The sequence below is a fragment of the Micromonospora sp. NPDC047467 genome (genome assembly GCF_040643095.1).
Taxonomy (GTDB): Bacteria; Actinomycetota; Actinomycetes; order Mycobacteriales; family Micromonosporaceae; genus Micromonospora.
Window position 1 is genome coordinate 56,891 of the sequence record NZ_JBEYTO010000004.1, and the last position, 55,314, is coordinate 112,204.

General features: G+C 72.0%; 58 protein-coding genes, 1 pseudogene and 1 riboswitch (2 of these 60 only partly in view). Of the genes and pseudogenes, 38 read left to right on the forward strand and 21 right to left on the reverse strand.

What is annotated here, in order from left to right:
- Positions 1-716 carry the 5' portion of an enoyl-CoA hydratase family protein gene (locus tag ABZ780_RS12780; protein ID WP_357012660.1) on the reverse strand. 85 nt of this gene lie to the left of the window's left edge, so 716 of the gene's 801 nt are visible here — the first part of the coding sequence; its start codon is at positions 714-716; its stop codon lies off the left edge, out of view.
- Between the two features lie 19 nt (positions 717-735).
- On the opposite strand from ABZ780_RS12780, the gene hemW reads away from it, so the two are divergent.
- Positions 736-1,959, forward strand: coding sequence for a radical SAM family heme chaperone HemW (gene hemW / locus ABZ780_RS12785; protein ID WP_357486390.1), 1,224 nt, complete (start codon positions 736-738; stop codon positions 1,957-1,959).
- 60 nt (positions 1,960-2,019) lie between these two features.
- Here the strand turns inward: hemW and ABZ780_RS12790 are convergent, their stop codons facing one another.
- Entirely contained in the window at positions 2,020-2,673 is a 654-nt protein-coding gene (locus ABZ780_RS12790; RefSeq protein WP_357012661.1) for a DUF4870 domain-containing protein, read from the reverse strand.
- Between the two features lie 212 nt (positions 2,674-2,885).
- On the opposite strand from ABZ780_RS12790, the gene hrcA reads away from it, so the two are divergent.
- The 3 genes from hrcA to ABZ780_RS12805 all read left to right on the forward strand — a co-directional run bounded on the left by hrcA (position 2,886) and on the right by ABZ780_RS12805 (position 5,863).
- Positions 2,886-3,908, forward strand: coding sequence for a heat-inducible transcriptional repressor HrcA (gene hrcA, locus ABZ780_RS12795; protein WP_357012662.1), 1,023 nt, complete (start codon positions 2,886-2,888; stop codon positions 3,906-3,908).
- A gap of 73 nt (positions 3,909-3,981) precedes the next feature.
- Entirely contained in the window at positions 3,982-5,127 is a 1,146-nt protein-coding gene (dnaJ, locus tag ABZ780_RS12800) for a molecular chaperone DnaJ (protein ID WP_357012720.1), read from the forward strand.
- A gap of 1 nt (position 5,128) precedes the next feature.
- Entirely contained in the window at positions 5,129-5,863 is a 735-nt protein-coding gene (locus ABZ780_RS12805) for a 16S rRNA (uracil(1498)-N(3))-methyltransferase (RefSeq protein ID WP_357485922.1), read from the forward strand.
- Positions 5,864-5,877: 14 nt separating this feature from the next.
- Here ABZ780_RS12805 and ABZ780_RS12810 read toward each other — a convergent pair whose 3' ends face one another.
- Positions 5,878-6,639: an SDR family oxidoreductase gene (locus ABZ780_RS12810; protein ID WP_357485923.1), complete on the reverse strand. Its 762-nt coding sequence runs from the start codon at positions 6,637-6,639 to the stop codon at positions 5,878-5,880.
- 62 nt (positions 6,640-6,701) lie between these two features.
- Here ABZ780_RS12810 and ABZ780_RS12815 point away from each other — a divergent pair, with 62 nt between their 5' ends.
- The 8 genes from ABZ780_RS12815 (at position 6,702) to ABZ780_RS12850 (ending at position 14,131) form a co-directional block, all read left to right on the forward strand.
- Positions 6,702-7,061, forward strand: a complete 360-nt coding sequence (locus ABZ780_RS12815; RefSeq protein ID WP_357012665.1) for a histidine triad nucleotide-binding protein — start codon at positions 6,702-6,704, stop codon at positions 7,059-7,061.
- Entirely contained in the window at positions 7,058-8,443 is a 1,386-nt protein-coding gene (locus ABZ780_RS12820) for a serine hydrolase domain-containing protein (protein ID WP_357485925.1), read from the forward strand. The genes ABZ780_RS12815 and ABZ780_RS12820 overlap by 4 nt, the downstream gene beginning before the upstream one ends.
- A 132-nt stretch (positions 8,444-8,575) precedes the next feature.
- Positions 8,576-9,634 carry a PhoH family protein gene (locus ABZ780_RS12825; RefSeq protein ID WP_357012669.1) on the forward strand — a complete coding sequence of 353 codons (1,059 nt, stop codon included), beginning with the start codon at positions 8,576-8,578 and terminating at the stop codon, positions 9,632-9,634.
- 15 nt (positions 9,635-9,649) lie between these two features.
- Positions 9,650-10,123 carry an rRNA maturation RNase YbeY gene (gene ybeY, locus ABZ780_RS12830; RefSeq protein ID WP_357012670.1) on the forward strand — a complete coding sequence of 158 codons (474 nt, stop codon included), beginning with the start codon at positions 9,650-9,652 and terminating at the stop codon, positions 10,121-10,123.
- Positions 10,123-11,517: a hemolysin family protein gene (locus ABZ780_RS12835; protein ID WP_357485927.1), complete on the forward strand. Its 1,395-nt coding sequence runs from the start codon at positions 10,123-10,125 to the stop codon at positions 11,515-11,517. The genes ybeY and ABZ780_RS12835 overlap by 1 nt, the downstream gene beginning before the upstream one ends.
- Positions 11,510-11,896 (forward strand): cytidine deaminase, encoded by a 387-nt coding sequence (locus ABZ780_RS12840; protein WP_357485929.1) that lies wholly within the window; start codon positions 11,510-11,512, stop codon positions 11,894-11,896. The genes ABZ780_RS12835 and ABZ780_RS12840 overlap by 8 nt, the downstream gene beginning before the upstream one ends.
- On the forward strand, positions 11,893-12,798 hold the full coding sequence (gene era / locus ABZ780_RS12845; RefSeq protein WP_357012673.1) for a GTPase Era: 906 nt from the start codon (positions 11,893-11,895) through the stop codon (positions 12,796-12,798). The genes ABZ780_RS12840 and era overlap by 4 nt, the downstream gene beginning before the upstream one ends.
- Before the next feature lie 184 nt (positions 12,799-12,982).
- Complete coding sequence (locus ABZ780_RS12850) at positions 12,983-14,131, forward strand: acyltransferase (RefSeq protein ID WP_357485931.1); 1,149 nt, start codon at positions 12,983-12,985, stop codon at positions 14,129-14,131.
- On the opposite strand, the gene ABZ780_RS12855 is transcribed toward ABZ780_RS12850, so the two are convergent.
- Positions 14,118-14,924 carry a DUF4097 family beta strand repeat-containing protein gene (locus ABZ780_RS12855; RefSeq protein ID WP_357485933.1) on the reverse strand — a complete coding sequence of 269 codons (807 nt, stop codon included), beginning with the start codon at positions 14,922-14,924 and terminating at the stop codon, positions 14,118-14,120. The two genes, ABZ780_RS12850 and ABZ780_RS12855, sit on opposite strands and share 14 nt — an antisense overlap.
- A gap of 102 nt (positions 14,925-15,026) precedes the next feature.
- Here ABZ780_RS12855 and recO point away from each other — a divergent pair, with 102 nt between their 5' ends.
- The 5 genes from recO (at position 15,027) to ABZ780_RS12880 (ending at position 18,249) form a co-directional block, all read left to right on the forward strand.
- Positions 15,027-15,893, forward strand: coding sequence for a DNA repair protein RecO (recO, locus tag ABZ780_RS12860; protein ID WP_357012678.1), 867 nt, complete (start codon positions 15,027-15,029; stop codon positions 15,891-15,893).
- A 4-nt stretch (positions 15,894-15,897) separates the two neighbouring features.
- Complete coding sequence (locus ABZ780_RS12865; RefSeq protein ID WP_357485935.1) at positions 15,898-16,710, forward strand: isoprenyl transferase; 813 nt, start codon at positions 15,898-15,900, stop codon at positions 16,708-16,710.
- 66 nt (positions 16,711-16,776) lie between these two features.
- Positions 16,777-16,962 (forward strand): hypothetical protein, encoded by a 186-nt coding sequence (locus tag ABZ780_RS12870; protein WP_357012681.1) that lies wholly within the window; start codon positions 16,777-16,779, stop codon positions 16,960-16,962.
- Between the two features lie 328 nt (positions 16,963-17,290).
- Positions 17,291-17,491, forward strand: a complete 201-nt coding sequence (locus ABZ780_RS12875) for a thioredoxin reductase (RefSeq protein ID WP_357485937.1) — start codon at positions 17,291-17,293, stop codon at positions 17,489-17,491.
- Positions 17,488-18,249 carry a pirin family protein gene (locus ABZ780_RS12880; RefSeq protein ID WP_357485939.1) on the forward strand — a complete coding sequence of 254 codons (762 nt, stop codon included), beginning with the start codon at positions 17,488-17,490 and terminating at the stop codon, positions 18,247-18,249. Before ABZ780_RS12875 ends, ABZ780_RS12880 begins: the two co-directional genes overlap by 4 nt.
- A gap of 258 nt (positions 18,250-18,507) precedes the next feature.
- Here the strand turns inward: ABZ780_RS12880 and gndA are convergent, their stop codons facing one another.
- On the reverse strand, positions 18,508-19,950 hold the full coding sequence (gene gndA / locus ABZ780_RS12885) for an NADP-dependent phosphogluconate dehydrogenase (protein WP_357012685.1): 1,443 nt from the start codon (positions 19,948-19,950) through the stop codon (positions 18,508-18,510).
- A gap of 163 nt (positions 19,951-20,113) precedes the next feature.
- The gene (locus ABZ780_RS12890) at positions 20,114-20,410 is read right to left on the reverse strand and encodes an MTH1187 family thiamine-binding protein (RefSeq protein ID WP_357012686.1); all 297 of its coding nucleotides are present in this window, start codon (positions 20,408-20,410) and stop codon (positions 20,114-20,116) included.
- A 292-nt stretch (positions 20,411-20,702) separates the two neighbouring features.
- Here ABZ780_RS12890 and ABZ780_RS12895 point away from each other — a divergent pair, with 292 nt between their 5' ends.
- Positions 20,703-21,095: a hypothetical protein gene (locus ABZ780_RS12895; protein WP_357012687.1), complete on the forward strand. Its 393-nt coding sequence runs from the start codon at positions 20,703-20,705 to the stop codon at positions 21,093-21,095.
- 180 nt (positions 21,096-21,275) lie between these two features.
- On the opposite strand, the gene ABZ780_RS12900 is transcribed toward ABZ780_RS12895, so the two are convergent.
- The 3 genes from ABZ780_RS12900 to ABZ780_RS12910 all read right to left on the reverse strand — a co-directional run bounded on the left by ABZ780_RS12900 (position 21,276) and on the right by ABZ780_RS12910 (position 24,293).
- Positions 21,276-22,076, reverse strand: coding sequence for an energy-coupling factor transporter transmembrane component T (locus tag ABZ780_RS12900; RefSeq protein WP_357012689.1), 801 nt, complete (start codon positions 22,074-22,076; stop codon positions 21,276-21,278).
- 85 nt (positions 22,077-22,161) lie between these two features.
- Positions 22,162-23,577, reverse strand: a complete 1,416-nt coding sequence (locus tag ABZ780_RS12905; RefSeq protein WP_357485941.1) for an ABC transporter ATP-binding protein — start codon at positions 23,575-23,577, stop codon at positions 22,162-22,164.
- A gap of 128 nt (positions 23,578-23,705) precedes the next feature.
- Complete coding sequence (locus ABZ780_RS12910; RefSeq protein WP_357485943.1) at positions 23,706-24,293, reverse strand: ECF transporter S component; 588 nt, start codon at positions 24,291-24,293, stop codon at positions 23,706-23,708.
- Between the two features lie 75 nt (positions 24,294-24,368).
- Positions 24,369-24,473: riboswitch (TPP riboswitch) on the reverse strand.
- 99 nt (positions 24,474-24,572) lie between these two features.
- Between ABZ780_RS12910 and ABZ780_RS12915 the strand changes: the two genes are divergently transcribed.
- The 5 genes from ABZ780_RS12915 (at position 24,573) to ABZ780_RS12935 (ending at position 29,761) form a co-directional block, all read left to right on the forward strand.
- Positions 24,573-25,403: an alpha/beta fold hydrolase gene (locus ABZ780_RS12915; protein ID WP_357485945.1), complete on the forward strand. Its 831-nt coding sequence runs from the start codon at positions 24,573-24,575 to the stop codon at positions 25,401-25,403.
- 23 nt (positions 25,404-25,426) lie between these two features.
- Positions 25,427-26,233 (forward strand): AAC(3) family N-acetyltransferase, encoded by an 807-nt coding sequence (locus ABZ780_RS12920; protein ID WP_357012696.1) that lies wholly within the window; start codon positions 25,427-25,429, stop codon positions 26,231-26,233.
- Positions 26,230-26,979 (forward strand): SIS domain-containing protein, encoded by a 750-nt coding sequence (locus ABZ780_RS12925; protein ID WP_357485946.1) that lies wholly within the window; start codon positions 26,230-26,232, stop codon positions 26,977-26,979. The genes ABZ780_RS12920 and ABZ780_RS12925 overlap by 4 nt, the downstream gene beginning before the upstream one ends.
- 104 nt (positions 26,980-27,083) lie before the next feature.
- Positions 27,084-27,587 (forward strand): DUF6328 family protein, encoded by a 504-nt coding sequence (locus ABZ780_RS12930; RefSeq protein ID WP_357012699.1) that lies wholly within the window; start codon positions 27,084-27,086, stop codon positions 27,585-27,587.
- Between the two features lie 239 nt (positions 27,588-27,826).
- Complete coding sequence (locus ABZ780_RS12935) at positions 27,827-29,761, forward strand: acyl-CoA dehydrogenase family protein (RefSeq protein WP_357012721.1); 1,935 nt, start codon at positions 27,827-27,829, stop codon at positions 29,759-29,761.
- A gap of 145 nt (positions 29,762-29,906) precedes the next feature.
- On the opposite strand, the gene ABZ780_RS12940 is transcribed toward ABZ780_RS12935, so the two are convergent.
- The 7 genes from ABZ780_RS12940 to ABZ780_RS12970 form a co-directional block, all read right to left on the reverse strand.
- Positions 29,907-30,515, reverse strand: a complete 609-nt coding sequence (locus tag ABZ780_RS12940) for a hypothetical protein (protein WP_357012700.1) — start codon at positions 30,513-30,515, stop codon at positions 29,907-29,909.
- Between the two features lie 119 nt (positions 30,516-30,634).
- Positions 30,635-31,033 carry a Fur family transcriptional regulator gene (locus ABZ780_RS12945; protein WP_203150761.1) on the reverse strand — a complete coding sequence of 133 codons (399 nt, stop codon included), beginning with the start codon at positions 31,031-31,033 and terminating at the stop codon, positions 30,635-30,637.
- Positions 31,030-31,329, reverse strand: a complete 300-nt coding sequence (locus tag ABZ780_RS12950; RefSeq protein WP_007463903.1) for a metalloregulator ArsR/SmtB family transcription factor — start codon at positions 31,327-31,329, stop codon at positions 31,030-31,032. Before ABZ780_RS12950 ends, ABZ780_RS12945 begins: the two co-directional genes overlap by 4 nt.
- A 41-nt stretch (positions 31,330-31,370) precedes the next feature.
- Entirely contained in the window at positions 31,371-32,237 is an 867-nt protein-coding gene (locus tag ABZ780_RS12955) for a metal ABC transporter permease (protein ID WP_357012701.1), read from the reverse strand.
- A 2-nt stretch (positions 32,238-32,239) separates the two neighbouring features.
- On the reverse strand, positions 32,240-33,001 hold the full coding sequence (locus tag ABZ780_RS12960) for a metal ABC transporter ATP-binding protein (RefSeq protein ID WP_357485948.1): 762 nt from the start codon (positions 32,999-33,001) through the stop codon (positions 32,240-32,242).
- Positions 32,998-33,942: a metal ABC transporter substrate-binding protein gene (locus ABZ780_RS12965; RefSeq protein WP_357012704.1), complete on the reverse strand. Its 945-nt coding sequence runs from the start codon at positions 33,940-33,942 to the stop codon at positions 32,998-33,000. Before ABZ780_RS12965 ends, ABZ780_RS12960 begins: the two co-directional genes overlap by 4 nt.
- A 54-nt stretch (positions 33,943-33,996) precedes the next feature.
- Positions 33,997-34,254 (reverse strand): hypothetical protein, encoded by a 258-nt coding sequence (locus tag ABZ780_RS12970; RefSeq protein ID WP_357012705.1) that lies wholly within the window; start codon positions 34,252-34,254, stop codon positions 33,997-33,999.
- 29 nt (positions 34,255-34,283) lie between these two features.
- On the opposite strand from ABZ780_RS12970, the gene ABZ780_RS12975 reads away from it, so the two are divergent.
- The 4 genes from ABZ780_RS12975 to dusB all read left to right on the forward strand — a co-directional run bounded on the left by ABZ780_RS12975 (position 34,284) and on the right by dusB (position 37,860).
- Positions 34,284-34,625: an antibiotic biosynthesis monooxygenase gene (locus ABZ780_RS12975; protein WP_357012707.1), complete on the forward strand. Its 342-nt coding sequence runs from the start codon at positions 34,284-34,286 to the stop codon at positions 34,623-34,625.
- A 24-nt stretch (positions 34,626-34,649) separates the two neighbouring features.
- Positions 34,650-35,129 (forward strand): hypothetical protein, encoded by a 480-nt coding sequence (locus tag ABZ780_RS12980; RefSeq protein ID WP_357012709.1) that lies wholly within the window; start codon positions 34,650-34,652, stop codon positions 35,127-35,129.
- 115 nt (positions 35,130-35,244) lie between these two features.
- Positions 35,245-36,624, forward strand: a complete 1,380-nt coding sequence (locus ABZ780_RS12985; RefSeq protein WP_357012711.1) for a glycine--tRNA ligase — start codon at positions 35,245-35,247, stop codon at positions 36,622-36,624.
- A 63-nt stretch (positions 36,625-36,687) separates the two neighbouring features.
- A complete protein-coding gene (gene dusB / locus ABZ780_RS12990) occupies positions 36,688-37,860 on the forward strand; it encodes a tRNA dihydrouridine synthase DusB (protein WP_357012712.1) in 1,173 nt (390 codons plus the stop codon).
- Between the two features lie 736 nt (positions 37,861-38,596).
- Here dusB and ABZ780_RS12995 read toward each other — a convergent pair.
- On the reverse strand, positions 38,597-39,244 hold the full coding sequence (locus tag ABZ780_RS12995) for a C39 family peptidase (RefSeq protein WP_357485950.1): 648 nt from the start codon (positions 39,242-39,244) through the stop codon (positions 38,597-38,599).
- A 383-nt stretch (positions 39,245-39,627) separates the two neighbouring features.
- Positions 39,628-41,358 carry a family 20 glycosylhydrolase gene (locus ABZ780_RS13000; RefSeq protein WP_357485952.1) on the reverse strand — a complete coding sequence of 577 codons (1,731 nt, stop codon included), beginning with the start codon at positions 41,356-41,358 and terminating at the stop codon, positions 39,628-39,630.
- Positions 41,359-41,670: 312 nt separating this feature from the next.
- On the opposite strand from ABZ780_RS13000, the gene ppdK reads away from it, so the two are divergent.
- Positions 41,671-44,379 carry a pyruvate, phosphate dikinase gene (gene ppdK / locus ABZ780_RS13005; protein ID WP_357011625.1) on the forward strand — a complete coding sequence of 903 codons (2,709 nt, stop codon included), beginning with the start codon at positions 41,671-41,673 and terminating at the stop codon, positions 44,377-44,379.
- A 51-nt stretch (positions 44,380-44,430) separates the two neighbouring features.
- Here the strand turns inward: ppdK and ABZ780_RS13010 are convergent, their stop codons facing one another.
- Positions 44,431-44,934, reverse strand: a complete 504-nt coding sequence (locus ABZ780_RS13010; RefSeq protein ID WP_357011627.1) for a roadblock/LC7 domain-containing protein — start codon at positions 44,932-44,934, stop codon at positions 44,431-44,433.
- Positions 44,935-45,176: 242 nt separating this feature from the next.
- On the opposite strand from ABZ780_RS13010, the gene ABZ780_RS13015 reads away from it, so the two are divergent.
- Genes ABZ780_RS13015 through ABZ780_RS13025 form a run of 3 tightly spaced genes read left to right on the forward strand, consistent with a single transcriptional unit; the run spans position 45,177 to position 47,634 of the window.
- Positions 45,177-45,527: a VOC family protein gene (locus tag ABZ780_RS13015; protein ID WP_357485954.1), complete on the forward strand. Its 351-nt coding sequence runs from the start codon at positions 45,177-45,179 to the stop codon at positions 45,525-45,527.
- 4 nt (positions 45,528-45,531) lie between these two features.
- Positions 45,532-46,788 (forward strand): deoxyguanosinetriphosphate triphosphohydrolase, encoded by a 1,257-nt coding sequence (locus ABZ780_RS13020; RefSeq protein ID WP_357485956.1) that lies wholly within the window; start codon positions 45,532-45,534, stop codon positions 46,786-46,788.
- A gap of 15 nt (positions 46,789-46,803) precedes the next feature.
- Positions 46,804-47,634: a siderophore-interacting protein gene (locus ABZ780_RS13025; protein ID WP_357485957.1), complete on the forward strand. Its 831-nt coding sequence runs from the start codon at positions 46,804-46,806 to the stop codon at positions 47,632-47,634.
- Between the two features lie 7 nt (positions 47,635-47,641).
- Here the strand turns inward: ABZ780_RS13025 and ABZ780_RS13030 are convergent, their stop codons facing one another.
- A complete protein-coding gene (locus ABZ780_RS13030; protein ID WP_357485958.1) occupies positions 47,642-48,850 on the reverse strand; it encodes a low temperature requirement protein A in 1,209 nt (402 codons plus the stop codon).
- A gap of 113 nt (positions 48,851-48,963) precedes the next feature.
- On the opposite strand from ABZ780_RS13030, the pseudogene dnaG reads away from it, so the two are divergent.
- The 3 genes and pseudogenes from dnaG to ABZ780_RS13045 all read left to right on the forward strand — a co-directional run bounded on the left by dnaG (position 48,964) and on the right by ABZ780_RS13045 (position 52,542).
- Positions 48,964-50,866: pseudogene (gene dnaG / locus ABZ780_RS13035) on the forward strand (DNA primase).
- On the forward strand, positions 50,867-51,403 hold the full coding sequence (locus ABZ780_RS13040; protein WP_357485960.1) for a hypothetical protein: 537 nt from the start codon (positions 50,867-50,869) through the stop codon (positions 51,401-51,403).
- 206 nt (positions 51,404-51,609) lie between these two features.
- Positions 51,610-52,542: an ABC transporter ATP-binding protein gene (locus ABZ780_RS13045; RefSeq protein WP_357011637.1), complete on the forward strand. Its 933-nt coding sequence runs from the start codon at positions 51,610-51,612 to the stop codon at positions 52,540-52,542.
- 79 nt (positions 52,543-52,621) lie between these two features.
- On the opposite strand, the gene ABZ780_RS13050 is transcribed toward ABZ780_RS13045, so the two are convergent.
- Entirely contained in the window at positions 52,622-52,849 is a 228-nt protein-coding gene (locus ABZ780_RS13050; protein WP_357011639.1) for a flavin reductase, read from the reverse strand.
- Between the two features lie 432 nt (positions 52,850-53,281).
- Between ABZ780_RS13050 and ABZ780_RS13055 the strand changes: the two genes are divergently transcribed.
- From ABZ780_RS13055 to ABZ780_RS13070, 4 genes are all read left to right on the forward strand, one after another.
- Positions 53,282-54,070, forward strand: coding sequence for a helix-turn-helix transcriptional regulator (locus ABZ780_RS13055; RefSeq protein ID WP_357011641.1), 789 nt, complete (start codon positions 53,282-53,284; stop codon positions 54,068-54,070).
- On the forward strand, positions 54,061-54,255 hold the full coding sequence (locus ABZ780_RS13060) for a DUF397 domain-containing protein (protein ID WP_357011643.1): 195 nt from the start codon (positions 54,061-54,063) through the stop codon (positions 54,253-54,255). The genes ABZ780_RS13055 and ABZ780_RS13060 overlap by 10 nt, the downstream gene beginning before the upstream one ends.
- A gap of 227 nt (positions 54,256-54,482) precedes the next feature.
- A complete protein-coding gene (locus ABZ780_RS13065) occupies positions 54,483-55,283 on the forward strand; it encodes an ABC transporter permease (RefSeq protein WP_357486392.1) in 801 nt (266 codons plus the stop codon).
- Between the two features lie 9 nt (positions 55,284-55,292).
- A protein-coding gene (locus tag ABZ780_RS13070; RefSeq protein ID WP_357485961.1) for an ABC transporter permease crosses the window boundary here: on the forward strand, positions 55,293-55,314 show its 5' portion. It continues 788 nt past the right edge of the window; only the first 22 of its 810 coding nucleotides appear in the window; it begins with the start codon at positions 55,293-55,295; the stop codon falls past the right edge of the window.

Sequence of the window (55,314 nt, forward strand, 5' to 3'; positions counted from 1 at the left end):
TCGGAGAGGAAGTAGCCGGTCGACAGCGCCGACAGCCGGGCCAGGTCCTCGCGCAGCTCGGCGGTGCCCGGCCGGCGCAGCAACTCCTTCGCGCCGGCCAACGCTGCCGGCGCGCCGCGTACCAACGAGTCGCAGTACCGGGCCACCGTCGCGTCCAACTCGTCGGCCGGCACGGCGGCGGTGACCAGGCCGATCTCGGCGGCCCGCCGGCCGTCGAAGGTGTCCCCGGTCAGGTACAGCTCGGCGGCGGCACGCGGGTGCAGTCGGGGCAGCACGGTCGCCGAGATCACCGCCGGGATCACGCCGATCCGCACCTCGGTGAACGCGAACGTGGCCTGCTCGGCGCAGACCGCCAGGTCGGCGGCCGCGATCAGGCCCAGCCCACCGGCCCGCGCCGGCCCGGCGACGCGGGCCAGCACCGGCTTCGGGCACTCCCAGAGCGCCGTCAGCACGTCACCCAGCATCGCGGCCGGAACCGTCCCGCTGGCGTACGCCATGGCGGTCTCCTTCAGATCCGCACCGGAGCAGAAGACCGGGCCGGTGTGGTCGAGCACGATCACCCGGACCGCGTCGTCGGCGACCGCCTCGGCCAGCCCGGCCAGCAGCTGGGTCATCAGGGCGGTGGAGAGCGCGTTGCGGTTGTGCGGGCTGTCCAGGGTGAGGGTGGTCACCCCACGGGCCGTGGCGACCCGCACGAGGACGTCGGGAGAGGTCATGCCGGGCACACTAGTGGCCATGCCCGGCGTCCTTCCAGATGGTGAAACCGTTCCCGTCGACGGTTCGCTGCCCACCGCCGCCACCGGAACGGTCGGTCAGCGCGGCTTCGGCGTGTACGTGCACGTGCCGTTCTGCGCCAGCCGCTGTGGCTACTGCGACTTCAACACGTACACGGCCGCCGAGTTGGGCGGCGGCGCCAGCCGCGAGGGGTACGCCGACACGGTGCTCGCCGAGCTGGCGCTCGCTGCCCGGGTGCTCGGTGACAGCCCGCCGCCCCGGGTCGACACGGTCTTCGTCGGCGGCGGCACGCCCACCCTGCTCCCCGCCGACGACCTGGCCCGCATCCTGGACGGCATCGACCGCACCTGGGGGCTGGCCGCCGACGCGGAGGTGACCACCGAGGCCAACCCGGAGTCGGTCACCCCGGAATCGTTGAAGCTGCTGCGCTCGGCCGGCTACACCCGGATCTCGCTGGGCATGCAGTCCGCCTCCCCGGGTGTGCTGGCGATCCTCGACCGCAAACACAGCGCCGGTCGGGCCACCGCCGCCGCCCTGGAGGCGCGCGACGCCGGCTTCGAGCACGTCAACCTGGACCTGATCTACGGCACGCCGGGGGAGCGGGCCGAGGACTTCGCCGCCTCGCTGGAGCAGGTGGTCGCCGCCGGGGTGGACCACGTCAGCGCGTACGCCCTGATCGTGGAGGACGGCACCCGACTGGCCGCCCGGATGCGGCGCGGCGAGTTGGCGTACCCCAGTGACGACGTCGCCGCGGACCGCTACCTGGCCGCGGAGGCCGCCCTCGACGCGGCCGGCCTGTCCTGGTACGAGGTCTCCAACTGGGCTCGCACCGACGACGCCCGGTGCCGGCACAACCTGCTGTACTGGACCGGCGCGGACTGGTGGGGGCTCGGCCCGGGGGCGCACAGCCACGTCGGCGGGGTGCGCTGGTGGAACGTCAAGCACCCCACGACGTACGCCCAGCGGCTCGCCGCCGGCGCGTCACCCGGCCTGGCCCGTGAGGTGCTCACCGCCGACGAGGCGCACATGGAGGACGTGATGCTGCGGCTGCGGCTCGCCAGCGGCCTGCCGCTGGCGGTGCTCGACGCCGTCGGCCGGGCCGGCGCCGAGCGGGCGCTGGCCGAGGGCCTGCTGGCCGCGGAGGACTACGCGGCTGGCCGGGCGGTGCTCACCCTGCGCGGCCGACTGCTCGCCGACGCCGTGGTCCGCGACCTGCTGCCCTGAGCCGGCGCTCCCCGGCCGACGGCAGTGCGCCGGGCCGGCCGGGGTAGCGGCCGACCCGGTTCACTTGATGAAGTTGGCCGACATCGGGTAGCGGTAGGGGCTGCCCTCGTTCGCCTTCATGCCGGCGATGATCCCGAACAGGATCTGGATCACCACGACCGCGATGCTGGGCAGGAAGAGCAGGCACCAGCTCACGAAGAGCAACACGAACGCGATGATCGACCAGAGGATCTGGAAGTTCAACGCGGCCAGGGCGTGCGCCCGCACGGTCGGCGACTGGTTACCGCGGACCAGGAAGGCGATGAGCGGGGCGACGAAGCCCAGCGGGCCGAAGCTGATCAGCGCGCCAGCGGCACCGCCGAAGTGCGCGACCAGCGCCCAGGTCTTGTCCTCGTTGTTGGCGTAGCCGCCGCCCGGGCCGCCGTAGCCGCCGCCGGTCGGATAGCCGCCAGTGGGACCACCCGGCGGGTAGCCACCGGGCGGGGGATAACCACCCGCTGGAGGGTAGCCACCGGGCGGAGGGTAGCCACCTGACGGCGGTTGGTCACCAGTGGGCGGCGGATAGCCACCGGCTGGGGGATAGCCGCCCGAGCCGGGTGCCCCGGACAGTGGTGCGGTGGGCGGCTCGGGCGAGTAGGGCGTGCCCGGGGAGGTCGGCTCCGGCGGGTAGCCGCCAGGATCTCCCGCACCGGGTGGGCGAGGTGGTTCAGTCATGCTGCCACGGTAGGGGTGGGTGGCAACGCCGCACCAGAGCGACACCGCCGAGCCCGCCCGGCTGAACGGGCAGCAGGAACGAACAGCGCAGCACTTGATCATCGCGTCGGTGGGCGTGCCGACGTAGACTGGCACTCGTTACAGTCGAGTGCCAGGACGGTCCGCCGGCCCCTGTCGGGCCGGCGGCCGACGTGCGACAGGAGGTGCGGAGGATGGGTCTCGACGACCGAAAGCTCGCCGTGCTCCGCGCCATCGTCGAGGACTACGTCTCCACGCAGGAGCCGGTCGGCAGCAAGGCGCTGGTCGAGCGTCACCAGCTCGGGGTCTCCCCGGCCACGGTCCGCAACGACATGGCCGTGCTGGAGGAGGAGGGCTACATCCGGCAGCCGCACACCAGTGCCGGTCGGGTGCCCACCGACCGTGGCTACCGGCTCTTCGTCGACCGGCTGTCCCGCGTCAAGCCGCTCAGCCCGGCCGAGCGCCGGGCCATCGAACGCTTCCTGGTCGGCGCGGTCGACCTGGACGACGTGGTGCACCGCACAGTCCGGTTGCTCGCCCAGTTGACCCGCCAGGTCGCCGTCGTGCAGTACCCGAGCCTGGCCCGCTCCTCGGTGCGGCACCTGGAGCTGGTGCCGATCTCCACCACCCGGCTGATGCTCGTCATGATCGCCGACACCGGTCGCGTCGAGCAGCGGCTGGTCGAGCTGCCCGGGCCGGTTTCCGCCGACGACGTCACCGACGTGCGTCGGCTGGTAAACGAAAAGCTCGCCGGCGCGCGGCTGTCCGATACGCCGCCGCTGGTGCAGGCGCTGGTCGAGGAGGCGCCGGCCGGGCTGCGTCCGATGATGACGACCCTCGCCACCGTGCTGCTGGAAACGCTCGTCGAGCGGCACGAGGAACGCATCGCGCTGGCCGGCACCGCCAACCTCACCCGGGGCGGCCTGCTGGACTTCCAGGGCTCCCTGCGACCGATCCTCGAAGCCCTGGAGGAGGAGGTCGTGCTGCTCAAGCTCATCGGCGAGACCGAGCCGAGCGCGACCCGGGTGCTGATCGGCGACGAGAACGAGTTCGACAACCTCCGCGCCGCCTCCGTGGTCAGCACCGGGTACGGCCCGGGCAGCACCATCGTCGGCGGCCTCGGGGTGCTGGGGCCGACCCGGATGGACTACCCCGGCAACATCGCCACGGTGCGCGCCGTGGCACGCTACGTGGGCGAGTTGCTGGCCCAGAACTGATTGGTCAGGGCCGACGGCCGGCTGCGGCCGCCGGTCGGCGCAACGCGAGACGAACATGAGGACACGGAACGCAGTGGCCAGGGACTACTACGGCATTCTCGGTGTCAGCCGGGAAGCCTCCGATGACGAGATCAAGCGCGCCTACCGCAAGTTGGCGCGCCAGTTCCACCCGGACGTCAATCCGGACCCGGAGGCTCAGGAGAAGTTCAAGGACATCAACGCCGCGTACGAGGTCCTCTCGGACGACCGCAAGCGGCAGATCGTCGACCTGGGCGGCGACCCGCTCGCCCCGGGCGGCGGTGGCGCCGGCGGCCCGGGTGGCCCGGGTGGAGCCGGCCCATTCGTCGGTTTCCAGGACATCATGGACGCGTTCTTCGGCGGCGCGGCGGGCGGCGCCCGTGGCCCCCGTCCGCGGACCCGTCCGGGCGCCGACGCGATCCTGCGGCTCGAACTGGACCTGCACGAGACGGCGTTCGGCGTCGAGGCCCCGATCACCGTCGACACGGCGGTGCTCTGCACCACCTGCTCGGGCGCAGGCACGGCGGCCGGCACCCACCTGGCCACCTGCGAGGCGTGCGCCGGTCGGGGCGAGGTGCAGTCGGTGCAGCGCACCTTCCTCGGCCAGGTGGTCTCCGCCCGGCCGTGCACGGTCTGCCAGGGCTACGGCACCACCATCCCGCACCCCTGCCCCACCTGCGCCGGTGACGGCCGGGTGCGTACCCGACGCTCGCTGACCGTCAAGATCCCGGCCGGCGTCGAGGACGGCATGCGGATCCGGCTGGCCCAGCAGGGCGAGGTCGGCCCGGGTGGCGGCACCGCCGGTGACCTCTACGTCGAGATCCACGAGCGGCCGCACGACGTCTACTCGCGCAAGGGTGACGACCTGCACTGCCGGGTCACCGTGCCGATGACCGCCGCCGCGCTGGGCACCCGGCTCACCATCAAGACGCTGGACAGCGAGGAGACCGTCGACGTCAAGGCCGGCACCCAACCGGCCAGCACGCTGCGGCTGCGCGCCCGGGGTGTGCCGCACCTGCGTGGCACCGGCCGGGGCGACCTCTACGTGCACCTCGACGTCCGGACGCCGACCAAGCTCGACCCGGACCAGGAGCGCATGCTGCGCGACTTCGCCAAGACCCGGGGCGAGGAGGTCGCCGAGCTGAGCAAGCAGGGCGGCTTCTTCTCCCGGATGCGCGACGCGTTCAACGGGCACGCCTGAGGTGTCCGCGCCGCTGTTCCTGGTCGAGGCGCTGCCCACCGGCGACGCGCTGACCCTGGACGGCCCGGAGGGGCACCACGCCGCCACCGTGCAGCGGCTGCGGGTCGGCGAGGAGTTGCTGCTCGCCGACGGCCGGGGCGGCACGGCCGCCGCGGTGGTCACCGCCGTCGGCCGGGGCAACCTGGAACTCACCATCACCTCCCGGGGGTACGCGGACGCGCCCGTACCCCGGCTGGTGACCGTCCAGGGCATCGCCAAGGGCGACCGGGGTGAGCTGGCCGTGCAGGCGATGACCGAGGTCGGGGTGGACGAGATCGTGCCCTGGGCGGCGTCCCGTTCGGTGACCCAGTGGCGCGGCGACCGGGGCGTACGCGCCCGGGAGAAGTGGGTGGCCACCGCGCGGGAGGCGGCCAAACAGGCGCGCCGGCCCTGGCTGCCGGTCGTGGCCGGGGCACCGGACGAGTCCACCGCGACGGTGGCCCGCCGGATCGCCGGCGCCGCCGCCGGGTTCGTGCTGCACGAGGAGGCCGACGAGCGGCTGACCACCGCCGACCTGCCGACCGCCGGTGAGATCGTCCTGGTGGTCGGCCCGGAGGGTGGCATCGATTCGGCCGAGCTGACCGCCTTCCGGACGGCCGGCGGTCGCCCGGTGCGGCTCGGAGCGGAGGTGCTGCGCACCTCCACGGCCGGCGTGGCCGCGCTCAGCGTGCTCGCCACCCGCCTCGGCCGCTGGTAGCCGTACGTGCGTGGTCAGCTGCGCAGGTAGGACGCGCCGTTCAGGTCGAGGATGGTGCCGGAGGCCCACTCCGCGTCCGGCGACGCCAGCCAGTGCACGGCTGCGGCGATCTCCTCCGGCCGGGCCACCCGGTCGAACGGGCTCTGCGCCCGGATCGCCGCGCCCTGCTCACCGCGGAGGTGCTCGGTGGTCATGTCGGTCGCCACGAAGCCGGGCGCGACGGTGGCGACCGCGATCCCGTACGGCGCGAGCGCCACGGCGAGGGACTGGCCCAACGCGTTCAGCCCCGCCTTGCTGGCGCCGTACGCCGGCTGGTCCGGCTCGCCCCGGAACGCGCCCCGCGACGAGACGTTGACGATGCGGCCACCGCCGTCGCGCATGTGCTGGGCGGCACACCAGGTGACGTTGCCGGCGCCGGTCAGGTTGGTCTCCAGCACCTGCCGCCAGCGCCGCTGCCACTGCTCGTAGGAGGTGCCGAAGACCGGGTGCGGGTCGTCCCGGTCGCCGTACATCCCGGCGTTGTTGACCAGGACGTCCAGCCCGCCGAGCAGTTCGGCGGCCCGGTCGACCATGGCCCGGACCGCGTCCGGGTCGGTGAGGTCGGCGCGGACCACCACGTGCCCCGTACCCGGCAGTCGCGCGCGCAGCTCCTCGGCCGCGTCGGCGGAGTCGCGGTGGTGGATCGCCACGCGGTCACCGCCGGCCGCGAACGCCATCGCCACCGCCGCGCCGATGCCACGCGAGGAACCGGTCACCAGTACGGCCCGAGCAGTCATGGCGGCCATCCTGCCCCAGGAGCCGCGCGTGCCCCGAAGGGCCCCTTCCTTACACTGCCCGGATGGGATCCGACTGCCTGTTCTGCCGCATCGTCGCCGGGGAGATCCCGGCCACCGTGGTCCGGGAGACCGCCACGACGCTCGCCTTCCGCGACATCGACCCGAAGGCGCCGGTGCACGTTCTGGTCATTCCGAAGGAGCACTACGCCGACGTCGCCACCCTCGCCGAAGGTGACCCCGGGCTCGCCGGTGAGGTGCTGGCCACGGCCGCCGCGGTGGCCGAGGACGAGGGCCTGCTCGGTGACGGTTTCCGGCTGATGTTCAACACCGGGGCGTACGGCGGGCAGGAGGTGTTCCACGTGCACGCGCACCTGTTCGGTGGCACGCCGCTCGGCCCGATGCTCGCCCGGGACCTGGCGTGACGGCCGGCCCCGACGTGCACGACCGGTTGGGCCGGCTGGTCCAGCGGGTGCAGGCCGACGCCCGGGTGCCGGCGCTGTCGGCCGCGCTGCACCGGGCCGACCGGCCGCTGTGGACCTGCACCGTCGGCGACACAGGCACCGACCGCGCGCTGGGGCCGCGCACCCAGTTCCGGATCGGCTCGGTCACCAAGACGTTCACGGCGGCCCTCACCCTCCAGTGCCGCGACGACGGGCTGCTGGACCTGGACGATCCGGTGGGCCGGCACCTGGACCTGCCAGCGCACGGTGAGCTGACCGTACGACGGCTGCTGTCGCACACCGGCGGCCTGCAACGTGAGCCGTTCGGCGACGTCTGGGACACCCTGGCCGCGCCCGACGCCGAACGGTTGGTGGCCGAGCTGGACCGGGCCGAGCGGGTGCTGCCCGCAGGCCGCCGGTTCCACTACTCCAACCTCGGTGTGGCCGTGCTCGGCCTGCTGGTCGCCCGGCTGCGCGGCGGCACCTGGGCGGAGGTGCTCGCCGAGCGGGTGTTGACGCCGCTCGGGCTGACCGACACCACCGTGACCCCCGAGCCGACGGCGGCGACCGGGTTCCTGGTCGACGCGTACTCCGACGAGGCCCACCCCGAGCCACCGACCGACTTCGGCGCGGTCGGTCCGGCCGCCCAGCTCTGGAGCACCGCCACCGACATGGCCCGCTGGGCGGCGTTCCTCGCCGATCCGGCGGCGCTCGACCCGTCCGGTGCGGTGCTCGCCCCCGGCACCCTGGACGAGATGCGCTGGCCCCTGACGACGACCGACGAGACGCTCTGGGGCGCCGGCTTCGGGCTCGGGCTGATCCTCGTCCCGCAGGGCGAGCGTGTGGTGCACGTGGGGCACGACGGGGCGATGCCCGGTTTCCTGGCAGCCGTGTACGGCCGTCGGGGCGGCGACGGCACGGCCGGCGCGATGGGCGCCGCGGTGCTCGGCTCCTCCGGGACGGCGGCGGAACTGCTCGACCTGCCGCACCGGCTGCTCGCCCAGGCGGTCGAGCACGACCCCGCCGACATCGAGCCGTGGCGGCCCGGCGCACCCCCTCCGGCGGCCCTGCGGGGTGTGCTCGGCCGCTGGTGGGGCGAGGGCTTCGAGTACGTCTTCTCCTGGCACGACGGCACGCTGCGGGCGCGCGGGGCCGGCGATCCGGCGGGGCGTCCACCAGCGGTCTTCGCCCCGTTGCCGGACCGGCCGGACGTGTTCCGTACCGTCTCCGGCCGGGAGTCGGGCGAGCTGTTGAGGCTGACCCGGGACGACGCCGGAGCGGTGGTCCGGATGCACTGGGCGACCTACCGGTTCACCCGCCACCAGGAGACCTTCGACCGGTACGACTTCCGGGCCGGGAGTTGATCGCGGCCAGCGGAAATGGGCGCGATGCGTCCCGCGTTGAACGGATACGATGGCTGCAACGTCCGCACGCCGTGCCAGCAGGGCCGGCGCCCGAGATCGAGAGCAGGTGCGCAGGGCCCTTCGGCCCAACTTATGACCGGCACCCCACCTCCCGGCACTCCCCGGGTGCAGACCAGGATCACCGTGCCCGACCCCAAGATCATGGTCAATCTGCTCGGCGCGGGCGACGAGATCCTGCGCCTCGTCGAGCGCTCGGTCACCAGTGACGTGCACGTGCGGGGCAACGAGATCACCATCACCGGCGCCCCCGCCGACAACGCCCTCGCCGAGCGGGTCTTCAGTGAGCTGCTCGAACTCATCGAGAAAGGCGAGACCCTGACCACTGACGCCGTCCGGCGTACCGTCGGCATGCTCGAGCAGGGCAGCGCCGAGCGGCCCGCCGAGGTCCTGACCCTCGACATCCTCTCCCGTCGCGGCCGCACCATCCGCCCCAAGACGCTCGGGCAGAAGCGGTACGTCGACGCGATCGACTCGCACACCATCGTCTTCGGCATCGGCCCGGCCGGCACCGGCAAGACCTACCTGGCGATGGCGAAGGCCGTCCAGGCGTTGCAGGCCAAGCAGGTCAACCGGATCATCCTGACCCGGCCGGCGGTCGAGGCGGGCGAGCGGCTGGGCTTCCTGCCCGGCACGCTCAACGAGAAGATCGACCCGTACCTGCGCCCGCTGTACGACGCGCTGCACGACATGCTCGACCCCGAGTCGATCCCGAAGCTGATGGCCGCGGGCACGATCGAGGTCGCACCCCTGGCGTACATGCGGGGCAGAACGCTTAATGACGCGTTCATCATCCTGGACGAGGCGCAGAACACGACGCCCGAGCAGATGAAGATGTTTCTCACCCGGCTCGGCTTCAACTCCAAGATCGTCGTGACCGGTGACATCACCCAGGTGGACCTTCCCGGCGGGACGAGCAGCGGCCTGCGGGTGGTTCGGGAGATCCTGGAGAACGTCGAGGACGTGCACTTCTCCCAGTTGTCCAGCTCCGACGTGGTCCGCCACCGACTGGTTGGGGAGATCGTCGACGCGTACGCCCGCTGGGATGCCGAGCGGGAAACCCAGCAGGCGCAGGGCGTCCATGCCGTGCCCGGGCGACCCGCCCAGGGCGGCCGGGCCGGCCGCCGCCGCTAAAGCAGAGGAAAGCAGTTGTCCATCGAGATCGCCAACGAGTCCGGTGTCGAGGTTGACACCGACGCCGTGCTCGCTGTCGCCCGGCACGCCCTCGACGAGATGGGGGTCAACCCCCTCGCCGAGTTGTCCGTGCTGCTGGTCGACATCGACTACATGACCGAGCTGAACCACCGCTGGATGGGTGGCGACGGCCCGACCGACGTGCTCGCCTTCCCGATGGACGAGGGAAGCGTCGACCACGGCCCGGGCGAGACCGCCCCCGCCGGCGGTGAGCCGGCCCTGCTCGGTGACATCGTGCTCTGCCCCGAGGTCGCGGCCAAGCAGGCGGCGACCGCCGGGCACGCCCCGGCCGACGAGCTGCACCTGCTCACCGTGCACGGGGTGCTGCACCTGCTCGGCTACGACCACGCCGAGCCGGAGGAGGAGCGGGAGATGTTCGCGCTCCAGGCCCGCCTGCTGGCGAGCTGGCGGTCGACCCGCACCCAGTGATGTCCACTCCATTGCTTGCGGTCGGCCCCGCCGGCCTTCCCGACCTGCAACTGATCTTCTTCGCGGCCGGCCTGGTGGTGTTGGCCGGTCTGATCGCGATGACCGAGGCGGCGCTCGCCGCGGTCTCCCCGGCCCGGGCCGCCGAGTTGGCCCGGGACGGCGTACGCGGTGCCCGCACCCTCCAGGTCGTGGCCGGCGACGTCGTCCGGCACCTCAACCTGCTGCTACTGCTGCGGCTCCTCGCCGAGCTGACCGCCACCACGCTGGTGGCGCTGGTCGCGGTGGACAGCTTCGGCGCCGGTTGGCGTGCCGCGCTGGTCACCGCCGGCGCGATGGCCGTGGTGAGCTTCGTGGTGGTCGGTGTCGCCCCGCGCACCATCGGCCGGCAGCACGCGTACGCCGTGGGGCGGGCGGTGGCGCCGCTGGTCCGCTGGCTGGGCCGTGCGCTCAACCCACTCGCGTCGCTGCTCATCCTGATCGGCAACGCGGTCACCCCGGGGCGCGGTTTCCCCGAGGGGCCGTTCGCCAGTCAGGTGGAGCTGCGTGAGCTGGTCGACCTGGCCGAGCAGCGCGGCGTCGTAGAGCACGGCGAACGCCAGATGATCCACTCGGTCTTCGCGCTCGGCGACACCATCGCCCGTGAGGTGATGGTGCCGCGTACCGAGATGGTGTGGATCGAGGAGGGCAAGACGCTCGCGCAGGCGCTGGCGCTCTTCCTGCGTTCCGGGTTCTCCCGCATTCCGGTGATCGGCGAGAGCGTCGACGACGTGCTGGGTGTGCTCTACCTCAAGGATCTGATCCGCCGGTCCCGGGGCGGCGACCCGGATGCCGAGCAGTTGCCGGTGGCCGAGTTGATGCGCCCGGCCACCTTCGTGCCGGAGTCCAAGCCGGTCGACGACCTGCTGTCGGAGATGCAGGCGGCCCGCAGCCACCTGGTCATCGTGGTCGACGAGTACGGCGGCACCGGCGGCCTGGTCACCATCGAGGACATCCTGGAGGAGATCGTCGGCGAGATCACCGACGAGTACGATGTCGAACGCCCGCCGGTCGAACGCCTCGGGGACTCCTCGGTGCGGGTCACCGCACGCCTGCCGGTGGAGAACCTTGGCGAGATGTTCGACACCGATCTGCCCACCGACGAGGTGGAGACGGTCGGTGGTCTGCTCGCCCAGTCGCTTGGGCGGGTGCCGATCCCCGGGGCGCAGGCCGAGGTGGCCGGCCTCCGGCTGGTCGCCGAGGGCACCACCGGCCGGCGCAACCGGATCGACACCGTCCTGGTCAGCAGGTTGGAGCCGGGCGGCGAGCAGGACACCTCGGGGCGCGGCGAGCAGGCCGGTCCCGGGGACGACCCGGACCATTATCGAGACGAGGAGAGGCAACCCGCCGATGCCTGACACACCCGCCGCGCCCCCCGCCCGGCCCACCCCCACCGCGCCGGCACCGCTGAGTGCCGAGGACGGCAAGCTCGTCGTCCTGGCCCGGGGAGCCCGCGGACGGGTCGGCGCCGTGGAGGGCGCCGCGGTCCGGGACTCCGACGGCCGGACGTACGCGGCGGCCAGCATCGCGTTGCCCTCACTGACGCTCACCGCCCTGCAGTTGGCGGTGGCCTCGGCCGTGGCGGCCGGGGCGAGCCGGCTGGAGGCGGCGGTCGTGGTGACCGAGGCGTCGACGCTGGACGGCGCCGGGCATGCCGCCGTCCGTGACCTCACCGCGGACGCGCCGATCCACGTGGCCGCGCCGGACGGCACCGTTCTGGGCACGGTGACCGAGTGAGCCCCGTGCGGGATCCGGAGCCGCGCCCGTACCGGGCGGGTTTCGGTTGTTTCGTGGGCCGGCCCAACGCGGGCAAGTCCACGCTGACCAACGCCATCGTCGGCACCAAGATCGCGATCACCTCGAACAAGCCGCAGACCACCCGCCACGTCATCCGGGCGGTGCTGCACCGGCCGGAGTCGCAGTTGGTCCTGGTCGACACGCCGGGCCTGCACCGCCCGCGCACGCTGCTCGGTGAGCGCCTCAACGACCTGGTCCGGTCCACCTGGACGGAGGTCGACGTGATCGGTCTCTGCATCCCGGCCGACGAGCCGGTGGGTCGCGGTGACCGGTTCATCAGCGGTGAGCTGGCGGAGTTGAAGGCGACCGTGCTGGCCGTGGTCACCAAGACCGACCTGGTGGACAAGCGCCGGCTGGCGGAGCAGTTGCTCGCGGTCAGCGAGATGGGGGAGTTCGCCGAGATCGTGCCGGTGAGCGCCGTCTCCGGGCACCAGGTGGACACGCTGGTCGACGTGATGACGAAATATCTGCCGCCGTCGCCGCAGCTCTATCCCGACGACATGCTGACCGACGACCCGGAGCAGGTGCTGGTCGCGGAGCTGATCCGGGAGGCCGCCCTGGAGGGGGTCCGTGACGAGTTGCCGCACTCGATCGCCGTGGTGGTGGAGGAGATGATCCCCGAGGGTCAGCTCACGAAGATCTACGCCGACCTGTACGTGGAACGACCCAGCCAGAAGGCGATCGTGCTCGGTCACAAGGCGAGCCGGCTCAAGGAGGTCGGCACCACCGCACGCCGGCAGATCGAGGAGCTGCTCGGCACCCGGGTCTATCTGGACCTGCACGTCCGGGTGGCGAAGGACTGGCAGCGCGACCCGAAGCAGTTGCGCAAGCTGGGGTTCTGACGCCGTTCCGCCGAGCCCGGCCGGGTCCGCCCAATCCGGTCGGTGGGTGCGCTGTCGGACAAAGTCGTTTTCGGTCGGGCGTATGGGATGATTCACGTTTAGCCGGGGTCGGTACCGTTTAGCGGCGACACCGCGAAGGGTAGGGGAGTACCACCCCCCGCGTCCCCGACCCAGATGCAGGCTGATGCGCAACAGGTATCTCGATCTGCTCCGTTTCCTGGCCATCGTCCGAGTAGTCGTTTACCACGTCACCGGGTGGGCGACTCTCACCCTCGTCTTCCCTGCCATGTCGGTGATGTTCGCGCTGGCCGGTTCGTTGATGGCCGCCTCGCTTACCCGCTCCGGCCCGGTGGCGGTCGGTCGCCGGCTGCGCCGGCTGCTGCCGTCGCTGTGGGTGCTGGCGGTGGTCTTCGTGCCGGCCATGCTGTTCACCGGGCTGTCGCTGTCACCTCGGGTGCTGCTGTGGCTGTTCCCGATCGCGGACCCGCCGGCCAACCACTGGGGTGCTCTCGCGCTGAGCGTCATCTGGTACCTGCGCGACTACCTGTGGTTCGTGCTCGCCTCGCCTGTCGCGTTCTGGCTGTTCCGCAAGGCTCCGCTGCCCACCCTGCTCGCCCCGTACCTGCTGCTGGTGGCGATCGAGGTGGGCATCTACCAGGCGCCCCCGGCGGTGCTGCGTGAGTTCGGGCTGTACTTCGGCGCGTGGCTGCTCGGCTTCGCCCACCACGCCGGGATGCTGCGACGGCTCGCCGGCCGGATCCTGTACCCGCTGGCGTCGGTCCTCGCGCTGGTCGGCGGGGCCTGGCTCCTCGCGCATCCCGGCCCCCGGGGGTACGACCTCAACGACAACCATCTCGGCAACGCCCTCTGGTCGGCGGCGTTCATCCTGATCGTGCTGGGTCGAGCGCCGGCCGGCATCGCCTGGCTGACGCGCAGCAGGCTGGCCGACCGGGCCGTGACGGTGGTCAACCGACGGGCGCTCACCATCTATCTCTGGCACATGCCATTCGTGGTGGCACTCACCCCGCTGGTCGATGTCGTCGGCTGGTCCCACCAGGACCCGTTGGGACTGGCCATCCGGGTGCTGCTGGTCTTCGGGCTGGTCGGGCTGGTCACCCTGGCCGTCGGCTGGGTCGAGGATGTCGCGGCCCGTCGCCGCCCGGAGCTGATCCCGTACGGCCCGCCGCGCCCGACCGATCCGCCGATCCGCTCCGGCGTCGACCCGTTGGGTCGGTCCGACGCCGAGTCGGCGGAACGGTCCGGCGAGGCCACGGGCGTACCGATGCAGCGGGTGCCCGGGGAGGCGGCCAGCGCCGAGATCAACGCTGGCTGATCGTGACGTTGCCGCTGCCGGCCGAACCGTCGAGCACCAGGGACGCGGTCGGGTCGTTGGCGACGCTGACCACCGCCTCCCCGGAGCCGGTGCTGGAGCGCACCCGGTAGCTGCCGGCCGGCACCAGCAGGGTGGCGTTTCCGCTGGAGGTGTGCACCCGGGCCGAGGCGGGCGTGTCCAGTTCGATGGTGACGTTGCCCGAGCCGGCCTCCGCGTCCGTCGCGCCGTTCACGCGGCGGGCGTTGACGTCGCCGGACCCCGCCCGCAGCCGTACCGCCGCGCTGGCCTCGTTCACCTCGATGTTGCCGGAACCGGTCTCCACGTCGATCGCCCCGGAGGCGTTGGCGATCCGCACGTCGCCCGAGCCCAGCCGCAGCTTCACCGCGCCGACCCGGCTCAGCTCGGCGTTGCCGGAGCCGCCCTCACCCTGCACGGTCACGCCCGGCGGAACGGTCACGTCGTAGGAGACGCTGCACCGGTTGCCGCAGTCGCTGTCGAGCACCAGTTCGCTGCCCTTGATCTCGTACCGTGTCTTGGGCTCGCCGCCCTGGTAACGCACCACCCGCTTGATCCGCACTTCGGTGTCCGGGCCGGTGCCCCGGACCACCACGTCGCCGGAGCCTCCCCGTACCTGGATGTTGGTGATCTTCACCGCCTCGGTGTTGTCGTAGTCGAGCCGGCGGAAGGCCAGGTTGTCACACGCGGAGAGCAGGATGAGGGTGGTGGCCAACCCCCACGCGACGGACAAGGTGGTCCGACGGCGAGGGGCGGCGGTGATCCGGTGCTGTGCCATGGTGAGCACGCTACGGCCGGCGGAGATCCGCGTGCATCAGGGAACTTCCGTGCGTCCACCCCGAAGCAACCCTGATTTCGCACCCCGAGGGAGAATGGCCCGATGGCCGGGTACCGCCGACAGCTCTACCGCGACGACGCGGTGGTGCTGCGTGTGCAGAAGCTCGGCGAGTCCGACCGGATCATCACTCTGCTCACCCGACGGCACGGCCGGCTGCGCGCGGTGGCCCGGGGAGTCCGGCGCACCACCAGCAAGTTCGGTGCCCGGCTGGAGCCGTTCGGTCACGTCGACCTGCAACTCGCCGGTGATCCCAAGGGCAACCACGGCAGCTCGCTGCACACCGTCAGCCAGGTCGAGGGCATCGAGCTGTACGGCAAGCGGTTCCTCGGGGACTATCCCCGCTACACGGCGGCCAGCGCGATCGCCGAGACCGCCGAGCGGCTGACGCCGGTCGAGCGGGAGCCGTCGCTGCGGCTGTTCCAGCTCACCGTGGGCGCGCTGAAGGCGCTGTCCCGGGGCGAGCACGCCACCACCCTCGTGCTCGACGCGTACCTCCTGCGCGGGATGGCCCTGGCGGGCTGGGCGCCGGCGCTGATCGCCTGCGCGGTCTGCGGCACACCCGGGCGGCACCGCGCGTTCTCCGTACCGGCCGGCGGCGCGGTCTGCCCGGACTGCCGGCCACCCGGCGCGGCCCACCCCGCGCCGGCCACCATCGACCTGATGTCCGCGTTGGCCACCGGTGACTGGGTGGTCGCCGACGCCACCGAGACCGGTGTACGCCGGGAGTGCAGCGGGCTGGTCGCGGCGCACCTGCAGTGGCACCTGGAACGCGCGCTACGCTCGCTGCCGCTGGTCGACCGGGGTCCCTCGGCGGCCGGCACGGCCTCGCCGCCGGATGGCACCGGGGCCGTGGTGCTCCGGCCACGTGGCGACGTCGAGGCCGGGGCGGACGGCGCGAGCAGGGAGTGACCGAGTGATCCGATCGAAGAAGGCCGGCCGGCGCGAGCCGACACCACCGACACCGCACCCGTCGGGTGCCCGGCCGCCGGCGCTGCCCACCGAGGCGGTGCCGAAGCACGTGGCCGTGGTGATGGACGGCAACGGGCGGTGGGCCAAGGAGCGCGGGCTGCCCCGCACCAAGGGCCACGAGGCGGGGGAACACAGCCTCTTCGACACCATCGAGGGCGCCATCGAGATGGGCATCCCCTACCTGTCGGCGTACGCGTTCTCCACCGAGAACTGGCGGCGCTCGCCCGACGAGGTCCGGTTCCTGATGGGGTTCAACCGGGACGTCATCCGTCGGCGTCGCGACCAACTGGTCGACCTCGGCGTGCGGGTGGTCTGGTCGGGTCGGCCCGGCCGGTTGTGGAAGAGCGTCATCTCCGAGTTGCAGACCGCCGAGGAGATGTCCCAGGGCAATTCGACGCTGACGCTTCAGTTCTGCGTCAACTACGGCGGGCAGGCCGAGATCGGCGATGCCGCCGCCGCGATCGCCCGGGACGTGGCGGCCGGCCGGCTGGATCCGGCGAAGGTCACCGAGAAGACCGTGGCGAAATACCTCTACCACCCGGAGATCCCGGAGGTGGACCTGTTCCTGCGCCCCTCCGGCGAGGAGCGGATCTCCAATTTCCTGCTCTGGCAGACCGCGTACGCCGAGTTGGTCTTTTTGGACACGCTCTGGCCGGACTTCGACCGTCGTCACCTCTGGTACGCGTGCGAGCTGTACGCCCAGCGGGACCGACGGTTCGGCGGTGCGCTGCCCAACCCGGTCGCCCCGGTGGGCTGAGAGGCTTACCGGCACGTCACAGTGGGTACCAGAAACGTCAGGAGCCACTGACGGAGGTGAACCCACATGATCCAGAAGCGCATTGCACAGTGGGCGGTGATGGCGATCGCGGTGCCAGTGGCCGCGGCCGGTGCCCGCCGCCTCAGCCACACCCTGGAGGCCCGGCGTGGTCCCTCCGGGGCGAGTCGGCTGCTGACCCGGGGTGCCGACCTGATCCGCCCCCAGAAGGCCAAGCGCCGCCGGTTCTTCTAACCCCCGACCCCAACGGCGCCGCCCGCACCCGTGCGGGCGGCGCCGCGCCGCGTCCAAGACCGACCGCCCGCGCCCCGCGCCCCCGTCCCCGCTCGCGCCCCCGACCCCCGACCCAGTCGATCATGGAGTTGTGGTGGCCGATTCAGGTGCTTTCGCGACTTCTGTTCACCACCACAACTCCATGATCGACGCGCTCGGGCGGTGCGGGTTGCCCGTGGGTGGGTGCGTGGGTTTTGCCGGGTGTCGGGGATCGCTGCGGGTAGGGTCCGGAGGTGGCGGGACTGTGGGGGTTGGGGTGGATATGCGGGATCTCCGGTACAAGATGATCATGGCGTTGAACGCGGCCGACCTGGGTGACCCGATCTGCGAACAGGTGGCAGCGATCTGCGCCGAGATCGCCGAGCAGCACTGCGCGGAGTTCGGCCACACGCCCCAACTGCGCACCGGCGAGATCGCCGAGTTGGCCACCGGTGAGCCGGCCCTCACCTGGGCGCCGCCGACCCCCGACGCCGGGCAGCGGGCCTGGTGACCGCGCCCGCACCCGCGGTCGACCTGCGCCGCGCCGAGGACCGCTTCGCCACCCGGATCTCCTGGCTGGATTCGAAGCACTCGTTCTCGTTCTCGCGGCACTACGACCCGGCCAACACCCACCACGGTCTGTTGCTGGTCAACAACGACGACGTGGTCCGCCCCGGCGCCGGCTTCGAGACCCACCCGCACGAGGACATGGAGATCGTCACCTGGGTGCTGCGCGGCTCCCTGGTGCACCAGGACTCCACCGGTCACTCCGGCGTGATCTACCCGGGTCTGGCGCAGCGGATGAGCGCCGGCACCGGCATCCTGCACTCGGAGAAGAACGACGCCTGGCGACTCAACAACCAGGAGCCGCACACCGACCCGGTCCACTTCGTGCAGATGTGGGTGCTCCCCGACGAGGAGGGCGTCGACCCCGGCTACGAGCAACTGGAGATCGAGGACGAGCTGCTCCGTGGCGGCCTGGTGCCGATCGCCTCCGGGATGGACCGCTACGACGGCGCGTCCGCGATCCGGATCCGCAACCGGTACGCCACCCTGCACGCCGCCCGCCTCGCCCCCGGCGACGAGGTCACCCTCCCGGACGCGCCCTTCGTGCACCTGTACGTGCCCAACGGCACGGTGACCCTGGAGGGCAGTGGCCCGCTCGGCACCGGCGACGCGGCCCGACTCACCAGGACCGGCGGACGCCGGGTCACCGCCGCCGAGCCCGCCGAAATCCTCGTCTGGGAGATGCACGCCACCGTCACCTGATCCGCCCCGCCCGACGTCTCCCCGCGAGCCCGTCCCCGCGAGCCCGTCCCCGCGAGCCCGTCCCCGCCCACCCGTCCCCGCGCACCCGTCCCCGCGAGCCCGTCCCCGCGAGCCCGTCCCCGCGATCTTGCACTCGCTGCCCCGGCATGACGGGACATAAGCCGCATCCAGGGGTCCGAAAGTGCAAGATCGCGGGTGGAGGGCGTGCGGGGCGGCGGGGTGGAGGGCGTGCGGGGTGGGGCGGGGTGTGTGTGAGGGCTAGGCGGGGGATTCGGTGCGGTCGCCGGCCCAGGTGGTGTGGAACGAGCCCTCGCGGTCGACCCGCTGGTAGGTGTGTGCGCCGAAGTCGTCCCGCAGCCCCTGGATCAGCGCGGCGGGGAGCCGCTCGGCGCGCAGCGCGTCGAAGTACGCCAGCGACGACGAGAACGCCGGCGTCGGCACCCCGGCCCGGGTCGCGTCGGCCACCACTCGCCGCCAGCTCGGCACGCCGGCGCTGACCGCCTCGGCGAAGTACGGCGCCACGAGCAGCGTCGGCAGGTCGGGCTGCTCGTCGTACGCCTCGCGGATCCGGTTCAGGAAGCGGGCGCGGATGATGCAGCCGCCCCGCCAGATCGTCGCCGTGCCGCCGAGGTCGATGTTCCAGTCGTACTCCTGGCTGCCGGCGCGGATGTGGTCGAAGCCCTGCGCGTACGCGACGATCTTGGAAGCGAGCAGCGCCCGGCGGACATCCTCGACGAACGCGTCCCGGTCGGCCACCTGCCACTTCTCACCGGCGTCCGGGAACGCCCGACGGGCCGCCTCGCGCTGGTCGACGTGCCCGGAGAGCGACCGGGCGAACGTCGCCTCGGCGATCCCGGTGATCGGAATGCCCAGGTCCAGGGCGCTCTGCACGGTCCACCGGCCGGTGCCCTTCTGCTCGGCCCGGTCCTGCACGATGTCCACGAACGGTCGGCCGGTCGCCGCGTCGGTGTGCGCGAGCACGTCGGCGGTGATCTCGATGAGGAACGACCCCAACTCGCCCTCGTTCCAGTCGCGGAAGATCTGCGCGATCTCCGCCGGCTTCGCGCCCAGGCCGGCCCGGAGCAGGTCGTACGCCTCGGCGATGAGCTGCATGTCGGCGTACTCGATGCCGTTGTGCACCATCTTGACGAAGTGCCCGGCGCCGTCCGGCCCGACGTGCGTGCAGCACGGCACACCGTCCACCTGCGCGGCGATCTTCTCGAACATGGGCCCGAGCTTGGCGTACGACTCGTCCGAACCGCCCGGCATGATGCTCGGCCCGAGCAGCGCGCCCTCCTCGCCGCCGGAGACGCCGGTGCCGCTGAAGTGCAGCCCCTTCGCGCGCAGCGCCTCCTCCCGGCGACGGGTGTCGGCGAAGTGGGCGTTGCCACAGTCGACGATGATGTCGCCCTCGTCCAGCAGCGGCACCAACTCGTCGATCACCGCGTCGGTGGGCGCACCCGCCTTGACCATCACGATCACCGCGCGGGGCCGCTCCAGTGACGCCACGAAGTCGGCCATCGACTCGCCAGGCACGAAGGTGCCCTCGTCACCGTGCTCGGCGACGAGGCTGCGAGTGCGCGCAGGCGTTCGGTTGTGCACGGCCACGGTGAAGCCGTTGCGGGCCAGGTTGCGGGCCAGGTTGCGGCCCATCACCGCCAACCCGGTCACGCCGATCTGCGCTGTCGCCTGCTGAGCCATTCGTGCCGCCACCTCTCGCCGTCGTGCAGTCCTGCTGCGACCGTATCGCGGTGCGCGCAGCGTGAGCACACCTGTCAACAGTCGGTCACCGGCCGGTGGCGCTGCGCCCTCGACGCCAGCGGCCAGCCCGGCGGTCGGCCCTCGGGCTCAGCGACCGACGCGATCAGCCCTGGGCCAGGCGGTCCTCCACGTGCGCCACCTTCGCGGTGAGCGCGTCGGTCACGCCGGGCCGCACGTCGGCCTTGAGTACGACGCTCACCCGCGGCGCCTGCGTGGCCACCACGTCGACCGCCCGCTTGACCACCGCCATCACCTCGTCCCACTCGCCCTCGATCGTGGTGAACATGGCGTCGGTCCGGTTGGGCAACCCGGACTCGCGGACCACCCGCACCGCCTCGGCGACCAGGTCACCGACGGACTCACCGACACCGAGCGGGGTTACCGAGAACGCGATAAGCATGCCGCCGATGGTGCCAGGAAATTCGGCTGCGCCGGCGTACGCCCAGCCGATAGTGTTCGGTCATGCGCTACTGACGCCCCACTTCCGAGCCGGCCCGCCGCCCCGCGTCGCGGTCCGTGCGCTCCCGGGCGTCCCGCATCCCCAACTGCCGATTCGCGGCGCTGGTCCTGCCGACCCCGGTGAGCAGTCCCTTCCCCGTTCGACCGCCGCGCCGCGGCGGCCAGCAGCAGCCGATCGACCGACCGCCGGAGCGCGGGACCGGCCGTGACGATCGGCACCGAAGGAGGCCCGGATGCCCGCCAGGAGCAAACCGAAGAAGTCCCGTACCCCCAGAGCGACGCCGCTCGGCATCGACCCGGCGGCCGACCACAGCCCCCTTCCACCCACCCGCCCGGACCTCGGCCTCGCGGTTGAGCCGGTGGTGCCGGCTGGGCCGGCGCTGCCGCTGGGTGAGCCGCAACTGCCGGCAGTGCTGGCTGAGCCGGCGCTGCCGCTGGGTGAGCTGGCACCGCCGGTCGACGTGCCGGCAGCAGTCGACGCGCTGGCGGTGACAGACCTGCCGAAGGCGGCCGGGCGACCGACGGCACCGACGGCCGGGCCGCCGCACGGCGGTGGAGGCCGCTCCGGCAACGGCAAGAGCCAGCAAGCCGGCCAACCACGCCGCTACGCCTTCCGTCGCAGCTGACCGGTCCGCCCCGCCGCGCCCCGGGCGGTGACGCGCCCCGGGCGGTGACGCGCGCCGGGCAGGGACAGCAACATCAGGATGTAGTGGCCTCCCACCTTCAGCGAGGCCACTACATCCTGATGTTGTCCAGATATTGACGGCGGTGCAGGAATTGGCGGCGGTGCGGGGCCGCGAGGGTGGTCAGCCGATCAACGGGCGGAAGGTGCCGAGCAGGACGCTGACGGTCAGAGCACCGCCGGCCAGGGCGCCGGCCCCGGCGATGAGCAGCCAGTCGGCGGGGCCGAAGTGTTGGCGGCGGGCGACGGTACGGGGTGTGTCGGCGTCGAACCCGCGTGCGTCCATCGCGACGGCCAGCCGGGTGCCCCGGCGGATCGCCCCGACCAGCAGCGCGAACGCGGTGGAGGTGAAGAGTCGCAGCTTCGCCACCGGGTTGCGTCCGGCGTCGACGCCGCGCGCCCGCCGGGCCATGCTGATCATCTGCCACTCCTGCCCGAGCAGCGGCACCAGCCGGAACGCGGCCAGCGCTCCGATGGCGAACCGGGGCGGCGCCTTCGCGTTCTGGATCAGCGCGTCGGCAAGGTCGGTGGGGTCGGTGGTGGCGAAGACGATCACGCCGGGCAGGGCCACCGCGAACACCCGCAGCACCAGGCCGAGCGCGGTGAGCAGGACGCCTGTGGTCACCAGCACCGGCCCGACGTCCAGCAGGACTCGGCCGGACCGGTCGGCGGCGAAGAGCACCAGAGTGACCAGGATGCCGGTGGCGCTGAGCAGCAGGGGCAGGGCTCGTCGGGCCAGCACCCGGTAGCGGACGCCGAACAGCGGCAGGACGGCGAGTTCGACCGCGATGGCGATGGCCGGGGCCACCGGGTCCAGGGTGGCCAGCAGGGTGAACGAGAAGATCAGCGCGGCGGCCACCTTCGCCACCGGGTTGCGCCGGGCCAGCGGCGCTCCGGGTGCGGCGACCGACTCGATGCTGATCATCGGATGTCACCCCGGGCGGTCACGGTCGCTCCTGAATCGCGGTGCGGTCGGAGAGCGCCGCCGACGAGGTTGGCGCCCCGGGTGGTCACGGTCGCTCCAGGGTGACGGTGCGGTCGGCGAGCGCGGCGACGAAATCCGCGTCGTGGGTGACCGTGACGACGCCGTGCCCGGCGTCGCGCAGGTCGGCGAAGAGGTCGACCAGTTCCCGCCACGTGCGTCGGTCCTGGCCGAAGGTGGGTTCGTCGCAGATCAACAGGCGTGGCGCGGTGGCCAGGGCGGTCGCCACGCTCAGCCGCCGCGCCTCCCCACCCGAGAGGGTGTACGGGTTGGCAGCGGCGAGCCGGGTCAGCCGCAGCCTGTCCAGCAGGTCCGCCACGGTGTCCTTGACGGTCGAGTCGGGTTGGCCGGTCCGGCGCGGGCCGAGCGCCAACTCGTCGAAGACGGTGCTGGTGACGAACTGGTGCTCCGGATCCTGGAAGACCGACCCGATCCGCCGGGCCAGCGCGGGGGCCCGCCACCGGTGCGGGGGAGTGCGCTGGTCCGAGCCGGCCAGGTCGGCGGACGCGGTCACCCGGCCGGTGCCCGGCTTGAGCAGCCCGCCGAGCAGCAGTGCCAGCGTCGACTTGCCGGCGCCGTTCGGGCCGCGTACGGCGAGTGCCTCGCCGGCGCGTACCGCCAGGTCGGTGGGGCTCAGCCGGGGCGGCAGGCCGAGCCGGTCGGCGGTGATCAGCACCTCCCCGGCGGCGGCGGTGGCTGGCCGGGGCGTGACGGGGTGACCCGGCACCCAGACGCCCTCGGCGGCGAGGGCGGCGCCGTGCGCGGCGAAGACCGCCTCGGGTGGCCCGTCCGCGCGGACCCCGCCGCCGGGTTCCAGGACGACCACCCGGTCGACCAGCGGCAGCGCCTCGGCGACCCGGTGTTCGACCAGGATCAGCGTGGTGTCCGCGTCCAGTGCGCCGGCCACCGCCCGTCGGATCAGGTCGGCGCCGGCCGGGTCGAGGTTGGCGGTCGGTTCGTCGAGCAGCAGCAGGCCGGGGCGCAGGGCCAGTGCGCCGGCCAGGGCGAGGCGTTGCTGCTCGCCGCCGGAGAGTGCGGCGGTGTTGCGGTCCCGGGAGTACGGGAATCCGACGCGACGCAGCGCCGCGTCGACCCGGGGCCAGATCTCGTCGGCGGGTACACCCCGGTTCTCCAGCCCGAACGCGACGTCGTCGCCGCAGCGGGCCATCACCAACTGGGTCTGCGGGTCCTGGAAGACGATGCCGACGCGTTCCCGGTCCTTGCGCGGGTCGAGCCCGTCGATCTCGACGGTGCCCTCCTGCTCGCCGGAGTCCTCCGGCAGCAGCCCGGCCAGGGCGCTGAGCAGGGTGCTCTTGCCGGCCCCCGACGGACCGAGCAGCAGGACCCGCTCCCCGGCCTCCACCCGCAGATCAACCCCGCGCACAGCCCAGGCGCGCCGCCCGGCGTGCCGCCACCCGAACCCCCGCAGCAGAACCTCACCCACCAACCCCACCCCCTCCCACCCCACCCACCCGGCGTCCCACCCCTCGCCCAGGCTGTTGATCAAGAGGTTTGCGTCAGATGACCGTCTCCCGTTGACGCAAACCTCTTGATCAACGCAGCCGGATGGGGTCAGACGAGGGCTCGGTTCCGGCCTGCCGGGAAACGGTCCAGGACGCCGGTGTTGGCCAGGGCCCGGGTCAGCAGCCAGCCGCCGACACCGGCGATCACCGTGGCGCTGACGATGGTGAGCAGCGCGTACGGGATGCGGTAGTTGACCAGCTCGGTCTCGACGTTCCAGACGAAGAAGTCGAACAGCGCCGCGCCGAGGCCGGTCAGCGCGCCGGCCAGTGCCGAGGTCGGCAGCCGGTACGACCGGTAGCGGAAGGCGGCGAAGGCCAACTCGGCGCCGAGACCCTGCACGATCCCCTGGGGGATCACCGTGCCGGCCCACTGGCTGCCCAGCAGCGCGGAGACGACCGCCGCCACCGCCTCGCAGTAGAGCGCCGCGCCGGGCTTGCGGATGACCAGGCCGCCGACCACGGCCGGCATCAGCCAGACGCCGTAGATCAGCGTCTGCGCCGGTGGGAAGAAGGCGAACGCGCCCTCGGTGGCGCTCCAGACCAGGCCCCAGGCCCAGAAGATGACGCCGAAGGCGACTGCGATCACCGAGGCGACCACGATGTCGATGGTCCGCCATCGGTTGGTGGTGTTGTCCATGTTTGCTCCCAGTTCAGTGGAACGAACCAGGAGAAGACGCACGCCGCGCGTCCGGTGGCACCGGACGGCGGCGCGGCTGGAGGTCGACCGAACTCCCTGCGCTGGCATTACCCAGATCAGGTTCGAGGGTCTGCGGGCGTGCCCGCACTCTCAGCGCTGTGCGCTCCCCTGTCGGATGTGAAGTTGTCTCGGTGACGCTAGCACCGACCAGGTGTTACGGCCCAGCAGGAGGGTCTCCGCCCCCGGCCGGCAGGACGCCGGCTGGGTAGGCTCACGATCATGCAGGTCGACGCGCGAGGTCTCACATTCGAGGTACGCACCGGTGGCCCGACCGACGGTGCTCCGGTCCTGCTGCTGCACGGCTTCCCGCAGCACAGCGGCGAGTGGGACGAGGTCGTCCCGGCGCTGCACACGGCCGGACTGCGCACGTACGCGCTGGACCAGCGCGGCTACTCGCCGGGCGCCCGGCCGGAGGCGGTCGCCGCGTACCGGATTCCCGAACTGGTCGCCGACGCGGTGGCCGTGCTCGACGTGCTCGGGCTGGACGCCGTCCACCTGGTCGGCCACGACTGGGGCGCGATCGTGGCCTGGGCGCTGGCCGCCGGGCACCCCGAGCGGGTCCGTACGCTCACCGCAGTGTCCGTGCCGCATCCGGCGGCCATGGCGCACGCCCTCGCCAACGACACCGAGCAGAAGGCCCGCTCGTCGTACATCGCGCTGTTCCGCAAGCCCGGCAAGGCCGAGAAGGTGCTGCTGGCGTTCAACGCGACGGCGCTGCGCAAGATGCTCGGCGGAGTGGGCGACGGGTCCCAGGTGGACCGTTACGCCGGCCCCATGCGCGAGCCGGGCGCCCTCACCGCCGCCCTCAACTGGTACCGGGCCATGTCCCGGGCCGACCTGGCCGCCGTCGGCCCGGTCGCGGTGCCGACCACGTACGTGTGGAGTGACCGGGACATCGCCATCGGCCGGTCCGCCGCCGAGGCCTGCGCCCCCAATGTCAGCGGCGACTACCGCTTCGTACCGCTGCCCGGGGTGACCCACTGGATCCCGGACGCCGCGCCCGGCCCGCTCGCCGAGGCGATCCTGGCCCGGGTCGCCGGAACGGCCTGAGCCGTGCCGATCGAGGGAGCGTCGTGACGACGTACACCGACGGGCCGGGCACCCGCCGCTCGGTCGCCGCGCAGTTGCGCCTGCTGGGCGTACGCCCCGGGTCGACGGTGCTGGTGCACGCGGGCCTGCGCCCGTTGGGCTTCGTCTGCGGTGGGCCGCACGCGGTGGTGCTCGCCCTGCGCGACGCGCTCGGCCCGGACGGCACGATCGTGGTGCCGACCCACACGCCCGACAACAGCGACCCCGCGCAGTGGCGTAATCCGCCGGTGCCGGTGGACTGGTGGCAGTTGATCCGCGCCGAGATGCCGGGCTTCGACCCGGCGGCCACCCCGAGCCGATACATGGGCACGTTCGCCGAGACGGTCCGCTGCTGGCCGGGAGCGCTGCGCAGCGCGCATCCCCAGGTGTCGTTCGCCGCGCTCGGCCCGGCAGCCGAGCAGGTGGTCACCGGGCACAGCCTGGCCGACATGCTCGGCGCGGAATCCCCGCTGGCCCGGCTCTACGACCTGGACGCCGACGTTCTGCTGCTCGGAGTGGACCACAGCGTCAACACGTCGCTGCACCTGGCCGAGTACCGCCGCCCCGCCCCGGCCCGCGAGCGGCTGGGTGCGGCGGTGCGGACGGCCGACGGTGGCCGCGAGTGGGTGTGGTGGCAGGACGTCCGACTCGACGAGAGCGACTTCGGCGCGCTGGGCCGTGACCTGGAGGCCACCGGCGTGGTCCGCGTCGGCGCGGTGGGAGCCGGGACCGCGAGGTTGGTACGCCAGCGGGTGGCGGTCGACTTCGCGGTGCAGTGGATGACCCGCAACCGGACGAGGGAGGACGCATGAGTGTGAGTGCCGACGACTACCTGGCGGTGGTGACCGAGACGATCGCCCGGGTGGCCGCCAGTCAGCGGGAGGCGGTGGGGCGGGCAGCCTACCTGATCGCCGAGGCCGTACACGCCGACGGGGTGGTGCACGCCTTCGGGACCGGGCACTCCGAGGCCCTCGCCATGGAGATCGCCGGCCGGGCGGGTGGCCTGGTGCCGACCAACCGGATCGCGCTGCGCGACCTGGTGCTGATCGGTGGCGAACCGGCCGACCGGCTCGGCCCGCTGTTGGAGCGGGACCCGGCCGTGGCGCACCGCCTCTACGAACTGGCCCCGGTACGGCCCACCGACGTCTTCGTGCTCGCCTCGAACTCCGGGGTCAACGGCGCCATGGTCGAGTTCGCCACGCTGGTCAAGGAGCGGGGGCACGGGCTGGTGGCGATCACCTCCGCGCAGCACTCCGGCCGGATGACCTCCCGCCACCCGTCCGGGCGCAAGCTGAGTGACCTGGCCGACGTGGTGCTCGACAACGGCGCACCGTACGGCGACGCGACACTGCCGCTGCCCGGCGGCGGCGCGGTCGGCGCGGTCTCCTCGATCACGGCGGCGCTGCTGGCCCAGCAGGTCACCGTGGAGGTGGTGGCCCGGTTGCTGGCGGCGGGGGAGCGGCCCCCGGTCTACCTGTCGGCGAACATTCCGGACGGCGACGCGCACAACGCGGAGTTGGAGGCCCGGTACGCGGGCCGGATCCGCCGAGGCTCCTGACCCCCCGCATGTTGTGAGCCTGTTTCGCGCTCGGTCGTGTGGGGCATTGGCGTTGCTGCCGACGGGCAGTGCCGCCGGCAGTAGCGTCTCACCGGAGGTAGCGCGTGTCCAAGGAGACCGAGAAGCAGCGTTGGCAGCGCAACTTCGCCGACCTGCTGCAGGAGTTGCGGGTCGCCCAGACCGGCGTGCAGATCCTCTTCGCCTTCCTGCTGACCCTGCCGTTCAGCAACGGGTTCACCCGGACCAGCGAGTTCCAGCGGGATGTCTACATTGTCGCGCTGCTCTCCGCGGCTGCCGCCACCGCGATGATCATTTCGCCGGTCGCGTTCCATCGGGCGCTGTTCCGGCAGGGGCGCAAGCCGGAGTTGGTCCGCTTCGCCCACCGGATGGCCACCGGCGGGCTCGCCTTCATGCTGATCGCCATGGTCAGCGCGGTGCTGCTGATCACCGACTTCGTGCTGGACCGGCCGGTCGCCTTCCTGCTCAGCGCGTTGGCCGGGCTCTGGTTCCTCACCTTCTGGGCGGTCCTGCCGTTCGCCCGGCGCAACTGGGGTGAGGACGACATCGACGACGAGGATGACGACCCGGAGACGCTCAGCGGCCGTTGAGCGCACCGGGCCGGCGAAAGGCGATCCGCACGCAGCGCTACCCCTTGGTAACAAGCGGGGGTAGCGTGACGGTAGTCGCGCACGTCGACGCAGCCGCACCGAGGTTCGAGGGGGCAGCCGTGACCACGACGCAGAACGGCCGATCGGCATCGGACGGCCCGGACTCCAACCCCGCCCCACCCGCCGGCAGCGCCGGTTCGGGCACCGACGCCGTATCCGACAACGGCACCGCCGGTGGCGTGGCCGCGCCGTTGCCGGCGGAGGCCGGGCAGGTCTCCGAGAGGGAGGCCCGGCAGGTCGCCGAGGCGGCCCGGGAGTCCACGTGGGACCGGCCCAGCTTCGGCAAGGAGTTGTTCCTCGGGCGGTTCCGACTCGACCTGATCGACCCGTGGCCGCGCTCCGACCCGGACGACGTGGCCCGCGCTGACGAGTTCCTCGGTCGGTTCCGCGCCTTCCTCGCCTCCGAGGTGGACGGAGCGGCCATCGAGCGGGACGCGTCCATTCCGGACTCGGTGTTCCACGGCCTGGCCGACCTCGGCGCGTTCGGCATGAAGATCGACCGCAGGTACGGCGGCCTCGGCCTGAGCAACCTGCACTACTGCCGCGCGCTGATGCTGGCCGGCTCGGTCAGCCCGGCCATCGGCGCGCTGCTCTCGGCACACCAGTCGATCGGGGTGCCGCAGCCGCTGAAGATGTTCGGCACCGCGGAGCAGAAGCAGCGCTTCCTGCCCCGGCTCGCCGCCGGCGAGGTCTCCGCGTTCCTGTTGACCGAGCCGGATGTCGGCTCCGACCCGGCCCGACTGGCCACCACCGCCGAACCGACCGAGGACGGCACCGGCTACCGGCTCAACGGTGTGAAGCTGTGGGCCACCAACGGCATCGTGGCCACCCTGCTGGTGGTGATGGCCCGGGTGCCGGCCCGCGAGGGTCGACGCGGCGGGATCACCGCCTTCGTGGTGGAGGGCGACAGCGCGGGCATCACGGTGGAGCGGCGCAACGAGTTCGTCGGCCTGCGCGGCCTGGAGAACAGCCTGACCCGGTTCCACGACGTGGTCGTGCCCGCCGAGAACGTCATCGGCGGCGAGGGCAAGGGCCTCAAGATCGCCCTGACCACGCTGAACACGGGCCGACTCTCGCTGCCGGCCATGTGCGTGGGCGCCGGCAAGTGGGCGTTGAACGTGGCCCGAGGCTGGGCCGCCGACCGGGTCCAGTGGGGTCGGCCGGTGGGCGAGCACGAGGCGGTCGCCCAGAAGCTCTCCTTCATCGCGGCCACCACGTACGGCATGGAGACCATGCTCGACCTCTGCTGCCTGCTTGCCGACGACGACCGCAACGACATTCGGATCGAGGCGGCGCTGGTCAAGCTGTACGCCAGCGAGATGGCCTGGAAGATCGCCGACGAGCTGATCCAGATCCGGGGTGGGCGTGGCTACGAGACGGCCGACTCGCTGGCCGCCCGTGGCGAGCGTGCCGCCGCCGTCGAGCAGATGATGCGTGACCTGCGAATCAACCGGATCTTCGAGGGCTCTACCGAGATCATGCACCTGCTGATCGCCCGGGAGGCGGTCGACGCCCACCTGTCGGTGGCCGGCGACATCATCGACCCGGAGGCGGGGCTCGGCCGCAAGGCCCGCGCTGGTGCCCGCGCGGGCGCCTTCTACGCGAAGTGGCTGCCCACCCTGGCCGTCGGCCGGGGGCAGAGCCCGTCGGCGTACGCCGAGTTCGGTCCACTGGCCGCGCACCTGCGCCAGGTGGAGCGCTCGTCGCGCAAGCTGGCCCGTTCGACGTTCTACGCGATGTCCCGCTGGCAGGGAAAGATGGAGCGCAAGCAGGCGTTCCTGGGCCGCATCGTGGACATCGGGGCGGAGTTGTTCGCCATGTCCGCGGTCTGCGTCCGGGCCTCCGCCGAACGGGACAGCCGACCGGAGAACGTCGAGCTGGCCGACCTGTTCTGTCGGCAGGCGCGGGTCCGGGTGGACGCGCTGTTCGCCGCCCTGTGGGACAACACCGACTCGGTCGACACCGCCGCCGCGAAGCGGATCCTCGCCGGCCGCTACGCGGGTCTGGAGGAGGGTGTGATCACCCCGTCCGACGAGTTGCCCTGGGTGGCCGGCTGGTCGCCCGGCCCGTCGACCGCCGAGGACGTCCGCCGCCGCATCCCGCCGAAGCCGTAGACCGCAGTGCCCGGCCACCGCACCGCAGCCACGCCGGCCGGTGGCGGCAACCGGGTGGTAGATCCACACCAGGTCGCCGATGTGGGGGCATCCGGACGCCCGGACACACCCATGTCGGCGATCTAGAGTGGATCAAGGCCAGGGCTCAGCGGGCTCGGCCGCGCAGGCCCAGTTGGCGCAGCTCCAGCGCGGCCAACGCGTCGACGGTGTCGTCGTCGCCGCGCCGCCACGCCTCGGCCACGTCCGGCGCGATCCGGGTCAGCCGGTCCAGTGGCTGGGTGGCCAACGCGCGCAGGGCGAGCAGGTCCCGGCCAGCCGGTCCGGCGGCCAGTTTCGCGGCCGATCCGGCCCGGCGCATCCACCGCAGCCGCAGGGGCAGCCAACCGAACAGCACCAGCCCGAGCGGAAAGATCAACACCGCGATGGTGAGCGCGAGGGCGAGTTGGTCGACCAGTTGCTGCTGGTCACGGCCGGCGTCGGCGAGCGAGCGGGCGGCGTCGGCCGCGCGCTGGAAGGGCGCGGTCAGCTCGTCACCGACCAGCGGCACCCGGCCGACTTTGCCACCGGCCTCGCCCAGGTTGTCGGCGAGCCCGCTGCCGGCACCCTCCAGCTTCTGCCCGGGTACGGCGAGCTTCTGCACGAGGTCGTGCAGCCAGAGCGCGCCGCGGATCGCGACGTACACCCAGGCGACGACGAGCAGGTCGGTGAGCAACTGGCGGGCGGCGGCCGGAAAGCGATCGGCGTAGATCTTCACGCGGGACAGCGTGCCACGAACGGCCCGACCCGGCACCCGTCGGATCAGCCCTCGGGCGCCGACCGTCGATGCAGCACGATCTACGGGGGTGGTCGGGACCGGCGGGCGGGGCGCGGCTGTCAGCGGACGCAGGCCGGGCAGGTGCCGAAGATTTCCAGGGTGTGGCTGACGTCGGCGTAACCGTGCTGTGCGGCGACCCGGTCGGCCCAGCTCTCCACCGCCGGCCCGGCCACCTCGACCGTGCGCCCACAGGCCCGGCAGACCAGGTGGTGGTGGTGACCCTCGCTGCACCGGCGGTAGAGGTGCTCGCCGCCCGGCGGGCGCATCACGTCGATCTCGCCCGCGTCGGCCAGCCCCTGCAACGTCCGGTAGACGGTGGTCAGGCCGACCCGCTCACCGCGCTGCCGGAGCATGGCGTGCAGATCCTGGGCGCTGTGGAAGCCCTCCATCTCGCCCAGCAGGGCGCTCACCGCCGAGCGCTGCCGGGTGTTGCGCACTGCGGCGCCGCTCTCGCTCATGACCCCTCCCCGGCATGGCTCACCGCGTCCGCCACGATGTGCGCCACGTGCTCGTCGACCAGGCTGTAGGCGATTTCCCTGCCCCGGCGGGACCCCCGCACCACGCCCGCGCCGCGCAGCACCCGCAGGTGCTGGGAGACCAGCGGTTGCGCGGCGCCGAGCTTCTCCACCAGCTCGTGCACACACCGCTCGCCGCCGGCGAGCTCGCTGACGATGGCCAGCCGGATGGGTGCGGACAGGGCGCGGAGCAACTCGCTCGCCCCGTCGAAGCCCTCGTAACCCGTAGCGCTGGTCATTCTGTAACGGTAACCAATTCCACCGACATCCGCCGATCCTGTCAGTGGAGCACGACCTCGTGCGGTTCGGGTGGCGATACGGAGGCCGGCGCGGCCCGGCGGCGCAGCGCCCGCCAGATGCCCCCGGCCACGGCCACCACCAGGAAGGAGGCGATCGCCATCAACACCACCGAGGCGCCCGGCGCGGTGTCCGCCGTCGCCGCCACCCAGACGCCGGTGCCAGCGGCGAAGAGCCCGAGCGCCATCGCGGCGGTCATCGTGCTACGGAAGCCGCGGGTGACCTGCTGGGCGGTCGCCACCGGAACCACCATCAACGCGCTGATCAGCAGCACCCCGACGGCCCGCATCGCGATGGTCACGGTGACTGCCGTGGTGACCGCGATCAACAGGTTGAGGGTACGCACCGGAAGGCCGGAGACCCGGGCGTACTCCTCGTCGTGACTGACCGCGAAGAGCGCCGGCCGCAGCGCGATCATGGTGACGAGGATCGCCGCGCCGAGCACCGCGATGGTGGTCAGGTCGGCGGCGGAGATGGTGGTCAGCGACCCGAACAGGTAGGAGTTGAGGTTGGCGCTGGTGGCGTCGGAGAGGCCGACCAGCAGCACACCACCGGCGATGCCGCCGTAGAAGAGCAGGGCCAGGGCCAGGTCACCGGAGGTACGCCCGCGGGCGCGGACCAGCTCGATGGCGATCGCGCCGACGGTGGCGACGATCACCGCCACCAGCACCGGCGAGCGGTTGAGCAGCAGACCCGCGCCGACGCCGGTCAACGCCACGTGCCCGATGCCGTCGCCGATCAGCGTGAGCCGGCGCTGCACCAGGTAGATGCCGAGCGCCGGCGCGGCCAAGCCGATCACCAGCGCGGCGATCAGGGCACGCTGCATGTACGGGTACTGGAAGAGTTCCATGCTCAGCTGCTCCACAGCCCGGCGGGCTCGTCGGGACCGTGCGGGTGCACGTGGTCGTGGTCGGGCTCAGCGTGGTGGCCGGCCGGGTCCGGCACCGCGCCGTCGTGGCAGATGCCGCCCTCGTGGACGACCACCGCCCGGCTGATCACGGGACGCAGCGGGCCCAGCTCGTGGGCCACCAGCAGCACGGTCCCGCCATCGTCGACGAACTCGCGCAGCGCGCCGGCGAACGCCTCCTGGCTCGCCGCGTCCACGCCGGCAGTGGGCTCGTCGAGAACCAGCAGCTCCGGTCGGCCGGCCAGCGCACGGGCGATCAGCGTGCGCTGCTGCTGGCCCCCGGAGAGGGTGGCCACCGGGTCGGCGGCCCGGTCGGCGAGCCCGACCGCGCGCAGCGCGTCGTCGACGGCGGCCCGGTCGACCGCGCCAGGGGGGCGGAGCAACCCCCGGCGGGCCAGCCGGCCGGAGGCCACGACCTCGCGGACGGTCGCCGGTACGCCGCCGCCCGCGCCGAGGCGCTGGGGGACGTACCCGATGCGCTGCCACTGCCGGAACCGGCGCAGCGGCTGGTCGAAGAGGGTGATCGAGCCGGCGCTGAGCGGCACCAGCCCGAGCACGGCGCGGATCAGCGTGGACTTGCCGGAGCCGTTGGCGCCGAGCACCGCGACCACCTCCCCGGCGGTCACGGTGAGCGAGACGTCCCGCAGCACCGGGCGGCCGTCATAGCCGACCGCTGCGTGCTCGACGGTGATCACAGGTGCGCTCACGAGCAGCTCAACGCCGTCCGCAGGGTCTCCAGGTTGGTACGCATCACCGAAAGGTAGTCGGCGCCGTTGCCGGCGGCGAGCCCTTCGATCGGGTCGAGCACCGCGGTCTTCGCTCCGACCTGACCGGCGATGGTCTCGGCCACCTTCGGGCTGACCAGCGTCTCGAAGAAGATCGTGCTGGCCTGGTGCTCCTTCGCCTCCTCGATGACGTGCGCGAGCCGCTGCGGCGAGGGCTCGACGTCCGGGCTCAGCCCGGTGATGCCGATCTGCTCCAGCTGGTACCGGTCGGCCAGGTAGCCGAACGCGGTGTGGCTGGTCACGATCTCCCGCCGCTGGCAGGTCCGCAGGCCCTCGGTGAACTCGCCGTCCAGCGTCGTCAGCTCGGCTCGCAGCGTCGCGGCGCGGGCGGTGTAGTCGGCGGCGTGGGCCGGGTCGGCCTTGCCGAGCCGCTCGGCGAGCTGGTCGCCGATGCTGGCCAGCCGGGTCGGGTCGAGCCAGACGTGCGGATCCTTGCCGCCGCTGTGATCCTCGTCGCCCTGCTCGTCGTCGTGGCTGTGGCCGCCGGCGCTCACGTCCAGCAGCGGCTGCACGCTCGCCACGTCGAACACCCGGTCGCCACCGCCCTGCGCGACCGCCTCGTCGACCGCCGGCTGGAAGCCCTTGAGGTAGACGATCAACTCCGCGTCGCTGACCTGGCCGACCTGCTTCGGGCTGAGCTCCAGGTCGTGGGGCTCGGCGCCGGGCTTGGCCAGGTTGGTCACCCGGACCGCGTCGCCGCCGATCCGCTCGGCGAGGAACTGGAGCGGGTAGAACGCGGCGACCACGTCGACCCGTTGTGGATCGGCGCCGGCCGGGCCGTCGGTGGCGCATCCGGCCCCGGCCCCCAGGACGAGCAGGGCGGTCGCGGCGGCCAGGACACGGGACGTGGTGCGGTTGGTCATGCCCCCAACTGTCCGTGGCAACGACAATGATTGTCAAAAACGCATAACTGCATGTCAGAGCAGCTTCGCCAGGCCCACCGTCACCAGCAGGGTCAACATCAACAGCCGGATCAGCCGGGTCTGCGGCGCCTGAACCGCCCAGGTGGTCACCAGCAGGGCGATCAGGGCCGCGGCGAGCGCCAGCGTCAACAGCCCGCCGATCACCCCTGGCGTGAAGAACGCGACAAGCACCACCACCAGGGTGAGCAGGAACACCGACGTCGGGTTGGCCCCGGCCAACCGGGCCAGCAGAGGGCGCTGCGTACGCTGCATCCCACAGACTCTACGAGGAGGCACCCCCGTTGCTGGTGACCAACCGGTTCGTGGTCGACGTCGATGTCGCCGACGGCTTCACCGAACGGGCGCACGCCGCCCTCACCGCGCTGGCCGCCCGCCCCGGCTACCTGCGGGGTCAACTCGTCCGGGCGCTCGACGACCCCCGGTACTGGTCGCTGGTCACCGAGTGGGAGTCGGTCGGCACCTACCGGCGGGCCCTGGGCGCCTTCGAGGTCAAGGTCAGCGCCGTGCCGCTGCTCGCCGAGTCGGTCGACGAACCGTCCGCGTACGAGGCGCTGGCCAGCGCGGCGCCCGGCGGGGCAGTGGTGGTCGCCGAGAGTGATCGGGCTGCTGGTCCTTACCGCTGAGCCGTCGGGCACTACCCTGCTCGTATGACCGCACCCGCCCCGCCGCCCGGTCCCGGTGTGGCTCCGCCGTTCGCCGCGCCGCCCACCGAGGGCCGCCGGACCCGGCTCTGGATCGGCCTCGGCGTCGGCGCTCTTGCCATCCTGCTCTGCTGCGGAGGGGGAGGCACGGCCATCGTCGGCCTGGCCGTCAGCGGTGTGCAGGCGATCCGGGAGCAGGGCCGCACGGTGACCGGCGACTACTACCAGGCGCTGGTCGAGCGGAACTACGGGCGGGCGTACGACCAGCTCTGCGACGACGCGCAGCGGCGCGAGTCGCGCCCCGAGTTCGAGCGCAGGGCTGCCGCCGAGCCGCAGGTCTCCGCCTTCCGCGTGGGTGAGGTCGACACCACCAACCTGACCGTGCCGGTCGACGTCACGCTCGACGGCGGCGACCGGGAACAGCAGCAGGTCACCCTGGGCCAGGACGGTGAGACCGGCGGCATGGAGGTCTGCGGGGTGAGCTGAGCCGCCCCCGGTATTCTGCTGTCGCTCGGGGTGCCGGTGGTCGTACCGTTGTCCCGGACCGCCCGATCCATCCACATCTCGCCCCCGCCGACCGCCAGCCGGCGTAGGAGGAAACATGCCAGCCGACCGTATCGACGCCGTCGTCAGCCTCGCCAAGCGCCGAGGCTTCGTCTTCCCCTCCAGCGAGATCTACGGAGGCACCCGATCGGCGTGGGACTACGGTCCGCTCGGCGTGGAGCTCAAGGAGAACGTCCGCCGGCAGTGGTGGAAGACCATGGTCCAGCAGCGCGACGACGTGGTCGGCCTCGACTCCGCGGTGATCCTGGCCCGCAAGGTGTGGGAGGCGTCCGGCCACATCGCCGAGTTCGTCGACCCGCTCACCGAGTGCCAGTTCTGCCACAAGCGGTTCCGGGCGGACCACATCGAGGAGGCGTACGAGGCCAAGCACGGCCACGCGCCGACCTCGCTCGCCGAGGTCAACTGCCCCAACTGCGGCAACAAGGGCACCTTCACCGAGCCGAAGATGTTCAACGGCCTGATGAAGACGTACCTGGGCCCGGTGGAGAGCGACGAAGGAATGCACTACCTGCGCCCGGAGACCGCGCAGGGCATCTTCGTCAACTACAAGAACGTCGAGACGGTCGCCCGCAAGAAGCCGCCGTTCGGCATCGCGCAGACCGGCAAGTCGTTCCGCAACGAGATCACCCCGGGCAACTTCATCTTCCGGACCCGCGAGTTCGAGCAGATGGAGATGGAGTTCTTCGTCGAGCCGGGCACCGACGAGCAGTGGCACGAGTACTGGCTCCAGGAGCGCTGGAACTGGTACCTCGACCTCGGCCTGTCGGCTGACAACCTGCGCCTCTACGAGCACCCTGCCGAGAAGCTCTCGCACTACTCGAAGCGGACGGTCGACATCGAGTACCGCTTCCAGTTCGGCGGCACCGAGTTCGCCGAGCTGGAGGGCGTCGCCAACCGCACCGACTTCGACCTCTCCACGCACAGCAAGCACTCTGGCGTCGACCTGTCGTACTTCGACCAGACCAAGAGTGAGCGCTGGATGCCGTACGTCATCGAGCCGGCCGCCGGTCTGACCCGCGCGGTGCTCGCCTTCCTGCTGGAGGCGTACGACGAGGACGAGGCGCCGAACACCAAGGGCGGCGTGGACAAGCGCACGGTGATGCGGTTCGACCCGCGGCTGGCCCCGGTCAAGGTGGCGGTGCTGCCGCTGTCCCGCAACGAGGCGCTGTCGCCCAAGGCCAAGGACCTCGCCGCGCTGCTGCGCAAGCGCTGGGTGGTGGAGTTCGACGACTCGCAGGCGATCGGCCGCCGTTACCGCCGGCAGGACGAGATCGGCACCCCGTTCTGCGTGACGGTCGACTTCGACACCCTGGACGACAACGCCGTGACGGTCCGCAACCGGGACACCATGGTCCAGGAGCGGGTCTCCCTGGACCAGGTCGAGCGTTACCTGATCGAGCGCCTCCCTGGCTGCTGAGACGGTGGCACGGGGCCTCGGCCGACGCGAAAAGCGCCGGTCGGGGCCCCGTACACTTGTCCGGTGACCGCCTCGACCGTGCCTGCGCTGCGCCCGTTGACGCTCGGGCAGTACCAGGTGTGGCCCCCGGTGGTGCTCGCGCCGATGGCCGGCATCACGAACGTCGGGTTCCGGCGGCTCTGCCGGGAGCAGGGCGGCGGCATCTACGTCTGCGAGATGATCACGACCCGGGCGCTGGTCGAGCGGAACCCGAAGACGCTGCGCATGATCGCGTTCGGCGCGGATGAGCAGCCCCGCAGCCTCCAGCTCTACGGCACCGATCCGGAGATCACCGCCGCCGCCGTGCGGATCGTCGTCGAACGCAACCTGGCCGATCACATCGACCTCAACTTCGGCTGCCCGGTGCCCAAGGTCACCCGGCGTGGCGGCGGCGCGGCGCTGCCGTGGCGGCGCCGGCTCTTCGCCCGGCTGGTGAAGGCCGCGGTGGCCGCCGCGTCACCGGCCGGCGTGCCGGTCACCGTCAAGATGCGCAAGGGCATCGACGACGACCACCTGACGTACGTCGAAGCGGGGCTCGCCGCCCAGGACGCCGGCGTGGCCGCGGTGGCCCTGCACGGGCGGACGGCCTCGCAGCGCTACTCGGGCACCGCCGACTGGGACGCGATCGCCACCTTGAAGCAGGCCCTCGACGTGCCGGTGCTCGGCAACGGTGACATCTGGGAGGCCGACGACGCGTTGCGGATGGTCGCCCACACCGGGGTCGACGGCGTGGTCATCGGGCGTGGCTGCCTGGGGCGGCCGTGGCTCTTCGCCGACCTGGAGGCCGCCTTCAACGGTCGGCCTGAGCGGCGGCTGCCCTCCCTTGGCGAGGTGGCGGTGACCATGCGCCGGCACGCCGAGCTGCTGGTCGACCAGTTCGTGGCGGGTGCCCGCAACCCGGCTCGGGGTGAGCGGGACGGCTGCACCGACTTCCGCAAGCACGTCGCCTGGTACCTCAAGGGCTTCCCTGTCGGCGGTGAGCTGCGCCGCTCGCTCGCGATGATCGAGAGCCTGGCCCAGCTCGACGACCTGCTCGGCAAGCTCGACCCGGCCGAGCCGTTCCCGGTGGCCGCCCTTGGTCAGCCGCGCGGGCGTACCAACTCGCCGGGCAAGGTCTTCCTGCCCGACGGCTGGCTGGCCAGCCGGGACGACGACACCGTCCCCGAGGGCGCCGAGATGGACGACTCCGGCGGCTGATCCGCGCTGGCCCATGGGGGCGCACCGATTCGGCGCTGATGGGGTGGGTGCCGCGTCCCGCGTCGGGGTGGTGGGGCTGCGCGGGCCCTCGGGCCTCGCGTGTCGCGCCTCGGGCCTGGCGTCTCGGGCCTTGCGCTTGGGCGTCGCGCCTGGCGTCTGGGGCCTTGCGCCTGGCGTCTTGCGCCTGGTGTCTCGGGCCTTGCGCTTGGGCTTCGCGTCTGGCGTCTCGGGCCTGGCGCCTGGGCTTCGCGCCTGATGTCTCGGGCCTTGCGCCTCGCGTCTCGGGCCTGGCGCCTGGCGGGCGTAGGGGTTGGGTTGGCTCCCTTTGGAGCTGATGTCGTAGACGGATCACCGCCTCGGCGGGCGCTTGTCTGATGAAGGCCTTGACCGATGGCCCCTCGACCGTGTCGTAGACGGGTCACGGCTTGTGGTTGGCGTGTCACCGCTTGGGTCGTCGTTGGCGATCGCCGCCTTGGTTGTCGTTGGCGGGTCATCGCCTCGGCGAGTTGCGTGAATCGTTTACGACATCAGCTCCAAAGGGCCAGCGGACCACCCGGCCCGTCCTCCGCCGCCGGCTCACATGTGTGACGGTGAAGGGCCGGGCCCGTGGTGGGTCCGGCCCTTGGGGTCGGTGGGTCATGGGGCTCGGCTCGTTCTCGCGGCCGGCTGACCTGCATACGGTGAAGGGCCGGGCCCGTGGTGGGGTCCGGCCCTTCGGTGGTGTGTGGTGGGTGGGTCAGCTGGTGGCGTAGCCGCGGGTGGCGATCCAGTCGGCGAGGTGGTCGATGGTGACGTCGTAGGAGGCGGTGTTGGGGTTGGCGGAGTCGGCGATCGTGACGGTGTTGCCGTTGTTGTGGTAGCCGACGACGCTGATGTAGTGGCCGCCTTCGAAGGAGTGGGTGTTGCCGTTGGTGTCGGTGGTGGTGCCGGCGATGTTGGCGACGACGGCGCGGCCGTCGTCGACGGTCTTGACGACATCGGTGCGCAGCTTGTCGGTCTGCTTGTCGTCTGCCGTGGGGGTGCTGATCTCCACGGAGTGGTAGGCGTCGTTCTTGCCGGTTTCCTTGTTCAGGACGGGGGTGATGTCGTTGATGCTGTTGGTGCCGTTCTCGGTGGTGCCCATTTCCTTGGCCATGGCGTCGACGCTGATGTCCTTGCCCTGTACGGACAGGGCGTTGCGGGCGGCGGCGGGGCCGCAGTAGTAGAAGTTCGGCTGGGCTTCGTAGCGGACGTCGAGTTGACGCTCGCTCTTGTTCTGGGTCTGGGTGGTGGGCTTGGCGTCGGAGGCGGCGTAGGCGGTGGTGACGGGGCCGGCGATGGCGCCGCCGGTGAAGGCGAGGCCGGCAGCGGTCAGGGCGGTCTTACGAATCAGATCGGTACGCATGATGGCGTGCTCCTCTGCGATTCGGGGGTCCGCGACACCAGCGGGGGCTGGCGCGCTGCGGTGCAAGGGGGGGAGTTCGGGGGGATCTCACCGGCGGCCCGGGGGGCCTGCTCGGGTGGTCCAGGGGATGTAACCGTCCGGGCCGGCGACTCATTCCACCGGGCTCCGGGGGATCTCACCAAGCGGCCTAGGGAGGCTGCTCGGGTGGTCCGGGGGGATGTAACCGGGCCGGTCGGGTGGATGTTCCCGGGCGGCCAACGCGGTCGGGCCGGGGGCCGCGACTGTCGTGGTTACCCCCTGTACAACCACCCGGCCCGACCCATCATTCCGCCGCCAGCGTGCCGCCGACCACGTTGCGAACGCGCCGAAACCGGATATTCACCTCATCGGGGGCTTGTCGGGTCAGATTGGGTCGCTTCGTGTTGACGGGGGATGGCTGGGACTGCCGGCCAGGGGATCTCGGGCGTGCGGTGGAAGGTGATGCCGGCGGTGGCCCAGCGTGGCCCGTGCCCGGCCAGGCGCTCACGGAACCCGGCCCAGTCGTGCGCCGCCCGGGGTGACCAGCCCAGCTCGGCGATGGCCGGGAGCCGGGGGAGCAGCAGGTACTCGATCTCGGCCAGCGAGGTGACCGATTCGGTCCAGAGCGGCGCCTCCACGCCGAGCACGGCCTCCGCGGGTACGCCGGCGAGGTGTGTGCCCGGATCCCAGTCGTAGGCGGTGCGTACGTCGATCAGGCCGGCCCAGTCGTGCCCGATCGGGGTGTCCGGCGCGTACTTCATGTCCAGGTAGGCGTGGTTTCCGGGGGAGAGGATCAGCCGGGCGCCGCGACGGACCGCGTCGCCGGTGGTGGGGTCTTCGCCGTTCGTGCCCCACCACTGGAGGACCCGCCCGTCGACGTGGGCGGCCGGTGCGAGCTGGTGCCAGCCGACGACGGTCTTGCCGAGGCCGGCGACGATGCGTTGGACCCGCTCCACGAAACCGGTGTAAACCTCGCCCTTGACCTTGAACGCCTCGTCACCGCCGATGTGCAGCCACGGCCCGGGAGTGAGGGCGGCGAGCTCTCCGAGCACGTCGGCGACGAAGTCGTACGTCCGCTCGTCGGCGGGGTCGACGTAGCTGAAGCCGACCTCGGTGCCGGTGTACGGCGGTGGCGCGACCTTGTCCGGTGCCAGTTCGGGGTACGCGACGAGCGCCGAGTTGGTGTGGCCGGGCAGGTCGATCTCCGGCACGACGGTGATGTGCCGGGTGGCGGCGTACTCGACGATCTTTTGGTAGTCGGTCTTCGTGTAGTGCCCGCCGGGGCCGCCGCCCACCTCGGTCGTCCCGCCCAGCGTGGTCAACTTCGGCCAGGAGCCGACGGCGATGCGCCAGCCCTGGTCGTCGGTGAGGTGCAGGTGCAGGTGGTTGAGCTTGTAGCGGGCCAGGTGGTCGATCACCCGCAGCACGTCCTCGACGGCGAAGAAGTGCCGTGCCACGTCGAGCATCGCGCCCCGGTAGGCGAAGCGTGGGCGGTCCACGATGCTGCCGCCGGGCAGCGCCCAGCGTGCGTCGACCGGCGTGGGGCTCTCCACGGCGGCGGGGAGGAGTTGGCGCAGGCTCTGCACGCCGTGGAACAGGCCGGCGGCGGTCTCGGCGGTGATGCGGACCTCGGTGGTGGTCACGTCGAGCCGGTAGCCCTCCGCCCCGAGAGTGGTGGCCGGAGCCGGAGCCGGAGCCGGGGTGGCGGGCGTGTGGGCCAGGGTGAGCGTCAGGTCGCCGGCGGGCGCGACCTCGACACTGTCGGCGATCGGCAGGGGGAACCCGGTCACGGGCCGGAGCAGTTCGGCGAGGTGTTCGGCGACCGCGCGGGCGCCCGGGTGGGCGGTGACCCGGATGGCCGTGTCCCCGGTGAGCAGGAAGGTCGTCGTCGGGTCGGCTTCAACCCGCTCGGGTGCCGGTACGACAGCGTCGAGGCGTACCGGCGGCGGGGTGAGCAGGTTGCTGGCCGCGCGTGTGGCGAGCATGGCCAGGTCGGCGGCGGCCGGCTCGTGCGTGGGCAGCACGGCGGGGTCGGCGGCGGCGGGGACCGTGGGGCTCGGCTCGGGGCCGGTGGCGGCGGATGAGGGGGACGGCACGACGACGCCTCCGGGGGGTTATTCGCGTCGGATATGGCAAAAGTGAACTTCGACAGAACCAGTGCCGTCAAGAATACGAGGACCGGTGCGATGCGTGATCGTGCGCGTGGAAGCGTTCCCAATAACCCGTACGAACGCGGTTAGTCGTGATGGCTGTGCCTATTGTCACCGAACGGTCCCAGGCCACCCGATGTTCGCTTAACCTTCGCCCACCGATCGACGTCGACGCCGGGATTACCGGCGGTCCGTCCCGGGGTATCAGAAAACTGAACCTTCGTTAAGTGTCCATTCCGGCGCGCGTGGGAGGCTCTGGTGGCAGCGCAAGAGAACGTCGATCACAAGTACGTCTACGACTTCTCCGAGGGAAACAAGGACCTCAAGGACCTGCTCGGCGGCAAGGGCGCCAACCTCGCCGAGATGACGAACCTCGGGCTGCCGGTGCCTCCCGGCTTCACCATCACGACCGAGGCATGTCAGGCGTACCTGGCGACCGGCCAGGAGCCGGACGGCCTCGCCGGGCAGATCGAGCGGCACCTGGAGTCGTTGGAGCGCGCGATGGGCAAGCGCCTCGGCGACCCGCAGGACCCGCTGCTGGTGTCCGTCCGCTCCGGCGCCAAGTTCTCCATGCCGGGCATGATGGAGACCGTCCTGAACGTCGGCCTCAACGACCAGAGCGTCGTCGGTCTCTCCGCCCAGGCGGGGGGCAACGACAGGTTCGCGTGGGACTCCTACCGGCGACTGATCCAGATGTTCGGCAAGACCGTCTGCGAGGTGCCGGGCGAGGAGTTCGAGCACGCGCTGGACGAGGCGAAGAACGCCAAGGGTACGCAGAACGACCTGGACCTGGACGCCGACGACCTGCGTGGGTTGGTCGACGCGTACAAGAAGATCTTCTTGAAGCACACCGGCCGGGACTTCCCGCAGCAGCCCCGCGAACAGCTCGACCTCGCCATCCGGGCGGTCTTCGAGTCGTGGAACGCCGAGCGCGCGGTGCTCTACCGTCGCCAGGAGCGCATCCCGGCCGACCTCGGCACTGCGGTCAACGTGGTGACCATGGTCTTCGGCAATCTCGGCCCCGACTCCGGCACCGGCGTCGCGTTCACCCGCGACCCCGGTAGCGGCGCGCAGGGCATCTACGGCGACTACCTGGCCAACGCCCAGGGCGAGGACGTCGTGGCCGGCATCCGCAACACCGTGCCGTTGCAGGAGTTGGAGCAGCTCGACAAGTCGTCCTACGACGAGCTGCTCTCGATCATGGCGCGGCTGGAGGAGCACTACAAGGACCTCTGCGATATCGAGTTCACCATCGAGCGCGGCAAGCTGTGGATGTTGCAGACCCGGGTCGGCAAGCGCACCGCCGCCGCCGCGTTCGTCATCGCCGGCCAACTCGTCGACGAGGGCCTGATCGACCTGGACGAGGCGCTGCACCGGGTCAACGGCGCGCAGCTCGCGCAGCTCATGTTCCCCCGCTTCCAGCTCGACCACGAGTTCGAGCCGGTCGCCAAGGGCATCGGCGCCTCACCTGGCGCGGCCTCCGGCAAGGTCGTCTTCACCTCCGCGCGGGCCGTCGAGCTGGCCGCCGAGGGGGTGTCGGTGATCCTGGTCCGTCGGGAGACCAACCCGGACGACCTGAACGGCATGATCGCCGCCAAGGGCATTCTCACCTCGCGCGGCGGCAAGACCAGCCACGCCGCCGTGGTGGCCCGGGGGATGGGCAAGACCTGCGTCTCCGGCGCCGACGAGATCGACGTGAACGTGCCCGCGAAGCGGTTCACCGTTGCCGGGCAGACCGTCAACGAGGGCGACGTCGTCTCCATCGACGGCACCACCGGCAAGGTGTACCTCGGCGAGGTGCCGGTCATGCCGTCGGAGGTGGTGCAGTACTTCGAGGGCAGCCTCGACCCCGAGCACATCGACAACGCGCTGGTCCGGGCCGTACACCGGATCATGACGCACGCCGACGGCAAGCGGCGGCTGGCGGTCCGCACGAACGCCGACACCGGCGCGGACGCCGCCCGGGCCCGGCGCTTCGGCGCCGAGGGTATCGGGCTGTGCCGCACCGAGCACATGTTCCTCGGCGACCGGCGGGAGCTGGTCGAGCGGCTGATCCTGGCCCGGGCCGAGGGCGAGCGGGAGGCGGCGCTGGCGGCGCTGCTGCCGTTGCAGCGGGCCGACTTCGAGGAGATCTTCCGCGAGATGGACGGCCTGCCGGTCACCGTCCGGCTGATCGACCCGCCGCTGCACGAGTTCCTGCCGCCGCTGGAGCAGCTCGCCGTGAACGTCGCGGTCGCGCAGGAGCGCGGCGAGGACGTCGCCAAGGAGGAGGCGCTGCTCGCCGCCGTCCGGCGGATGCACGAGGAGAACCCGATGCTCGGGCTGCGGGGCGTACGCCTGGGCCTGGTCATTCCCGGGCTCTTCGCGATGCAGGTCCGGGCCATCGCCGAGGCGGCCGTCACCTCCGCCCGGGAGGGCAGGGTCGCCAAGCCGGAGATCATGGTGCCGCTGGTCGGGGCCGTGCAGGAGCTGGAGACGGTCCGCGCCGAGGCCGAGAAGATCATCGCCGAGGTGGTCGGCGACAGCGGCGTCGAGGTGCTGATCGGCACGATGATCGAGGTGCCCCGGGCGGCGCTGACCGCAGGCCAGATCGCCGAGGCGGCCGAGTTCTTCTCCTTCGGCACCAACGACCTGACCCAGATGGCCTGGGGCTTCTCCCGCGACGACGTCGAGGGCGCGTTCTTCTGGCGCTACCTGGAGTTGGGCATCTTCGGCATCTCACCGTTCGAGTCGATCGACCGCGACGGCGTCGGCCGGTTGGTGCGGATCGCCGCCGAGGAGGGCCGGGCCGCCCGACCCGGGCTGAAGCTCGGCGTCTGCGGTGAGCACGGCGGCGACCCCGACTCGGTGCACTTCTTCCACGAGGTCGGTCTGGACTACGTGTCCTGCTCGCCGTTCCGGGTGCCGGTGGCGCGACTGGAAGCCGGCCGGGCGGTCGTGGAGACCGACGGCTCGGACAGCCGCTGACGCGAGGGCCGGCGGCCGACCCGGGGGACCGGGCCGCCGCCGGCCCGACACTCAGATCGGCGGGCGACGCCAGGTGGGTCGGGCCGAGCGGCGCAGTTGCGTGGGCAGGGTGGCCATCGGGGTACGTACGGCCAGCGGCGCGTGCGCGTCGGGCATCGGCGTGGCCCCGATCCCGCCGCCGCCACAGTTGTCGAGCACCCGGCCGGCCCGGTGGGCCACCGCCCGAGCCTCCTCGTGCAGCCCCCGGAGATCCTCCGCCGACGACACGGTGACCAGGGTCAGCAGGGCGGCGCGCCCGGCCGGATAGGTGACCACGCAACCGGCGGTGGTGCACACCACCGACTCGCGGAAGTCGCCCCGCCGGACTGTGTCGGCGACCCGGTTCCCGAGCCCGAAGCTGGCCGCGGCGAGCGCGGCGAGGTGGGTGGCGTCGGTGCTGGGCAGGTCGCTTGAGATGAGCAGCCCGTCGGTGCCGGCCAGCACGGTCCCGGCGATGTCGGGCCGGCGCCGGCGTAGTCCGCGAAGTTCCGTCCCCACCACCGTGTCTGCGTCCACGAACGTCTCCCCTTACCGGTCGGGCTCTGGCTGGTCACGTTCCGCGCTGGGAACGCTACCGGTGGCGACTTCCGGCCGCGAGTGCGTAACCCAGGGCAATCGGGTCACAACTGTCAGCCAATCGGCCGTTGTGGACCTGCCGTCGCTGCGTCGTGGGCGCGTCGAGCGGCATCGGCGGGCGTAATCTTGGCTCGCTCACGCGCAGCCGATTGCGTGCGCCGCCGACGGGGAAAGGTGACTGCATGACCAGCGTCTGGGAGAGCCTGACCATCGATGCCCGCGATCCGGCCCGGCTGGCCCGCTGGTGGGCGGAGGCCCTCGGCTATCAGGTCGTCGCCGAGAAACCGGACGAGGTGGAGATCCGACAGGCCGCCGACCGTCTCCCCGGCCTGGTCTTCGTGCCGGACGCCGACGGCAAGCAACGCAAGAACCGGCTGCACCTCGACCTGCGCCCCGCCGACCGGGAGGCCGAGGTCGAGCGCCTGGTCGACATGGGCGCCCGGCACGTCGACATCGGCCAGGGCGATGTCGATTGGACGGTGCTGGCCGACCCGGAGGGCAACGAGTTCTGCGTCCTCCGCGAGCGCGAGTAGGGAGTTGGCCGCTCCGGCGGACGCTCGACTGGTCGAGGAGCCGCCCAAGGACACCGGTCACCGACGGTCGCCGTACGAGCGTGACCGTGCCCGGGTGCTGCACTCCGCGGCGTTCCGGCGTCTGGCCACCAAGACCCAGGTGCACACCGCCGGCACCGACGACTTCCTGCGTACCCGGCTGACCCATTCGCTGGAGGTGGCCCAGATCGCCCGGGAGATGGGTGCCCGGCTGGGCTGTGACCCGGACGTGGTGGATGTCGCCGGGCTGGCCCACGACCTCGGGCATCCGCCGTTCGGGCACAACGGTGAGGCGGCGCTGGACCTGCTCGCCACGCCCTGCGGTGGCTTCGAGGGCAACGCGCAGACGCTGCGGGTGCTGACCCGGTTGGAGGCGAAGGTGCTCGCCCCGGACGGCTCGTCCGCCGGGCTGAACCTGACCCGGGCGTCGCTCGACGCGATCGGCAAGTACCCCTGGCTGCGCCGTCCCGGGCAGCGCAAGTTCGGGGTGTACGCCGACGACGCGGTGGTCTTCGAGTGGCTCCGCCTCGGTGCTCCGGGCGACCGGCGTTGCCTGGAGGCGCAGGTGATGGACTGGGCCGACGACGTCGCGTACTCGGTGCACGACGTGGAGGACGGCATCCACGGCGGCTACGTCACGTTGCGCCCGCTGCTCGCCGATGCCGACGAGCGGGCCGCGCTCTGCGCCGACGTGGCCGCCGCCTATTCCGGGGAGTCGGCGGACGACCTGGCCGGGGTGCTGGTCGACCTGCTGGCTGACCCGCTGCTCGCCCCGCTCGCCGGGTACGACGGCAGTCATCGTGCACAGGTCGCGCTGAAGACCACCACCAGCGGTCTGACCGGCCGGTTCGTGTCCGCGGCGGTGACCGCCACCGAGGAGCGGTTCGGCCCCGGCCCGCATCGCCGCTACGCCGCCGATCTGGTGGTGCCGAGGCGTGTTCGCGCCCAGTGTGCACTGCTCAAGGGCATCGCGCTGCGCTACGTGATGCGTCGTAGCGGCTTCCGGGGTCGCTACGAGCGGCAGCGGACGATGCTGGCAGAGTTGGTGGCCGCGCTGGTCCGGCGGGCGCCGGACGGGCTCGACCCGGTCTTCGCCCCGCTGTGGCGGGCCGCCCCCGACGACGCCGCCCGGCTGCGCGTGGTGATCGACCAGGTCGCCTCGCTCACCGACCCGGCGGCGGTGACCTGGCACACCCGCCTGGTCGGCGATCGCATACCTCCGGTGGACACCACGGCGACTTAGGTTAGCCTAAGCGACATGACGGAACGCCCCAGGAACGTCACCTCGGCCCGGGTCCTGCGCACCGAGCGGCCCACCCCGCACCTGATCCGGCTCGTTCTCGGCGGGGAGGAGCTGGCCGGCCTTCCGGTCGGCGAGTTCACCGACCACTACGTCAAGCTGGTCATCCCGCAGCCCGGCGTGACGTACCCGCAGCCGCTGGACCTCGCTGCGATCCGCCGGGACCTGCCCCAGCAGCAGTGGCCCCGGCAGCGCGCGTACACCGTGCGGCGCTGGGACGCCCTCGCAGGGGAGATGACCATCGACGTGGTGCACCACGGCGACGTGGGGCTGGCGGGCCCGTGGGTCGCCGCGCTGCGACCGGGCGACCCGGTGCACTTCCTCGGCCCCGGCGGGGCGTACGCGCCGAGCCCGAACGCGGACTGGCACCTCCTGGTCGGCGACGAGAGCGCGCTGCCGGCCATCGGCGCGGCGCTGGAGCGACTGCCGCTGGGCGCCCCGGCGAAGGTCTTCGTGGAGATCGCCGACGCGGCCGACGAGCAGGAACTGCTCAGCCCCGGCACGGTCGAGCTGAGCTGGCTGCACCGGGGCGACCGCCCGGTGGGCGAGGCGCTGGTGGCGGCGGTGCGGGAGCTGGAGTTCCCCCCGGGTCAGGTGCACGCCTTCGTGCACGGCGAGGCCACCTTCGTCCGGGAGTTGCGTCGACTGCTGCGGGTCGAGCGCGGGGTGACCGCCGACCAGTTGTCCATCTCCGGCTACTGGCGGCGCGGCATGGACGACGAGGGCTGGCGCTCCACGAAGGCCGACTGGAACCGGCAGGTGGAGGCCGAGGAGCCGGCCGTCGCCTGAGGGCACGTCAGCCCTCGGCCACGTCCTGCGACTCCCGGCCAGCCCTGTTCAGGCGGCGGGTGAGCAGGACGGCGTACCCGACGATCGCCGCCGCGAGCAGGAACAGCAGCAGGCGCGGCTCGCGTACCGTCACGGCGATCAGGCTGACCGAGGCCACCCCGTAGCCGGTGATCGCCAGCCGGAGGGCGTTCGGAGGGCTCCACAGCCAGTACAGGGCCAGCCCGCAGAGCATCCAGACGACCACCGAACCAGCCAGCAGCAGCCGTAACTCGGGCGGCACCCGACCCGCGTCGTCGTCGACGAGCCGGACCACCTGCCCGAGCGCCCAGCCGAGCACCAGCAGCGCCCCGTCGAGCGGGACGTGCAGGTAGCTGTACGCCTGCCCGCCCCGCAGTCGACTCGCCACCAGGTGGGTGGTGACGAACGTGGTGTAGATCCACCAGATCGCGGCCGGCACCAGGAAGGCGATTCCGGCGGTGAGGATCATGTGCGGCAGGGGGTGGTCCGGCACCGCGAAGAGCAGGCTGGCCAGGGCGCTGCCCAGCACGATGATGGTGAACTGCCCGATCCGCTCCGGAAGGTGCCGGTTGTCCACCGGCCACTTGTCGAGCCGACGCCTGCCGATCCACGGCGCGGCGAGTTCGATGATCATGGCGACGATCCACAGCGCGGGCCGGTGGCGGGCGGGCACCACCAGCGAGGCCGACCAGATCAGCCAGCCCGCCCCGAAGCCAGTCAGATAGACGGTGGTCACCGTGCGGGCCTGCGGGCTGGTCGGCCGCGCCCGAAGGTAGAGCACGAGCAGCACACCCCGGACGATCAGGTACCCGACGGGCAGGAGCACGCTCTCCGGCACCTCGTCCACGCCGAGGGTCATGGTGCCGGCACCGACCAGGGCGACAAGCACCAGCACCCGGTGCGGCGCGTCGTCCGGGTCGAAGCGGGTGTCGTAGTAGACCTGCCCCACCCACGCCCACTGGATGACCACGAAGAGTCCGCCGACGGCGGCCACCGCGCTCGGCACCGGGGTCGGGTCGTTACCCAGCCGGGCCGTCACCGCCGCGAGCGCGTACACGAAGATGACGTCGAGGAAGAGTTCCAGCCAGGTGGCGTGCCGGTGGCCCGCCTCGTCCGACCGGGGTCCGATGTCGCGCAGGCCCAGCCGGCCGGCCACCCGTCCGGGCCGGAAGACGAGGTCGGTCCGTACCCTGCGCATCTGGTCATGGTCCCCGCGCGGGCCCGGCGGCGGGGTCGGAACCGGTGACCCGATGGCGGCCGCCGCCACACCGGCGTCCCCCGCCCGGCGCGTCGTCGGTCCCGCAGGGCAGGATGTACGCGGAGGGGGTGGCGAATGGCTGGGCGGATCCGGGACGAGGACATCGCACTGGTCCGGGAACGCACCTCGATCGGGGATGTGATCTCCGAGACCGTCACCCTGAAGTCCGCTGGCGGCGGCAACCTCAAGGGCCTGTGCCCGTTCCACGACGAGAAGAGCCCGTCGTTCAACGTGTCGCCGGCCCGCAACGTCTGGTACTGCTTCGGCTGCGGCGCGGGCGGCGACGCGATCAAGTTCCTGATGGACGCCGAGCACCTCAGCTTCGTCGAGTCCGTCGAGCGGCTGGCCGGCCGCGCCGGCATCCAACTGCGCTACGTCCAGGACGACGGGAACACGCCGCGCCCCCGCCCCCAGCAGGGTCAGCGTCAGCGTCTGGTCGCCGCGCACGCCGCCGCGGTCGAGTTCTACCGGGCGCAGCTCAGCACCGCCGGTGCCCGGCCGGCGCGGGAGTTCCTGGCCCAACGGGGCTTCGACCGGGCCGCCGCCGAGCGCTACGGCTGCGGCTTCGCGCCCGAGGGCTGGGACCTGCTCACCAAGCACCTGCGTCAGCAGGGCTTCACGCACCAGGAGTTGGTCACCGCCGGGCTGTCCCGCGAGTCGCGCTCCGGCACGCTTATCGACCGGTTCCGCCGCCGGCTGCTCTGGCCGATCCGTGACCTCGCCGGCGACGTGATCGGCTTCGGGGCGCGCAAGCTCTTCGACGACGACGACGGCCCGAAATACCTCAACACCCCCGAGACGCCGATCTACAAGAAGTCGCACGTGCTCTACGGCATCGACCAGGCCAAGCGGGAGATCGCCAAGCAGGGCCGGGCGGTGATCGTCGAGGGCTACACCGACGTGATGGCCTGCCACCTCGCCGGGGTGACCACGGCCGTCGCGACCTGCGGCACCGCTTTCGCCGCGGACCACATTTCTGTTCTGCGTCGGCTCCTGTTCGACAGCGACGAGGTGGCCGGCGAGATCATCTTCACCTTCGACGGTGATGCCGCCGGCCAGAAGGCCGCGCTGCGCGCCTTCGAAGATGACCAGCGCTTCGTCGGGCGCACGTTCATCGCGGTCAGCCCCGACAACATGGACCCGTGCGATCTGCGGCTGGCCAAGGGCGACCTGGCCGTACGTGACCTGGTCGCCCGCCGCGAGCCGCTCGTCGACTTCGCGCTGCGCCACGTGATCAGCCGCTTCGACCTGGACACCGTCGATGGCCGGGTCGAGGCGATGCGCCACGCCGCGCCGCTGGTCGCGCAACTCAAGGACCGGGAGAAACGCCCGGAGTACGTCCGCAAGCTCGCCATGGACCTCGGCATGGAGATCGAGCCGGTGCAGCGGGCGGTGCTGGCCGCCGCCAACGCCCCGCAGCCCGGTGCCCGGGACTCGGCGCCTCCGGCCCGCCCCGCACAGGGCCGCCCCGAGCCGGCGATGGACAGCCCGCAGTCGATGGTCGAGCGGGAGGCGTTGAAGCTCGCCCTCCAGCAGCCCGTGCTGGCCGGGCCGATGTTCGACGCGGTCGAGGCGACCGAATACCGGCACCCGGTGCACGTCGGCGTGCGGACGGCCATCGCGGCGGCCGGTGGGGTCGTGTCGGCGACCGGCGGCGCGGTCTGGATCGAGTCGGTCCGCGACGCCTGCGACGACCTGGCGTCGGCGGCGCTGGTCGGCGCGTTGGCGGTGGAGCCGCTGCGGATCGACGGCGAGCCCGACCCCCGCTACGTGTCGATCACCATGGCCCGGGTGCAGTTCGGGTCGGTCACGGCCCGGATCCGGGACCTCAAGTCACGGATCCAGCGGATCAACCCGGTCAACAACAAGGACGAGTACTTCGCCGCTTTCGGCGAACTGCTGTCGCTCGAGCAGCACGCCCGGGCGCTGCGCGAGCAGGCCGCGGGAGGGCTGTAGATGGGACTGTTCAGCCGCAAACCCAAGCTGCCTCCGGCCGACCGGCCGCCCCTGGCCCGCGACGAGCGGGTGCTCGCGTGGGCGGCGGCGGGCAACGGCGAGGGCGACGGAGTGGTGGTGGCCAGCAACCTCGGGTTGTGGCTGCCCGGTCGGGGGCACCGCCTCGGCTGGCACGACATCCTCAAGGCGGTCTGGTCCGGCCGACAGTTGACCGTCACGCCCGCCGAGCCGGTCGTCGAGCGCGACGGCTACACGGTGGTCGTCGACGGCCCGGCCGAGACGTACCTGCTGCTCGACCCGGGTGACCTGCCGCATCAGGTGCGGGCCCGGGTGACCCGGTCGGTCGCGTACACCGAGCACCACCCGGCACCCGGCGGCGCGGTCCGGGTCGCGGCCCGGCGCACGGCCGGCGTGGACGGTCTGACCTGGACCGTCCGCCTCGACCCGGGCACCCCACCCGACGACGAGGCCCTGCTCGCCGAAACGGACCGCCTGGTCACCGCAGCCCGCGCGGCGACAGCGCCAACCGACGCGTAGCCCTCCGCGCCCCCCGCGCCCCCGCGCCCCCCGCGCCCTCGCGCCCCCCGCGCCCCGCCCCGCCCTCGCGATCTTGCACTTCCTGCCTCGACATAAGGGAAAATTCCGTCCGAATCGGCGACCAAAAGTGCAAGATCGGCGGGGCTTGGGGCGGGCGGCCTGGAATTTGCGTGGAGGGTGTCGGAGCTCGGCGTTAGGGTCGGGCGGTGACTTCGGGGCGATCGCTGATTCAGGCTCGGGGGCTGGTGAAGCGGTTCGGCGACTTCACCGCCGTGGACGGCATCGACGTCGACGTGCGCTCGGGTGAGGCGTTCGGCTTCCTCGGGCCCAACGGCGCCGGCAAGTCCTCCACCATGCGGATGATCGGCTGCACCTCCCCGCCGAGCGGCGGTGACCTGCGCATCCTCGACCTGGATCCGGTCCGCGACGGGCCGGCGATCCGGGCGCGGCTCGGCGTGTGCCCACAGATGGACAATCTCGACCCGGAGCTGACGGTCCGGGAAAACCTCACCGTCTACGCCCGCTACTTCGGCATCTCGCGCCGGGCGGCCCGGGAGCGGGCCGCCGAGCTGCTCGATTTCGTCCAGCTCACCGAGCGGGCCGACAGCAAGGTCGAGCCGCTCTCCGGCGGGATGAAACGCCGGCTCACCATCGCCCGCGCCCTGGTGAACGACCCGGCGATCGTGCTGCTCGACGAGCCGACCACCGGGCTCGACCCACAGGCCCGGCACCTGGTGTGGGAGCGGCTGTTCCGGCTCAAGCAGCAGGGCGTCACGCTGGTGCTCACCACGCACTACATGGACGAGGCCGAGCAGCTCTGCGACCGACTGGTCGTGATGGACGGCGGGCGGATCGTCGCCGAGGGCTCACCCCGGGCGTTGATCGAGCAGCACTCCACCCGTGAGGTGGTCGAGTTGCGCTTCGCCGCCGAGTCGCAGGAGCCGTTCGCGGGCAAGCTCGCCGGGCTGGGGGAGCGGGTCGAGGTGCTGCCCGACCGGGTTCTGCTCTACGTGCCCGACGGCGACGCGGCGGTCACCGAGGTCTCCGCGTTGGGGCTCAACCCGGCCAACGTGTTGGTGCGCCGCAGCGGCCTGGAAGACGTCTTCCTGCACCTGACCGGCCGCACCCTGGTCGACTGACGGGCTGCCCGCCGATCGTCGGCAGCCCAGCAGGAGTCCTCGCGACGTCTCGTCCTGCTGAGCTGCCAACGACCATGATTCAGCGGGCTCTGGCCCAGGTGAGGAAGCGGTCGGTCAGCCGGTCCTGTCCCGCGAGGTCGCCGGTCGCCTCGTTGAGCAGCGTGGCGAGGTAGATGAGCAGGCCGGTCCGGTTCTCGCGATACTCGCCGAGCAGCGCCAGACGAGCGGGCGAGCAGGGCCATGCGGCGCCGCAGACCCGGCACCGCCAGGACGGGCGTGCCGCCACGTGCGGCTCGTAGCGAGGCATCAGTGCGCGTCCCGACCCGGAGTCGACCCACGACCTCCGTTCGCCCGCCACTGCTGCGCCCGGGTCAGCCGGCCCGGGCGACCCGGCCCGTCGAGCGGGAAGACCTCGGTCGGGGCGGTCGCCCAGCTCGGAAGCTCTGTGGGCGTACGTCGGGGAAGCGCGGCGGGTGGGGACGGGCGGTGGCATCGCCAGAACCGGAGTCGCACGAGGGAACCTCCATCGGATGAGTGGGAGCGCCCCGGACCATGTGGTCACGGGACGCTCCCGGCCTGGTTCCGCCCGCCGTCCGATCCCGTGAGCGGTTCCGCTGCGTGACAGTCTGGTGAGGACCCGACTACGGTGGGAGGTTCCGCACGCCGACGACCAGCGCGTACGACGATCGGCCCGGCGCGGTACGAGGATGTACGGAGGCTGTCCGTGGAGAGTTCGTCCATGCTGGAGCACTTCGCGGAGGAGTTGCGGCTGGCGCGGGCCGCAGGTGGCATGTCACAGGCGGCGCTGGCCGAGGCGTTGAGCTATTCGGGTGCGTTGGTCGCCAAGGTGGAGACGTCCGAGCGCCGGCCGAGTCTGGACTTCGCGCGTCGGTGTGACGTCGTGTTCGCCACCGACGGCCGGTTCGAGCGCATCCAGCGGCGGATCAGCCGGGAGGCCGTGGTGCCGTGGTTCCGCGACTGGGCCGGCATCGAGCAGGAAACGACGGCCCTGCGCTCGTTCGAGCCGCTGTGTGTGCCAGGTCTGTTGCAGACCGAGGGGTACGCTCGCGCACTACTGACCGGTGGCGGGTTGTTCGCGCCGGACGAAGTCGAGCAACAGGTGGCAACCCGACTGGACCGTCAGGGACTGCTCACCCGCGACCGGCCTCCGCTGCTCACTGCCGTAATCGACGAGTACGTGCTGCGCCGCACTGTCGGCGGGCCGGGGGTCATGCGCGAGCAAATTCAGCACCTCGTAAAACTCGCCTCGGCGTTCCCCCGGGTTCGAATCCAGGTAGTGCCAACCCCTGCCGGTGCTTACGCTGGCCTCGGGGGACCATTTGTGATCGCTAGTTCGTCGCAGGGGGATGATCTTGTCTACCTCGCTGGCCAGCGCCACGGACAGGTCATTGACCGTGCCGAGTACGTCCGTCAGATGGTCGAGGTGTGGGAGTCCATTCGCGGTGAGGCACTATCGCACAGGCAGTCCCTCGATCTAATGGCGGAAGTGGCGGAGACATGGATTTGACCGGCGCCCGGTGGCGTAAGAGCATCCGTAGCGGCCCGGATGGCGGCAACTGTGTGGAGGTGGCCGACAACCTCCCGGGCGTGGTGGCCGTCCGCGACTCGAAGGACCCGGGTGGGCCGGCGCTGGTCTTCACGCCCGACGCCTGGCGCGCGTTCGTCGGGTCCGCCGCCGTCCGCGCGGCCTGATCGACTCCAGGTCGCCGACACGGGGGTGTCCGGGCGGCGGGATGGCGCCACATCGCCGATGTGGAGTGGATCATCGCGTTGACCCGCCGCTTGCACGTGGTGCCGCCACCCGAAACCCGAGCGACACGCCGCCGGGGTCGTCGTAGGGTGACCGGCGGTCTGTCGTACCCCGGAGGTAGACAGATCGTGGCGGTCGGCATGGCGGGGGCGGGGTGGTCGTGGTGGGCGTGGCGGGATCGACGCGGGAGCGCGTTCGGCCGGGGTTGCCACGGGTGGCGGCGTTCGCCGTGTTCGAGCACTACCTGGTGGGTCTGCGACGCACCTGGCGGGCGGGGGTGTTCTCTTCGTTCCTGCTGCCGGTGCTCACCGTGCTCGGGTTCGGGCTCGGCGTCGGCGCCTACATCGACCAGGGCGTCGGTGGGGTGCGTTACCTCGACTGGCTGGTCCCCGGGCTGATCGCCTCGACCGCGTTGCAGGGGACCGTCGGCGACTCGACATGGCCGGTGTTCAGCAACTTCCAGTGGGTCAAGACCTATTTCGCGCAGAGCGCCTCGCCGCTGCGGGTGGGCGACATCCTGGCCGGGCACCTGGCCTTCGTGCTGTTCCGGGTGCTCACCACGATCGTGGCGTTTCTGCTGGTCACCGGGTTGTTCGGGGCGTTGCGGTCCCCATGGGCGGTGGCGACCCTGCCGGTGGTGGCGCTGCTCGCGCTGGCCGTGGCCGGGCCGACCTTCGCGTTCACCGCGTCGGTGTCCACCGACAGTTGGCTGGCGATGCTGTTCCGGTTCGCGGTCATCCCGATGACGCTCTTCGCCGGGGTGTTCTTCCCGGTCGAGTCGCTGCCCGACGCGCTGCGCTGGCTGGCGTACGTAACGCCGCTGTGGCACGCCGTCGACCTGTGCCGCGCGGCCACGCTCGGCGTCGCCCCACAGTGGTCGGTCGTCGGGCACCTGCTCTACCTGGGGGCGTGGTCGCTCGCCGGTTGGCTGCTGGCGCTGCGGGCGTTCCGCCGCAAGCTCGTCGTCTAGGGAGGCTTCGTGATCACGCTGGTTCTGCCCC

Excerpts from the sequence above, each read along its gene's own strand:
- hemW (WP_357486390.1), top strand. The coding sequence starts at position 736 with ATGCCCGGCGTCCTTCCAGATGGTGAAACCGTTCCCGTCGACGGTTCG.
- ABZ780_RS12790 (WP_357012661.1), bottom strand. The coding sequence starts at position 2,673 with ATGACTGAACCACCTCGCCCACCCGGTGCGGGAGATCCTGGCGGCTAC.
- hrcA (WP_357012662.1), top strand. The coding sequence starts at position 2,886 with ATGGGTCTCGACGACCGAAAGCTCGCCGTGCTCCGCGCCATCGTCGAG.
- ABZ780_RS12810 (WP_357485923.1), bottom strand. The coding sequence starts at position 6,639 with ATGACTGCTCGGGCCGTACTGGTGACCGGTTCCTCGCGTGGCATCGGC.
- ABZ780_RS12815 (WP_357012665.1), top strand. The coding sequence starts at position 6,702 with ATGGGATCCGACTGCCTGTTCTGCCGCATCGTCGCCGGGGAGATCCCG.
- ABZ780_RS12825 (WP_357012669.1), top strand. The coding sequence starts at position 8,576 with ATGACCGGCACCCCACCTCCCGGCACTCCCCGGGTGCAGACCAGGATC.
- ABZ780_RS12835 (WP_357485927.1), top strand. The coding sequence starts at position 10,123 with ATGTCCACTCCATTGCTTGCGGTCGGCCCCGCCGGCCTTCCCGACCTG.
- ABZ780_RS12840 (WP_357485929.1), top strand. The coding sequence starts at position 11,510 with ATGCCTGACACACCCGCCGCGCCCCCCGCCCGGCCCACCCCCACCGCG.
- ABZ780_RS12850 (WP_357485931.1), top strand. The coding sequence starts at position 12,983 with ATGCGCAACAGGTATCTCGATCTGCTCCGTTTCCTGGCCATCGTCCGA.
- ABZ780_RS12855 (WP_357485933.1), bottom strand. The coding sequence starts at position 14,924 with ATGGCACAGCACCGGATCACCGCCGCCCCTCGCCGTCGGACCACCTTG.
- recO (WP_357012678.1), top strand. The coding sequence starts at position 15,027 with ATGGCCGGGTACCGCCGACAGCTCTACCGCGACGACGCGGTGGTGCTG.
- ABZ780_RS12870 (WP_357012681.1), top strand. The coding sequence starts at position 16,777 with ATGATCCAGAAGCGCATTGCACAGTGGGCGGTGATGGCGATCGCGGTG.
- ABZ780_RS12875 (WP_357485937.1), top strand. The coding sequence starts at position 17,291 with ATGGCGTTGAACGCGGCCGACCTGGGTGACCCGATCTGCGAACAGGTG.
- gndA (WP_357012685.1), bottom strand. The coding sequence starts at position 19,950 with ATGGCTCAGCAGGCGACAGCGCAGATCGGCGTGACCGGGTTGGCGGTG.
- ABZ780_RS12890 (WP_357012686.1), bottom strand. The coding sequence starts at position 20,410 with ATGCTTATCGCGTTCTCGGTAACCCCGCTCGGTGTCGGTGAGTCCGTC.
- ABZ780_RS12895 (WP_357012687.1), top strand. The coding sequence starts at position 20,703 with ATGCCCGCCAGGAGCAAACCGAAGAAGTCCCGTACCCCCAGAGCGACG.
- ABZ780_RS12900 (WP_357012689.1), bottom strand. The coding sequence starts at position 22,076 with ATGATCAGCATCGAGTCGGTCGCCGCACCCGGAGCGCCGCTGGCCCGG.
- ABZ780_RS12910 (WP_357485943.1), bottom strand. The coding sequence starts at position 24,293 with ATGGACAACACCACCAACCGATGGCGGACCATCGACATCGTGGTCGCC.
- ABZ780_RS12915 (WP_357485945.1), top strand. The coding sequence starts at position 24,573 with ATGCAGGTCGACGCGCGAGGTCTCACATTCGAGGTACGCACCGGTGGC.
- ABZ780_RS12925 (WP_357485946.1), top strand. The coding sequence starts at position 26,230 with ATGAGTGTGAGTGCCGACGACTACCTGGCGGTGGTGACCGAGACGATC.
- ABZ780_RS12945 (WP_203150761.1), bottom strand. The coding sequence starts at position 31,033 with ATGAGCGAGAGCGGCGCCGCAGTGCGCAACACCCGGCAGCGCTCGGCG.
- ABZ780_RS12950 (WP_007463903.1), bottom strand. The coding sequence starts at position 31,329 with ATGACCAGCGCTACGGGTTACGAGGGCTTCGACGGGGCGAGCGAGTTG.
- ABZ780_RS12955 (WP_357012701.1), bottom strand. The coding sequence starts at position 32,237 with ATGGAACTCTTCCAGTACCCGTACATGCAGCGTGCCCTGATCGCCGCG.
- ABZ780_RS12965 (WP_357012704.1), bottom strand. The coding sequence starts at position 33,942 with ATGACCAACCGCACCACGTCCCGTGTCCTGGCCGCCGCGACCGCCCTG.
- ABZ780_RS12970 (WP_357012705.1), bottom strand. The coding sequence starts at position 34,254 with ATGCAGCGTACGCAGCGCCCTCTGCTGGCCCGGTTGGCCGGGGCCAAC.
- ABZ780_RS12980 (WP_357012709.1), top strand. The coding sequence starts at position 34,650 with ATGACCGCACCCGCCCCGCCGCCCGGTCCCGGTGTGGCTCCGCCGTTC.
- ABZ780_RS12985 (WP_357012711.1), top strand. The coding sequence starts at position 35,245 with ATGCCAGCCGACCGTATCGACGCCGTCGTCAGCCTCGCCAAGCGCCGA.
- ABZ780_RS12995 (WP_357485950.1), bottom strand. The coding sequence starts at position 39,244 with ATGCGTACCGATCTGATTCGTAAGACCGCCCTGACCGCTGCCGGCCTC.
- ABZ780_RS13015 (WP_357485954.1), top strand. The coding sequence starts at position 45,177 with ATGACCAGCGTCTGGGAGAGCCTGACCATCGATGCCCGCGATCCGGCC.
- ABZ780_RS13025 (WP_357485957.1), top strand. The coding sequence starts at position 46,804 with ATGACGGAACGCCCCAGGAACGTCACCTCGGCCCGGGTCCTGCGCACC.
- ABZ780_RS13030 (WP_357485958.1), bottom strand. The coding sequence starts at position 48,850 with ATGCGCAGGGTACGGACCGACCTCGTCTTCCGGCCCGGACGGGTGGCC.
- ABZ780_RS13040 (WP_357485960.1), top strand. The coding sequence starts at position 50,867 with ATGGGACTGTTCAGCCGCAAACCCAAGCTGCCTCCGGCCGACCGGCCG.
- ABZ780_RS13050 (WP_357011639.1), bottom strand. The coding sequence starts at position 52,849 with ATGCCTCGCTACGAGCCGCACGTGGCGGCACGCCCGTCCTGGCGGTGC.
- ABZ780_RS13055 (WP_357011641.1), top strand. The coding sequence starts at position 53,282 with ATGCTGGAGCACTTCGCGGAGGAGTTGCGGCTGGCGCGGGCCGCAGGT.
- ABZ780_RS13060 (WP_357011643.1), top strand. The coding sequence starts at position 54,061 with ATGGATTTGACCGGCGCCCGGTGGCGTAAGAGCATCCGTAGCGGCCCG.